The following is a 57,671-nucleotide window of genomic DNA, read 5'->3' as shown; positions in this document are numbered from 1 at the left end:
CTCCCGAATGGCACTGCAAAAGCGAGCCCAAGGAGCTCTTTCAGCTGGTGCGGACAGAGGATATAGACTCGCTTAATTCCGAGCTGCCTGTTGAAAGGACAAAACTCATAGTTGCCGACGGAGCGGCGAACTACATCAGTGAATGTATCGACGCTATGGACAGCTTTACATTTGAAAAATTCATGGAGTACCATTTCTCCATATGCGAGAGACAGGACTTGATCGGTGCTTCAAATCATACGCTGGATATTCTGCGTAAACTATAAATATAAATTGAAAGGAAAGATATCATGTCACAGTCAAAAGGACGATTCGGCGTTCACGGCGGTCAGTATATCCCCGAAACGCTTATGAATGCGGTCATAGAGCTTGAACAGGCTTACGACCACTATAAAAACGATCCCGAGTTCAACCGCGAGCTCACAGAGCTCCTCAACAACTACGCAGGCAGACCTTCGCTGCTCTACCGCGCAGATAAGCTCACAAGGGAGCTGGGCGGCGCTAAAATATACTTAAAGCGTGAGGATCTGAACCACACAGGTTCACACAAGATAAACAATGTTCTCGGTCAGGCTCTCCTTGCAAAGAAAATGGGCAAGAAAAGACTTATCGCAGAGACGGGCGCAGGTCAGCACGGAGTTGCTACCGCTACTGCTGCGGCTCTCCTTGATATGGAGTGCGTGGTCTTCATGGGCGAGGAGGACACAAAGCGTCAGGCACTCAACGTTTACCGCATGAAGCTTCTGGGCGCTGATGTTATCCCCGTAAAAAGCGGTACAGCTACTCTGAAGGACGCTGTTTCTGAGGCTATGCGCGAGTGGACTTCACGTATCGAAGATACACATTACTGTCTCGGTTCTGTTATGGGACCGCACCCCTTCCCGACTATCGTCCGCGATTTTCAGGCTGTTATCTCCCGTGAGGCAAGAGCTCAGATACTTGAGGCAGAGGGCAGACTTCCGGACGCTGTTATCGCCTGCGTCGGCGGCGGTTCAAACGCTATCGGAAGCTTCTATCACTTCATCCCCGACGAGGGAGTTCGTCTTATTGGCTGTGAGGCAGCAGGCAGAGGTATCGATACATTCGAGACAGCAGCTACCGTAAACACAGGAAGAATAGGTATCTTCCATGGCATGAAGTCCTACTTCTGCCAGGACGAGTACGGTCAGATAGCTCCTGTATATTCCATTTCGGCAGGTCTTGACTATCCCGGAGTAGGTCCCGAGCACGCTAATCTCCACGATACCGGCAGAGCTGAGTATGTGCCGATCACAGATGACGAGGCTGTAAACGCTTTCGAGTATCTTTCACGCACAGAGGGCATTATCCCTGCTATCGAGTCGGCTCACGCTATTGCTTACGCTATGAAGCTTGCTCCTACAATGGATAAGGATAAGATAATAATCGTTACGGTATCGGGACGCGGCGACAAGGACTGCGCTGCTATCGCCCGCTACAGAGGGGAGGATATATATGAGTAATATCAGAGCTGCTTTTGAGAACGGCAAGGCTTTCATACCGTTCATTACCTGCGGTGATCCTGACCTCGAGACTACTGCAAAGGTGGTTCGTGCGGCTGCGGAAAACGGCGCGGACCTTATCGAGCTGGGCATACCTTTCTCCGATCCCACAGCGGAAGGCCCTGTTATACAGGGCGCTAATATCCGCGCTCTCGCAGGCGGAGTGACTACCGACAAGGTATTCGAGCTGGTAAAGGAGCTCCGCAAGGACGTTAAGATCCCCTTTGTGTTCATGACATACGCAAATGTGGTATATTCCTACGACGCCGAGCGCTTTATGGCACGTTGCTGCGAGACGGGAGTTGACGGTATAATCCTTCCCGATCTTCCCTTTGAGGAAAAGGAGGAGTTCGCTGCTGTTGCAAAGCAGTACGGAGTTGATCTTATATCACTGATAGCTCCCACATCGGAGAACCGTATAGCTATGATAGCAAAAGAAGCAGAGGGCTTCATATATATCGTTTCAAGTCTCGGAGTTACGGGCGTAAGAAGTGAGATCACCACCAATATAGGCGATATAGTAAAGGTGGTACGCGATAATACCAATGTGCCCTGCGCAGTGGGCTTCGGTATCTCAAAGCCGGAGCAGGCTCAGGCTTTGGCAGCTCTGTCCGACGGAGCTATTGTTGGTTCGGCTATTATACGCATACTTGAAAAATACGGTAAGGACGCAGCGCCTTATGTAGGCGAATATGTAAAAGAAATGAAAGAAGCAGTATCCAAAGCATAATATTGCTGCGCAAGATTATGCTTTGAGCCGTTAGCTTGTAGGGGCGGCGTACCCTACAAATATAAATTTATAACAGGAGGTTATTATTATGATTAAAGAAGCAATTGCAAAGATAGTTGATAAGCAGGACCTCACATACGATGAGGCGTACAAGGTAATATCGGAAATCATGGCCGGCGAGACAACTTCTACTCAGAACGCAGCTTTTCTGTCCGCTCTTTCCACCAAGAGCACAAAGGCAGAGACTATCGATGAAATAACAGGCTGCGCAGCTGCTATGCGTGACGCGGCTTTAAAGTTCGAGCACAATATGGATCTCCTTGAGATCGTCGGTACAGGCGGTGATAACGCTCACAGCTTCAATATTTCCACAACTTCGGCTTTCGTTATTGCAGCCTCGGGCATCAAGGTATCAAAGCACGGCAACCGCGCTGCTTCCTCTCTGTCGGGAACTGCCGACTGCCTCGAAGCTCTCGGCGCAAATATCAATCTCGACCCTGACAAGTGCAGAGAGCTCCTTGAGAGCACAGGCTTCTGCTTCTTCTTTGCGCAGAAGTACCACACTTCCATGAAATATGTAGGTCCTATCCGTAAGGAGCTTGGCTTCCGCACAGTTTTCAATATCCTGGGACCTCTTACAAATCCTGCTTGTCCAAACCATCACCTTCTGGGCGTTTATGACAGTGTTCTGCTTGAGCCTGTTGCGGAAGTTCTCATGAAGCTCGGCTCAAAGAACGGTATGGTAGTTTTCGGAAAGGATAAGCTGGACGAGATCTCTCTGAGTGCTCCTACGGCTGTATGCGAGTACAAGAACGGCTGGATGAAGAACTATGAGATAACTCCCGAGCAGTTTGGTTTTGAGCGCTGCACCAAGGACGACCTCAAGGGCGGTACTCCAGAGGAGAACGCTGCTATCACAAGAGGTATCCTCGACGGCAGCATAAAGGGACATAAGCGCAATGCTGTTCTCCTCAATGCAGGTGCGGCTATATATATCGGCGGCAAGGCAGAGACTATGGCTGAGGGTGTTAAGAAGGCTGCCGAGCTCATCAACAGCGGCGTTGCTCTGGCTGCCATGGATAAGTTCATTGCAGAGTCACAGAACTGAGGTGGAGCATGACTATTCTCGATAAGCTTGCCGACTATGCCCGTGAGCGTGTGGCGGAAGCAAAAAAGAAGCTCACTCTCGAAGAAGTGAAGCGCCGTGCTCTGGAGCTTCCAAAGGGTGATTTTGAGTTTGAAAAGGCGCTGAAAAAGGACGACATCGCCTTTATATGTGAGTGCAAGAAGGCTTCGCCCTCAAAGGGCATTATCGCTGAGAACTTCCCGTACTTACAGATAGCAAGAGACTACGAGGCGGCAGGTGCGGACTGCATTTCCGTCCTCACCGAGCCGAAATGGTTTCTCGGAAGCGACGAGTATCTCCGCGAGATAGCTTCAGCTGTCAGCATACCGTGTATACGCAAGGACTTCACTGTTGACGAGTATATGATATACGAGGCAAAGCTCCTCGGCGCAAAGGCTGTTCTGCTGATTTGCTCGATACTTTCTGAGGAGCAGATAAGAGAATACATCGGCATATGCGATGAGCTGGGACTCTCGGCTCTCGTGGAAGCTCACGACGAAGCGGAGCTTCGGGCGGCTGTTGCCGCAGGTGCGCGCATTATAGGCGTGAATAACCGCAATCTCAAGGACTTTTCCGTTGATACAGGCAACAGCCGCCGCCTGCGGGAGCTTGCTCCCGCAGATGTGAGCTTCGTATCCGAAAGCGGCGTTCAGTCCGCAGAGGATATAAGGCTTCTCCGTGAGGCCGGTGTGAATGCTGTGCTTATCGGTGAGACTCTCATGCGCGCAGCAGATAAAAAGGCTAAGCTTGCCGAGCTGAAAGGATAATATGACTAAAATAAAAATGTGTGGACTTCGCCGCGAAGCGGATATAGAGTACGCAAATGCAGTGAAGCCCGATTATATCGGTTACGTTTTTGCCCCCAAAAGCAGGCGTTACATCTCTCCCGAAAAAGCGGCGGAGCTCACAAAAAAGCTGGATAATGACATTATCCCCGTGGGAGTTTTTGTGGATGAGACCATTGAAAATGTCATTGCTGCCGTAAGAGGTGGTGCTGTAAAAATGGTGCAGCTCCACGGCAGCGAGAGCGAGGACTACACAGCGGAGCTTCAGAGAATGGGGATACCTGTGATAAGGGCTTTTCAGGTGAGGTCGGAGGTGGATATAAAAGCTGCCTTCAGCTCCTGCGCCGATCATATCCTGCTGGATTCGGGGCAGGGAAGCGGTCTTACCTTTGACTGGTCGGTCATAGGCGAGGCAGGCCGCCCTTACTTCCTTGCAGGCGGCATCACTGCCGAAAATGCGGCGGAAGCAGTAAAAAGGCTGCGGCCGTTTGCTGTGGATGCAAGCTCTTGCCTTGAGACCGACGGTTTCAAGGACCTGAGCAAAATGAAAGCCTTTGCCCTTGCGGTAAGAGGCTGCGGGGACAGTTTATAAACTGTCCGCCACTGGCGTACAAGCGTATTCACCAAAAATACAGTTTATAAAGTCCCTAATTTTGGCTTTCTGTCAATTGATTTTAACGCAAAAAAGGCATATAATAGTTATTGCTATAAAATTATCAATGTTAAAAGGATGATATATTATGAGTAATAAAGTCGTTAAATTCGGCGGAAGCTCCCTTGCCGACGCCAATCAGTTCAGAAAGGTCGCTTCTATCATCAAGAGCGATGACAAGCGCAGATACGTTGTGCCGTCAGCTCCCGGAAAACGCTTTTCAGACGATATAAAGATCACGGATATGCTTTACAAGTGCTGCGAGCTTGCAGGCAGCGGCATGGATTTCTCAAAGGATTTCCAGATCATAAAGGATCGTTATAACGGCATTATTTCCGAGCTGGGCATAGATATGTCACTGGAGTATGAATTCGACGCCATCGTTAAGGAGCTGAAGGCTCGTCCCGCAAAGGATTTCGCTGCCAGCCGCGGTGAATACCTCAACGGCAAAGTGCTGGCAAATTATCTCGGCTTCAATTTCGTTGACGCCGCAGATGTGATCGTTTTCGATACAAACGGAGTTCTCCTCCTCGATGAGACTGTAAAGGCTGTACGCGCAAAGCTCGGCAATCTTGAAAATGCTGTTATTCCTGGCTTCTACGGAAGAACAACAGAGGGCTTTATCAAGACCTTCTCCAGAGGCGGTTCCGATGTTACGGGCTCTATCATTGCAAATGCTGTAAAAGCCGACATATACGAGAACTGGACAGACGTTTCGGGCTTCCTCGTTGCTGATCCGAGAATAGTTGAGGATCCCGACGTTATCGAGGTCATTACTTACCGTGAGCTCCGCGAGCTTGCTTACATGGGTGCTTCCGTACTCCACGAGGATGCTATCTTCCCTGTACGTTCGGCAGGCATACCGATCAATATCAGAAATACCAATGCTCCTCAGGATGCAGGTACAATGATCGTAGGCGATGACTACGACTTCAGCAGAGAGAGCCTCAGCCATACTATAACAGGTATCGCAGGCAAGAAGGGCTTCAGCACTATCAATATCGAAAAGGCTATGATGAACAATGAGGCAGGCTTCGGCATGAAGGTTCTGAAGGTACTCTACGACAACGGCCTTTCCTTTGAGCATATGCCTTCGGGCATCGATACCATGAGTATCACCCTCAGCACTGAGAAGCTCAATCCTGTACGCGACAAGGTACTGGCAGATCTCCGCAGAGCAGTTAATCCCGACCACCTCGAGATCGAGGACGGTATCGCTATCCTTGCTGTAGTAGGACGCCGTATGAAGAATACAAGAGGTACTGTTGCACGTATCTTTGCTTCTATGGCTCATGCACGCATCAATGTCAAGATGATAGACCAGGGTTCAAGCGAGCTCAACGTTATCATCGGAGTAAGCGAGAACGATCTTCCCGAGGCTATCCGCAGGATATACGATATGTTCATCAATTCCGAAAAACAGTGAATTAAGGGCGGCGCAAGCCGCCTTTATTTAATATGCATTGCAGGAGGATACAATGAAATACAGAAGTATAGTCATCGCAGCGGCGGTCATGCGATGCTGTATGATATTTGTCGGCTGTAGCTATCAGCATCATGGCTCCACAGCTGAAAGCACTGTATCAAATGAGCTCATAGTGCAGAAAATAAACGATTACATGAATGATAAATACGGCTTTACTCCCGAATTCAGAAGCATTTATCCGAAAAAGGAAGTGGGTGGTGCTGAGAGCAGAATATACACGGCGAACTGCATATATATGCTCAGGGAATTCAGCGTAAATGCAGATTTCTCTGATCCCGATAACGTATACTGTTCCGATACTTATCAGTCGGATGAGATAAGTTCGGATATGGAAAAATGGTTTTCGGAACAGTGCCCAGAGAATAAAAACGTCAGATTTATAAATTCAGTCGGGGATATGTTTTATAAGTATTTTCACGATTACTATGACAAGACAAACCTTTTTGACTTTCTCAAAGGTCAGTACTACACGGTATATGTTCTTTATACAGGTCATGACGTGTCAGACGAAGCACAGTATAAATTCCTTGATGAGCTGACAAGAAATGACATAGGATACAGATGTATGTTTATTTCCTGCTACACCGACAATGACGTTGAGAAGCTGAAGGAGAGAGAATTCCTTAACGAGTATGACGGAGTGAAGTTTGCTCCGTATATTGAGGAGTATTATTTTGTGACTGCAAATAACGGCGCGGAAAAGAATGCGGAATACTACAGAATGAACATACAGGAGGCAAATGGCTTCCTATATTCGGTAATGGACGATGATTTTCTGAAATGCGGCAAGACAGCGGAGATCAATTTCGAAAGAACTGAGGAGCTTAATGAGCTGCCGGGTGCTGCCAGTCCCTGCTGGCATCTGACAGGGCCTCCTGCGAATCTGCGTATATATGTGCCGATGGATCTGATAGAGCTCCAGAGAGATGCCAACGCCGCTGCGGATATTCTTCCCCTTGAAAGGAAGGTCTGCGGTGTATTCCGGGAAAAGGGAAAGGCTGTCCGCAAAGCAGTGGGCGTCTATGCCGTGGGAGACTATATATGCTTTGATCTGAACAGCCGCAGCGGTGAAAAAAATGATACCGATGTAGTGATGGGTGTATTCGACGACAGGTTATATGAGAGAATAACGGATTTTTAACAAAAATAGTATAATAATTATAATTTTTAGTGATATTATGGCAGATTAATGATATTTTCAGCGCCGAAAACCGCATTTTTTGAACAGCTTTTTTCATTGTTAGCAATATACAGCTTGCAATGCAAAATTGCCGATAATATAATTTAGGTAGGAGGGAATTGGGCGGAAACGTAATGGAGGCGTTTCCCGTATTACCTTGTTTTATGAGGGATCTGCACTCCCACATAATAAAAAGAATTTGTTGTAAGGGACAAATCAGAAAAAGCTGTACCATGAGGTACAGCTTTTTTTCTGCTTATTGCAGCGGACACATGATCCGCCTTTTTTATTATAACTGGTCTGCTATCTCAAGTACCAGTCTCTCGGTCTTTTCCCAGCCAAGGCAGGGATCTGTTATGGATTTGCCGTAGATATTTTCGCCTATCTTCTGTGCACCGTCAACAAGGTAGCTCTCTATCATAAGTCCCTTTACGAGCTTCTTTATGTCGACGCTGTGACGCATACTGTGCAGTATCTCCTTGGATATGCGTATCTGTTCCTCGTACTGCTTTCCCGAGTTGGCGTGATTGGTGTCCACGATGAGAGCGGGATTTTTCAGTTCTTTTTCCGCATATATCTTGGCGAGATTGTTGAGATCCTCGAAATGATAGTTGGGGAATGACTGTCCTCTGTCGTTGACGTAGCCGCGGAGTATGGCGTGAGCATAGGGATTACCGTCACTTCTTACCTCACAGCCTCTGTATATGAAGGCGTGATGGTGCTGGGCAGCGGTAATAGAATTCATCATTACGGATATATCACCGCTGGTGGGATTTTTCATACCTACGGGTATGTCAACTCCGCTCGATACCAGACGGTGCTGCTGATTTTCTACCGAGCGGGCTCCGATAGCAATATACGAAAGCAGGTCGTCAAGATAGCTGTAATTTTCAGGATAGAGCATCTCATCGGCAGAGCTGAAGCCTGTTTCCGAAAGGACTCTCATGTGGAGATGTCTTACAGCGATGATACCGCTTTTAAGATCGGGCATTGCAGTGGGATCGGGCTGATGGAGCATACCCTTATAGCCGTCACCGGTAGTTCTCGGCTTACCTGTGTAGATACGGGGGATCATCAGTATCCTGTCACTGACCTTTTCCTGAAGTTCGCGCAGTCTGGTTATATAGTCGAGGACACTGTCCTCATTGTCTGCGGAGCAGGGGCCGATGACAAGCAGGAACTTATCCGATTCGCCTCTGAAGATCTTTTTTATCTCTTCGTCGCGTTCAGCCTTGACGGCTGAGAGTTCCTGTGAAAGAGGGTGAGCAGCCTTGAGATCGGAAGGGTGGGGAAGCTCACGGATTATATTGAGTGCCATATTCATATTCCTTTCGGTTGCGTGCAGGTATCGGACGTATTCTTATGCCTGACACTGCTTATTTTTCTTCTGCCAGCCAGTCTGTGCCGAAGCGCATAGCCAGCTGATCGCAAAGTACAAGTGCTGTGATACTGTCTATAACCACTCTTGCGCGGTGTACGATAGCGGGATCGTGACGACCCTTTATCTGAAGTGTGGTATTTTTCATGCTGTTTATATCTATTGTCGGCTGTTCCTTATATATTGAAGGAGTGGGTTTAACGGCAGTTCTGAACAGCAGTGGGAGCCCTGTGGAGATACCGCCCAGTATGCCGCCGTTGTTATTGGTGGCTGCGGTGATACTGCCGTCCTCTGAACGGAAGCAGTCGTTGCACTGGCTTCCCAGCATATCGGCAGCAGCAAAGCCTGCGCCGAATTCAAGTCCCTTTATGGCGGGAATACCGAAAACGGCATGGGCAAGAACGCTTTCCAACGAGTCGAACCACGGCTCTCCCACGCCTGCGGGAAGGCCTGTGACTATAGTTTCCAGTCTGCCGCCTACGCTGTCGCCGTTTTCCTTTGCAGCAGTTATAGCGGCCTTCATGGCCTCTGCCTTATCGTTGTCGAGAACTGCGAAATCCGTATTATTGAGCTTTTCTGCGTCTTCGGCTATATTATTGAAGCTGCGGTCGAATACTCCGCCGCAGGAAAGGATATGCGTAGCTATGGTTATTCCCTTGCTGCGAAGGGCGCTTATCGCAACAGCTCCCGCTGCTACGACACCTGCTGTTATCCTGCCCGAGAAGTGACCGCCGCCGCGGAAATCCTGATAGCCGTGGTACTTCATCTGCGCCGAGAAATCAGCGTGTCCCGGGCGTGCCTTGTAGGCGAGCTCGCCGTAATCCTTGCTTCTTGTATCCTGATTTTCAATAATAAAGGTCAGGGGAGTACCTGTTGTTCTGCCGTTCCATACTCCGCTGACTATCCTTACCTCGTCTGCTTCGCGGCGGGCTGTGGAAAGGGCGTTCACTGACTGGCGGAGCTTCATCTGATGTGCGATGAATTCCTCATCTACGGGGATACCCGGGGCGATACCGTCAAGAACGGCACCTATGGCTGTACCGTGGCTCTCTCCGAACACTGTTACGGAAACGCTTGAACCAAAGGTGTTTTTCATATTTTCATCTCCTTTTTGACCTGAAAAGTCCCGAATTGCTGTGAAAAATACAGCTGCGGGATACTATTAAATTATATCACTTCGGCAGTTGGATGTCAACACAAAAATTTAACGATTTGCAGACGCAAAGCGCTAAAGTAAATGGCTATTTTGTATAGCTTCCCACTGGGCTTTTTGTTAAATTCTACAAGATTGACTTTAACGGTATATCGTGATATAATCAAGGAAAGACGAGGTGAGCATATGGACATAATGAATTACTGCAAGGGCGATGAGTTTGAAGCGTATGATTACCTGGGAGCTCATGTTGGCAAAAACGGGACAGTGTTCCGTACCTATGCTCCCAATGCTTCCAAGGTGTCGGTGATAGGTGACTTCAGTCAATGGAAGGAGCTTTCCATGGAGCCCGTCGGCGACGGCAGGTTCTTTGAACTCAGGGTAAAAAGCGCTGAAGAGGGTATGCGCTATAAATACCGTATCTACGACAGTAAAGGGAGCTTTATCGACCATTGCGATCCCTACGGATTCGGAATGGAGGTTCGTCCCGGAACCTGTTCTGTCATTAGAAGCATAAAGGATTACAGCTTCGGCGATGATGAATGGCTGGAATTCCGTTCTGACTGCCGTGATAAGCCGATGAATATCTATGAGGTACACCTTGGCTCATGGAAAAGGCGCTCCGATGAGGACTCGGAGGGCTGGTTCAGCTATGGGGAGATCGCCGACGAGCTTATCGGCTATGTGCGCGAATACGGTTATAATTATATCGAGCTGATGCCCCTCGGCGAGCACCCCTGTGATGAGTCATGGGGCTATCAGTGTACGGGTTTCTTTGCTCCCACATCGCGGTACGGTACTCCTGCGGAGCTTATGGAGCTGGTGGATAAGTGTCACAAAAACGGTATAGGCGTTATTATGGACTTCGTTCCCGTTCACTTTGCCGTGGATCACTATGCACTCACTGAATATGACGGTACGAAGCTCTATGAGTACCCTTATGACGATATCGGATATAACGAGTGGGGAAGCCGCAATTTCGACCACGGAAAGGGCGAGGTCCGCTCTTTTATACAGTCCGCAGCCGATTACTGGCTGAGCGTATATCATTTCGACGGACTGCGCATGGACGCTGTAAGAAATATGATCTACTGGAACGGTGATGAGCACCGCGGGGAAAACAGGACTGCCATAGATTTTCTCAGATCCATGAACTGCGGACTAAAGGCGCGTCACCCTTCGGCTGTTATCGCCGCAGAGGACTCCTCGGCTTATCCGAAGGTCACGGCGCCTGTCTTTGACGGAGGTCTTGGCTTTGATTATAAATGGGATCTGGGCTGGATGCATGATACTCTGGATTATTTCCGGAGCGCTCCCATGTACCGTTCGAGAGACTATCACAAGCTGACATTTTCTATGCTCTACTTCTATAATGAGAAGTTTATACTGCCTCTTTCCCATGACGAGGTCGTTCATGGTAAGGCCACCATTGCGCAGAAGATGAACGGTCAGTATAATGCGAAGTTCCCGCAGGCAAGAGCGCTTTATATGTATATGATCGTTCATCCGGGAAAGAAGCTGAACTTCATGGGCAATGAGATAGCTCAGCTGAGAGAATGGGACGAAAAGCGTCAGCAGGACTGGGATATGCTGAAATATCCGCTGCACAATTCCTTCCGCGAGTACATAAAAGAGCTCAACTATATTTACCTGAAGCACAAGGCGCTGTGGTATGACTACGATCCGACCAATTTTGAGTGGTCTGACTGCAATTCTGTTGACCGCTGCGTTTATGCTGTACGCAGAAAGGCAGCAGAGGGTGATATATTAGCTGTTTTCAACTTCTCGGATTGGTTCCAGTCAGGCTATTCCGTTACAGTTGGAGAAAAATATGATGCGGAGCTGCTTCTCGATTCGGACGATCAGCTTTACAGCGGCACGACTCCTCACGGAAAGACTGCTTTTTCGTCTTACGGAGGCAGGCTGACTATGGATATACCGCCGTTCAGCGGAAGAATGTTTCTGCTGAAGTTAAAAAAGGAGCAGTAAGAACTGCTCCTTTTTGGTTATATTATTAATTTTTTGTAAGGCTATTGATTTTGTTGTTCGGGTGTGATATAATATTATAGTGATTTTATGCAGTGGTATCGAAGTGGTCATAACGGACGTGACTCGAAATCACGATGCCCCTTGAGGGACGTGGGTTCGAATCCCACCCACTGCGCCAAAATGGTGAATCAATTTAGATCCTACCAGAAAAACTCCCGATTTTACGGGAGTTTTTTGTTTCAAGAGAGAAAAATTTTCAAGCGATTTTAAAACTGATTTTGCTGGTTTCTCCCAGAAACCATACAAAGAATTCTTCTCGTCCGCACCAAAGGAAGCACAGGAAGCGCTTGACTAAAGCTGCTCATTATCGAATAGCTTCTTGTGATACATATTGACAAAGGAATAATAATGTGGTATAATTCATAAAAAATAAGTTATTATACACTAACAATAATGTTAGTTTACAATTGTCTATTTATCAGAGTAAGATTTCTTGATTAGGGAGGCAGCTTGATGCTCGGAAAAGAAAAAACAGAAAATTATCTCAGAACTATTTTGAAAATTCAGGAAACGTGTGGCAGTGCAAGAGGTATAGATATTGTGGGGGAGCTTGGTGTTTCAAAACCGACAGTTAGTATTGCCGTACATGAGCATGAAAAAGAAGGATATATCGAGTGTATCAATAACTACAATATTATTCTGACAGGAAAAGGTATAGGGCTGGCTAAAAAAAAGGAAGATATTATTTTTTTCCTTCTGATGCTTCGCTATCTGGGAGTCGGAGAAGAAAATGCTAAGAACGATGCTTGTAAAATGGAGCACAGTATGGGTGATGAGTCGTATAAAGCACTTTTGGATTTCTTTCTTAATAATCACCCTGAGATAGTATCACAAGAGAATAGCGGACTAAAGGAATTTTTTTTGGCAGATAGTTTGTCTATACTAACTGCATCTAGGGATAAATATGACAACATCAGAATTTAAAGATGCAGTGAAGATCAGCGGTAAAAAATCATCGTATAACGACAGGAAGCTTCCTGTTCTCGCGCAGAATAAAGAAGATAGACATGGCAGAAATGCTGAAAGGCATGGAATAAAAAATATAAAAGGAGTATTTATAATGGAATTAAAATTAGGTGATGTACAGACTACGGCACTTATCCCCCTTGCAGTCAAGGCGAATGAGACACTTCGGAAAAATGCCCGCATCAAAGATGGTAAGGCTGTCGAGATAATCAGAACGCTGAACATAGATACAGCGCAGTATGATAAATTCATGTCCCACGAGGGCGTTATTGCAAGAACAATAATGCTTGATCGTCAGCTAAAGGACATCATTAAAAGAAATCCCGATACAGTTATTGTGAATGTCGGTGCAGGCTTTGACGACCGCTTTTCAAGAATGGACAACGGAAAGATACTTTGGTTCGATCTTGATCTGCCCGATGCGATATCCGCAAGAAAGAAGGCGTTTCCGGAGCGTGACCGTGTGACCATGATCGCAGGCAGTGCTTTGGAGGATGACTGGTGTGAACAGGTGAGAAAATCTCTCGAAGGCAGGAAATCAAAGCCTGTATTTATTGCTGAGGGACTGTTCATGTACCTGACGATTGAGCAGATACGCACGTTTCTGGAAGTGCTGAAAAACAACTTTCCTGACGGCGGCATTCTTATTGCGGAGCAGAACTGCAAGATGATGCAGAAGAACGAAAAGCATCACGATACCGTGAAAAATACCAATGCACACTTCATGTCAGGTACGGAGTCGGGACAGGAAATTGCTGATCTTGTGGACGGTTTTCAGCTTGTGGAAGAACACAGCTTCAATGAAGAAATGAAGAAGTACAGTATCCGTGCGAAGATATTTGCACTGCTGCTTCCCAAGATGAACGATCGCTGGGCGACTTTCAGTTGGTAATTTTATTCTGAGATCGTCATTTTGCCGCTTACAATTATAAAGGATTCGCGGAAAGGTAGTTTATTATGCAGGAAGTAATAACAGGATTGCTGCTACCGTTTCTTGGTACAGTGGCAGGTTCAGCTTGCGTATTCTTTATGAAGCGCAATCTGAGCAGAGGAATACAGCGTATGCTGACGGGATTTGCTGCAGGTGTCATGACAGCAGCTTCTATATGGAGTCTTATCATACCTGCAATTGATATGTCAGAAGATAAAGGAAAGCTTGCCTTTTTGCCTGCGGTCATCGGTTTCTGGTGCGGTATACTGTTTTTGCTCCTTCTCGATACACTGATACCGCATCTGCATATGAATGCAGAAAAAGCAGAGGGTGTTCGGTCAAGGCTGGCAAGAACCACAATGATGGTACTTGCGGTCACGCTCCATAATATCCCCGAAGGAATGGCTGTAGGCATTGTTTATGCAGGCTTTATGTCGGGATCATCTGATATGACAGCAGGAGGAGCGTTTGCGCTGGCTCTTGGAATTGCAATACAGAATTTTCCTGAAGGAGCTATCATTTCCATGCCGCTTCATGCAGAGGGAAAAAGCAAGGTCAAAGCATTTGCGGACGGCGTACTTTCAGGTATAGTCGAACCGATAGGTGCAGCGCTTACGATACTATTTGCAGGACTGTTTCTGCCTGCAATGCCGTATTTATTGAGTTTTGCCGCAGGTGCTATGATCTATGTTGTAGTGGAGGAGCTTATACCGGAAATGTCAGAGGGCGAACATTCAAACATTGGAGTTATCATGTTTTCAGTTGGATTTACGCTGATGATGATACTTGATGTTGCTCTTGGATAAATATAAAAACTCGCCTGTACTGAAAAGAGCAGGCGAGTTTTATTATGGAAGGAAGGTTCATGGAGATTACTTTTTAACGTTGAAAGCTCCCATACCGGGATAGCAGGCAGCAGCACCAAGCTGCTCCTCGATGCGGAGAAGCTGATTGTATTTTGCCACACGCTCCGAACGTGAGGGCGCACCTGTTTTGATCTGGCAGGTGTTAAGTGCGACTGCAAGATCGGCGATAGTTGTATCTGCCGTTTCACCTGAACGATGAGAAGAAATTGCTGTATATCCTGCCTTGTGAGCCATTTTTATAGCTTCGAGTGTCTCGGAAACTGAGCCTATCTGATTGAGCTTGATGAGGATAGAATTTCCTGCGCCGAGAGAGATGCCCTTTGCAAGGCGCTCAGTATTTGTAACGAAAAGATCGTCGCCTACAAGCTGTACCTTATGACCGATCTTAGCTGTCATTCTCTGCCAGCCTTCCCAGTCCTCTTCGTCGAGACCGTCCTCAATAGATATGATCGGGTACTTGTCAACAAGTGCTTCCCAATGGGCGATAAGCTCGTCGGAAGTGAATTCCTTGCCGGACTTTGGCTGCTTGTAGAAGCCCTTGCCTTTTTCGCTCTTCCACTCCGATGAGGCAGCGTCCATAGCTATCATAAAATCCTTTCCGGGCTCAAAACCTGCTGCTTTAACAGCTTCAAGTATCTTCTCGATAGCTTCTTCATCACTTGTGAGCTTGTTTGGCGCAAAGCCGCCTTCGTCGCCTACAGCTGTAACGTCTCCCATATCTTTGAGCAGCTTTTTAAGAACATGGAATACCTCTGCACACCAGCGAAGTGCTTCCTTGAATGTGGGAGCTCCGACAGGCATTATCATGAATTCCTGAGTATCAACCGCACTGTCAGCATGAGCGCCGCCGTTGAGGATATTCATCATAGGCACGGGGAGCTTGGTTCCCTGTATACCGCCGAGGAAACGGTAAAGCGGAATATCAAGTGAAGCGGAAGCTGCTCTTGCACAGGCGATAGAAACAGCGAGTATCGCGTTTGCACCGAGCTTAGACTTGTCCTTTGTTCCGTCAGCCTTTATCATAGCTGCGTCTACAGCATAAATATCGGAAGCGTCCATACCTGTGATAGTCTCGGCAATGACAGTGTTGATGTTAGTGACTGCCTTTGTTACGCCCTTTCCGAGGTAACGTTCGCCGCCGTCACGAAGCTCGAGTGCTTCAAATTCGCCTGTTGATGCACCGCTTGGAGCTGTTCCTCTTGCAACTGTACCGTCAGCGAGGGTTATCTCAGCTTCAACGGTAGGATTTCCGCGGGAGTCCAGTATCTCACGTCCAACGACCTTTTCAATTTCCAAATAGTCCATAGTTTTCTCCTGTTATAATATATTTAATGTGACTGCTCACATTATTGACGCTGCAGGCTCTTTTATGCGGGACATTTAAACCTTATCTTTTTTGACCCTGAAAGGAGCCTGCTATAATGATTTATTCCGTTAGAATCAACTAACAGTTAGATTATATCATCGCCTGAAGTAAAAGTCAATTAGTGTATATAATATTTGTATGCACTAACAAAAATACTATTATTATTAATGTTTGATATATATAACAATACAAAAATCTGTTTTTATCGTTGACACCCGAGTTTTGAAGTGATAATATTTATATTGTTATAAAACACTAACTGACGGCGGTGATTATGTGGCGGAATATCAGCTGTTCCCCGATATTAAACTTATAGTCGGAGATATTTATCATACTTCATGTGATAATACTATGGAAATAAGCTATTGCATAAAAGGCGTCTGTGAATATCGGCTTAACGATGAATACTATTATGTCATGGATAAAAAGTATTTTATTTGTATGCATGACGATACACAAAAATATCTGATGTCATGTTCGGCAGATCAACGTGGGATAACTCTGCTTATCGATTTACGATGCAATAGTGAGGCTGTTGCAGAGTTTATTGATATTCCCGATATATTCAGAAATATACAATACTGTGAACAGCATATATTCGATGCTGATGAAAAAATACAGAAACTTTTTTCTGAGATATACTATAAATCTGATGAGTACAAAATTTCTATGCTTAGAATAAAACTACTTGAACTGTTTATGCTTTTAAGTGAACAGAAAAGAGCTTTTACGGAACAGCAGAAAGTGATAAAACAGGTGGGGGCTTTTATTTGTCAGAATGTATCTGAGCATTTTACTATAGCACAGCTTTCTGAAATTTTCGGTATAAATCAGACTGCGCTGAAAAGCGGGTTTAAAGAGGTTCTTGGATGTCCTGTTTATACCTATGTGAAGAACAGGAAAATGTTCTGCGCGGCTGAGCTTATGTGCGGTACTGATATGCGTATAATCGATATTGCAGAGGAAGTAGGATACTGCAATGCAAGCAAATTTTCAAGTGCATTCCGTGAAGTTATGGGAGTCAATCCCAAGTATTACCAAACGGAGCATAAAAATGCATCGAGTCTGACAAATCGCTTGATACACGAAAAATTGGCGTATTAGTATCATATATCAACTCATGACTATTCAGAGCGGAAAGCATTTGCTGTATATGTTATCATAAATATAAAGAAAGCAAATCTTCCGACTTATTACTGAGGTGATCTTATGAAATTCAATGATATCCCATGGAAAAAATTAGGCCTGTTTGCAGGCGGAGTTCTTTTCGGTACAGCAGGTATACGTGTGCTTTCAAGCAAGGACGCAAAGAAGTGCTACACTCATGCAACTGCTGCTGTGCTTCGCGCAAAGGATAATGTTATGGAAACAGTAACGACTGTTCGTGAAAACTGTGATGATATCCTTTCTGATGCAAAAGATATAAATGAACAGAGAGCTGCTGTGGAAGAAGCTGCCGTTATCGCAGACGAGAGTGAAGAGATAGCTGATACAAGCGCAGAATAAACCCAAACAGACCGATAAGTTGGCTTCTGTTGGCAAAAAGCGGGTTACCGAGTCTAAAACTATGGGCTCGGTAATTTTATGCCACTAGCCGCCAGAGGGGGCTCCTCTCCGGTCTGTTTTTATAGGAGGATATAATATGAAATGCAAGATAATGCATGAATCAAAGGGGCGTATGCGAGTACGCTTCTGCATAAAGCGAATGACCGTCAGGCAGGCAGATATTGCGGAATATGCGCTGTCTGCCGTAATAGGAGTAACAAGGGTTCAGGTATTTGAACGTACCTGTGATGTGATCATTGCATACACCTGTCCGAGGGAGAAGGTAATACAGGAACTGTCATGCTTTTCTTTTGAAAGTGAGGAAAAAATATCACTTGTTCCCGAGCGTACAGGAAGAGAACTTAACAAGAATTATGAGGAAAAACTTGCCGCTGTGGTTATAAGAAGATATATAAATAAACTGATACTGCCCCAGCCTATACGCAGGATAATTGCTTTTATCAAAGCTGCAAAATACATATTTCGGGGACTGAAATGTCTGCTGAAAGGCAGGCTTGAAGTATCTGTACTTGATGCAACTGCTATCGGAGTATCACTGTTCCGTGGTGATTTCAAGACCGCAGGCTCGGTGATGTTTCTGCTGAATGTAGGAGATATCCTCGATGAGTGGACACACAGGAAGTCAATTGATGACCTTGCAAGGACTATGTCTCTCGGAGTGGAACAGGTCTGGACTAAGACTGCTGACGGACAGGAGGTTCTTGTGTCAGTTAACGAAGTCCGCAAGGGTGATATGATAGTAGTCAGAACAGGCTCTATGATACCGCTTGACGGTAAGGTTGTATCGGGCGACGCAATGGTAAATCAGTCTTCCATGACAGGCGAATCTGTGCCGGTTCATAAGAGCGAGGGGGCTTACGTCTACGCAGGAACAGTTGTAGAGGACGGCGAGTGTACTGTCAGAGTCGAGAATACCGCAGGGGGCGGCCGCTATGACCGGATCGTGAAGATGATAGAGGAGTCAGAGAAGCTGAAATCCTCTGCCGAGGACAAGGCTTCACATCTTGCGGATAAGCTTGTATCGTGGAGTTTAGGCGGAACGCTTCTCACATGGCTTCTCACACGGAACGCCACAAAAGCACTTTCTATCCTTATGGTTGACTTTTCATGTGCTCTGAAACTTGCGATGCCTATTTCCGTGCTTTCAGCAATGCGTGATTGCAGTAGATTCGGCATAACAGTGAAGGGAGGACGTTTTCTTGAAGCTGTTGCAGAAGCAGATACCATAGTTTTTGATAAAACGGGAACGCTTACTCATTCAAGCCCGCGAGTAGCTAAGGTCATAGCCTTCGGAGAACGTGACGAGGATGAAATGCTGCGTCTTGCAGCCTGCCTTGAGGAGCATTATCCACACTCTATAGCTAACGCTGTTGTAGCTGCGGCATCTGAAAAGGGTCTTGAACATGAGGAGTTCCACTCAAGTGTTGAGTATGTTGTTGCACACGGAATATCAAGCATGGTAGAGAATGAGCGTGTACTCATCGGAAGCCATCATTTCATCATCGAGGACGAGAACTGCACCGAGCCCGATGATGAAAGATACAATGAGTTGCCTGAGGAGTATTCACATCTGTATCTTGCAATAGGCGGCGAAGTTGCGGCAGTTATATGCATTGAAGACCCACTTCGTAAGGAAGCGGCTGAAGTTATATCGAAACTTCACGAATATGGCATTTCAAAGGTTGTAATGATGACAGGTGACAACGAGCGCACAGCAAAAGCAGTTGCTGAAAAAGTCGGAGTCGACGAGTATCATGCAGAGGTGCTTCCGGAAGACAAGGCTGCATTTATCCGAGCAGAGCATGATGCGGGAAGAACGGTCGTAATGATAGGCGACGGTGTCAACGATTCTCCTGCACTGAGCGAGGCTGATGCAGGCATAGCCATAAGCACAGGAGCTGCCATTGCCCGTGAGATAGCTGATATAACTATATCTGCTGATGACCTTTATGCTCTTGTCGAACTGAAACGTCTGAGCAATGCTCTTATGAAGCGTATTCATTGGAATTACAGAACTATAATAGGCTTTAATGGCGGACTTATCGGACTTGGTGTCCTTGGAGTCCTGCCACCTGCGACATCTGCACTTTTGCATAATGCTTCGACACTTGCTATAGGCTTAAAAAGTATGACAGAGCTGAAATAAAGCGGATATAATGAAACGCTCAGTGGGGGGCCTGAGCGTTTTTTTGCATACTTTAGCTTTTCCAAGTGCAGATTTTACAGCTCCCTTTGTTCTGACATCCCTGTCTCTGTCTTTCTGAGAAAGAGTTGATCCTGAAATACACACGGACAAAGTCAAACATGGTATGTACGTGCTTATCCGCTTTATAAGGACAGCACAGGAACTCAACACTTGGCCTATAGTGACTGCATCAAGGCAGACAAAAGCGAGAAAACAGGATAAAAAGATCCCCGGGGAATGCCCTTCTGTCTTTTGCGGCTAAGCTATAAACATAACTAATTGAAGAATGTGAATTAGGAGTATTTGAGTCCGAGCATACTATTGGAATTTCTGTTTAAAAACAGAAGCATATTCAAATTCTTGACTTGAATGATGTTATATGTTATAATTCTGATGAATTTGTAATAATGGCAGGTGGCGATAGTATGGCAGAAGTTTCGGAATACAAATGTCCGTCCTGCGGAGCACCGATGCGCTTTGACATTAACGAACAGCGCATGGTCTGCACTTTTTGCTCAAACAGTTACGACTTTGAATATATACGTTCCCATTTCAATGAAGTGTCCGATAAAAAGCTATCGGATTTTGACTGGGTGGAGCGCACCAAATATGTATGGGAACCGAATATACTTGAACAGCTTGCGGAATATACCTGTCCTTCCTGCGGCGGAAATATCATAACAAAGAATACTTCTGCTTCGGCCAGATGTCCTTTCTGCAATCATGAGGTAGTTGTTTCTTCAAATTTTGCCGGGGATCTGCGTCCCGATAAGGTCATACCGTTCAGGAGAAAAGCAGAGGAATTTGCCGAGAAGTACAGACAGAACATTGCAGGTTCAGTCTATGCTCCCGATGAATTCAAGGCATCGTCGGTCACAGACGGTATTGTGGGCTGTTATATACCTATATGGGTATACAGCTGTACCTGCGATTCGGTGGGCGGAACTTCCGACAGCGTAAGGTTCAGGATCAAGGATTTTCCTATACTGGGAACAGATATAAAGAAGGATATTTTCTATTCTGTTGCACCATTTCAGTTTGATGATGCGGAAGACTTCACCGAATCATGTCTTACGGGATTTTATGCAGGCAGGTACTCCATCGGAGCCGAAAATGCTATGAATCACGCCGATGAAGAGGTAAAACAGGTATGCTCCGCAAGAGCTGCTCTGGCAGCGGGAGGAGACTATATTCCGGGCATGGCAGTTAAGGAAAGTGTGATAAGCGATAAAAAGCTGACCTATTATCTTGTTCCGATATGGTTTCTGAATGTTGCGTATAAAGGACAGGATTACACATTTGCAATGAATGGTCAGACAGGTGAATTTGCTTCTCCCGATGTTCCGTTTAATTATAAGGCTAAGCTTTACGGGCTGCTGATATTTGTGTTTTTGATGGCAGTGACCTTCATTCTTTGTTATTTCTTTGTGAAGGAAGATTATATGTCTGTACCGATTGCTTTGCTGATAACTACTGTATTTTCATTGTTTGGTGCTTCATCATTTGTTTTCATAGCTTCTGCAATAATAAACTATAAGATCTCCAAAAAGCTCAGAGGCGGATTAAGAAATGCTAAAAGCTACAGTGCTACAGGAATAAAGAATTATATCGACGGCGATGTGAAAATTAATGGGCTCAACAGCAAATAAATACGGTGAAAACGGTATGCTCCCTACGGAATTCAAGACTCCGGAGGGAGCATTTTATGTCAGGAATGATCGAACAGCAGCTGTATTATCATATGCTTTAAATATTGACAATAAAAAAATAACGCTATATAATGATAATGGCATTGAAGCTGCCGTTTATTTTATATTGGGAGGTCAGTCAATGACACTGCAGCAACTGAAGTACATTATAATGATAGCTGAAACGGGTTCCATAACACTGGCGGCGGAACGCCTGTTTATAGCGCAGCCCAGCCTTTCAAAATCTGTTGCCGAGCTGGAAAAGGAAATGGGTATAACCATTTTCCACAGAAGCAACAGAGGCGTGTATATGTCCGAGGAGGGCACAAAATTCCTTTCCTATGCAAGACAGATAATCGAGCAGACCGAGCTGCTTGAAAATGAGTACAAGTCCGCGCCGCCGCCGAACAGAGCCTTTGCAGTATCTTCTCAGCATTATGCGTTTGTAGTCAACGCATTCGTGGAGCTTGTCAGGGAGTACGGCCGTGACAAGTACGAATTCTCCCTGCGAGAGCTGAAGACCGCAGAGATAATCGAGGACGTCCGCACCCGCCGCAGTGATATAGGAGTCCTGTATCTAAGCAGGTTCAACCGTGAGGTAATAAAGCATATCCTTCAGAATGAGGAGCTGAAGTTCGTATCGCTGTTTACGGCAGAGCCTCATGTTTTTGTCAGCAGGAGCAATCCTCTTGTAGGGAAGAAATCGGTCACACTGGACGACCTGAAAGCCTTTCCCCGCCTTACCTACGACCAGGGCGTGAGAAATTCGTTTTACTTTGCCGAGGAGCTCCATATCACAGCGGAAAGTCCGAAAAATATAATTGTATCGGACAGAGCCACACTGTTCAATCTTCTCATCGGCCTTGACGGATATACCATCTCATCGGGTATACTCAGCTCGGATCTCAACGGAAGCAACATCGTTTCCATTCCTCTTGAAAGCGATGAAAGTATGGAGATAGGCTATATAACCATCGACCGTCAGATGAATGAGATAACTCTCAGGTATCTTGAACACCTTAAGGAATATATCGCAAACTACTCTTCCTGATATAGCTTTTGGCTATGGTACTGCATTTCTTTTTGATATTAACACATTTCTGGCCGATATGCTATAATAACATTACTAAAGCATATCGGAGGAATAGGCAATGAATACAACAATTATCGGATACCCAAGAATAGGAAATCTTCGTGAGCTCAAATTCGCAAGCGAGATGTATTTCCGCGGAGAGATCACAGCAGCAGACCTTGAAAAGACAGCAAGAGAGATACGCTCATATAATCTGGAGCTCCAGAAAAAAAGCGGACTTGACCTTATACCGTCAAATGACTTCTCATTCTATGACGGAGTGCTTGATACGGCATTTCTTCTGAATGCAGTCCCCGGGAGATATACAAGCCTCGGTCTTTCAAAGCTGGACACATATTTTGCGGCAGCAAGAGGCTATCAGGGAGAAAAGGGCGATGTAAAGGCTCTGGCCATGAAGAAGTGGTACAACACCAACTATCACTATATGGTGCCTGAAATAGATGACAGCACCGAAATAAAGCTTGTGGGAACAAAACCCTTTGAGCTCTTTGCAGAGGCTCTTGAAAGCGGAGTTAGGACAAAGCCCGTTATTATCGGCGCTTATACGTTCCTGAAGCTTGCAAGATACAAGGGAAACAAGAAAGCAGCCGACTTCATATCACAGACAGCCGCAGCATATTCGGAGATACTGAAAAAGCTGTGCGGTCTGGGCGCAGAGTGGGTGCAGTTCGACGAGCCTTCACTGGTAATGGATATGAGCAGCGAGGATACAGAGCTCTTCAAGGCTCTTTATGAGAAGATACTCTCTGACAAGGGCGGGGTAAAGGTCATTGCCCAGACCTACTTCGGAGATGTCCGCGACTGTTATAATGAGCTTTGCGGACTTGGATTCGACGGCATAGGCCTTGATTTTACCGAGGGCAAAAAGTCGCTGGAATTAGTAAAGAAAAACGGCTTCCCAAGCGGAAAAGCTTTGTTTGCGGGCGTAGTAAACGGTAAGAATATCTGGCGCAACAATTATGCCACCTCACTTCTTACACTTACGGAGCTGGCAAAGCATACAGAGGATATAGTTATAAATACCTCCTGTTCGCTTCTTCACGTTCCCTGTACTCTTGCAAACGAAACAAAGCTGGAGGAGCGCTGCAAAAAGCATTTTGCCTATGCGGAGGAAAAGCTCACAGAGCTTGAGGAACTGAAAAGGATAACAGCCTCTCAGTGCCCCGCGGAAACTGAGGAATACAGGCGCAATCTTGCTCTCCACAGCGAGCCGAGAACAGGCGGCAATGAAGTTGTAAGAGCAAAGGTAGCTTCGCTTACGGATAAGGATTTTGTAAGACTTCCTGCATTTGCAGAGCGCGAGAAGATACAGAAGGCAAGATTCAATCTGCCCCTGTTCCCCACAACTACAATCGGCTCATTCCCCCAGACTGCCGAGGTCAAGTCGGCACGTAAATCCAACCGCAGGGGAGCGCTTTCCAACAGCGATTACGAGTTCTTTATCGAGAAGAAGATAGCCGAGTGTATCGCACTTCAGGAGAATATAGGCCTTGATGTACTGGTACACGGCGAATTCGAGCGAAACGATATGGTGGAGTACTTCGGAGAGTGCCTTGACGGATATATCTTTACGGAAAAGGCATGGGTGCAGTCCTACGGTACCCGCTGCGTAAAGCCCCCTGTGATCTGGGGAGACATATCCAGAGCCAGACCTATGACCGTAAAATGGTCTGTATACGCTCAGAGCCTTACCGACAAGCCTGTAAAGGGTATGCTCACAGGACCTGTTACCATACTCAACTGGTCCTTCCCGAGAGAGGATATAACACTGAAAGAGAGCGCATTGCAGATAGCTCTTGCCATACGCGAGGAGGTACTTGACCTTGAAGCCAACGGCATCAGCATCATACAGGTTGACGAGGCCGCTCTCCGTGAAAAGCTTCCCCTCCGCAGGTCTGACTGGAGAGAGGATTATCTTGACTGGGCTATCCCTGCATTCAGATACGTTCATAGCGGCGTAAAGGCAGAAACACAGATACATACCCATATGTGTTACAGCGAGTTTGCTGATATAATCAAGGATATTGACGATATGGACGCTGACGTTATAACCTTTGAGGCGTCAAGATCCGATCTTACTATACTTGATGTGCTCAAGGAGAACAATTTCCGTACAGAGGTAGGCCCCGGAGTATATGATATACATTCTCCGAGAGTTCCCTCAAAGGAGGAGATAAAGTCTGCCATCAGCAAGATGAGGGAGCGTATCCCTGCTGAAAAGCTGTGGATAAATCCCGACTGCGGACTTAAAACAAGAGGCAACGAGGAAACGGTCCCCAGCCTTACCAATCTGGTAGAGGCTGCGAAAGAGGCGAGAAATGAAAACTGCTGAATTATTTGAGAATATGACGATATTCTCACTTGAGATATTCCCGCCCAAGCCGGATGCGGACGAGAGCGTAATATATGATACTCTCGATGAACTGACGGATATCCATCCCGATTTCATAAGCGTGACCTATGGTGCAGGCGGCGGCAAAAACGGCTGCAAGACTATACAGATAGCTTCCGATATAAAGAACAGGTACGGTGTTGAGAGCGTTGCTCATCTGCCGTGTATAGACCTGACAAAGGAGCAGGCAAGGGGAATACTCGACAGTATGCAGGAGCATGGCATCGAGAATATCCTTGCTCTCCGCGGAGACTGCGCCGACGGTTCGTCAGGCAGCGGTGATTTTCATCACGCCAGTGAACTCATAAGCTTTATCGCGGATAATTATGACTTCAATATTATAGCAGCCTGCTATCCCGAGATACATCCCGAGAGCAGAAATGCCGTTGAGGATATGAAGTGGCTGAAGCATAAGGTAGACTGCGGTGCGGATCACCTTATAAGCCAGCTGTTCCTTGATAACGGATATTTCTATGACTTTTATGAAAAGGCACGTATCGCAGGCATAAATGTGCCTGTTGAGGCAGGTATTATGCCTGTTACCAACAAGCGTCAGATAGAGCGTATGGTGAAGCTTTGCGGCGTTGAGTTGCCAAGGAAATTTGTCCGTATCCTTGAAAAGTATGAAGACAACGAAACGGCATTGCGTGAAGCAGGCATAGCATATGCAATTGATCAGATAATTGATCTGGTTGCAGATGACGTGGACGGTATACATCTCTATACAATGAACAATCCTTATGTCGCTCACAGAATATACGAAGCTGTACAGAGCCTCATATCTGCAAAGCGTTCCTTGCAGGCAGTAAGATAGGCCTTAGGCGGGCAGCTGTAAATACTGTTGTACTAACGTCGTAAAAGCTGTCTTACAGCAGCATTATTCACGTGATCTTACATTTTTAACATTCTACCTATGGATAACGCAGCTCAAATGAGCTGCGTTATTATTATTTCAGGGTTCATTATGTCCTGTTGCCGTATGAAGTGACAAATGTCACATGATTAATGACAAACGACGTCTTTTTCAAGCAGATGAAATGTGCTATAATACATTCAAAGGAGTGATACTAATGAAAAAAATCATCGCACTACTGGCTGCAGCAATTTTAACAGCAGGACTTTTCTCATGCGGCAGGACTTCAACAAAAACTAAAGAACTCAACGACTTGCAGAAGGAGCTTCTTGCAGCAGAGGGACTTCCAACGGAAGCCGACGAACTGACAGACTCTCAACTGCGCTCAATTCAGCGTATCTACAAGATGATAACCTATCTCAACGAGAAGTATGACGAGGAGTTCATCTATGGGGGATATCTCGAACCTGCTGCAAATCAGATGGAAACACTGTATGCTTATCCTCGGCTGTTGGGAGCAGATTACGGCAGGAATACTGTTACAGTCAGGGCAACAAAAGACGGTTTTACTGATGATTACAGTGACAGATCAATCGTCGACTACGCTGAGAAAATGGCAAACGACTTTATGAAGGATTATTTTAAATCCGATCAGGTCATTGCTTTTTTCAGTGTAAATGCCTGCGATATTGAAAAAAATGAAGTAGTAGACGGAGATTTCCAGTGGAAGCTCGGCGTTTCCGATATTATCTTTGTGAATGAGGATATTTGCAATGCTGAGCAGGTAGAAGAATTCGCTGTTAATTACGCTAAATGGCTTTATGAGCATGAATTAAGTGGCGACCATAGGATAAATATTCTACAGCAATATGATGTTACTAACATAACGTATGGTGAAATAGCTGATATGTATGATACAGATTATTATAAAGGGTATTTTAATTTTGGATTTGATTCAGATAAAAAAAATGTATTACAAAGTGAGCATTTAAGAGGAGAAAGAGCTCTAAATGATTATTCAATAGATGAATTTTTTTCTAAATATAAATAAGAAGGATAAAAAATGAAAAAGATATTTTCAGTTATCACTGCAGCAGTAATGATATCGGCTATGTTCTCCTGCGGTGCAAAAGATAGAACTAAATCAGTGAATAACCTTAACGACTGGCAGAAGGAAGTGCTTGCAGCAGAGGGACTTCCCACAGAGGCTGATCAGCTGACAGACTCTCAGCTGCGCTCGATACAGCGTATCTATGAGATGATAACCTATCTCAACGAGAAGTATGACGAGGAGTTCATCTATGGGGGATATCTCGAACCTGCTGCAAATCAGACGGAAACACTGTATGCTTATCCGAGATTACTGGGAGCGGATTACGGCAGAAATACCGTTACCGTCAGGGCAACAAAGGACGGTTTTACTGATGATTACAGTGACAGATCAATCGTCGACTACGCTGAGAGAATGGCAAACGACTTTATGAAGGATTATTTTAAATCCGATCAGGTCATTGCTTTTTTCAGTGTAAATGCCTGCGATATTGAAAAAAATGAAGTAGTAGACGGAGATTTCCAGTGGAAACTCGGCGTTTCTGACATTATTTTTGTAAATGAAGATATTTGCAACACAGATCAGGTGGAAGAATTCGCTGTTAATTACGCTAAATGGCTTTATGAGCATGAATTGGATGGACGTCATAGAATTAATGTTGTAAAAGACTATGATGTAAATAATATGGACTATGGTAATATAAGAGAATATTACGAGAGTGAAGATTATATAGGTTTTTACAGCTTTGCGTTTAATTCAAATAAAAATAAGGTATATCAAGACGAGTTCTTATCAACTAGAAACGAAAATGAATACAATATTGAAGTTTTTTTTTCAAAATATAATTAAAGGAGTAAAATTAAATGATACTTAATTGAGAATATGTTGAAAAATTATCTGACGAAGAACCATGTATTGACTTTCAATATAAGTAAAAATAACAGAATAGAAAACAGGCAGAACATAAAAAGTTCTACCTGTTTTGATTAATAGCCTGTAAGCTTAGTTTGGTTTTTACATCTCTTTATACATGATCTGACCTGATGCAGCATTATTATTGTTGTTTATCATATCCTTGAGGGCAGCTATGACAGCTGTATTGATCTCGCCCTTCTTTCTGACCACAGATGCCTTATATCCGAAGTTGATCTTGCCCATGGGAGTTGTCTGAGTAGATGTGAGCTTACGGTAAGCTTCGGACGCAAGATTATTTATAGTATCGGAAGCTGTATTTCCGCTTTTATCAGGTATCGCAACAACAAATTCGTCAGAGCCTGTGCGGTAGAGCTTTCCGTCCTTGAATACCTGCCTGAGCGTTTCGGAAGTCTTTACAAGGAGCCAGTCGCCTACGTCGTTTCCGTACTTAGCGTTTACTCCGCTGAAGTTATCGATATCGAACATTACGAAGTAATAAGGCTTCTTCTGCTTGTTGGCTTCGTCAATGTCCATAGAGAAGGCGATACGGTTGCTGGTCTCTGTGAGAACGTCCTTGAACATCGCGGTATAGAGCGATTCCTTGGTCTTATTGCTCTTGACGATGGTGGAAGCAAGCTTCTGATTTACCTTTTCCTGCTTCTTGTTTATGAAGCTGAAGAGAAGCATCAGACCGATAATGGCAAGTCCGAATATTCCCATATATATTCTCATGACGTTGGTAAGAGAATATATCTCTTTCTTGGTATCGTCAAGCATTAGTATCCAGCCGTGCTCGGGGATATAGGAATAAATAGAGATGTACTTTTTGCCGTTTTCCTTATGCTCAAAGCTTCCGGAATCACTTGCCTTGCGGCCCTTATTGCTTGCGCATATAGACTGTATCTTGGGATTTTCGGCCAGCTGACCTACTAGATCGCTGTTCTTGTTGAATACATACTTGCTGTCGTTGACATTTACCATGCTGTATGATGTTTCGCTGAGACCTTTTATCTTCAGCGAATCAAGAGTTTCAATGAGTCTGTTTGTAAATATACCGATACCAACAAGTCCTATTGGATTGCCGTTTTCATCGTATACAGCCTTATACATGGATACGATCTGCTTGCCGCTGGCTGGAGATATGATGATACCTGTATCGTAAACGCCGTTTCCTGCGGCCAGCATTGCGTCCTGCAGCTGCTTCAGAGGCTCGGGATCCTTACGGGTTATCATGCCTACAACTTCGGGATTTGTATGAGCGAGAACGTGAGTGTTCCATTCGCTGACATAAATACCCTCGAGGTTTTCGATATCGGCAGAATAAGCTGCGGTATAGGCCTGAGCTCTTTCCTGGAGCTCGGTATTTTCGGGATCCTTCAGCAGATCTGTGATCTGTGAAGCCTTGCTGTAATATGTAAGGATATTCTCGGAGTTTTTAACATAAGTCTTTATGATATGAGCACGTTCGTCAATTATGGTCTGCATATGCTGCATGGAGTTTCGTCTTGTTGTATAGCTGATTGTCGCTGTAATGATGATCGACAGGATTATCATTACCACAAGCTGGATTATTAACAGTAAAGTAATAGCTGAGATCTTCTTGGAACCTTTCATTTTAACTTCCTCCCACCCTTATTTTTTAAATAGACCGAAACGTTTTTTCTTTGTCGGAAGACTATCGAGAAATTCATCCGTATCGTCATCCGCTGCAACTTTAAGAAGACTGCTTACTTTCCCCTTAAGAAGGTCTCCCGTTGCATTCTGCATATTTGTTGCTAAATCGGCTTCCTGCACACTGACACTGTTCTCACTGGCAGCCGGCCTTACCGGTTCAGCTGCTACAGGATTGCTGACAGGTTCGGGCGTTACAGGAGTACTAACAGGCTCAGACGATACAGGAGTGTTGACGGGCTCAGGCATGACCGGAGGTATCGGCACATTTGGCACGACAGGTGCCGCATGAGTGTTCCGCGGCATAGCATTGCCCATGAACGGAGCAGGCGCGGGATTTCCCATAGGAGCAGCGAACATACAAACATCATAGATGTTGATCATTCTGTCAGGCATCATTATCATACATCCTCCGTTCTCCGGAGAAAGTGACAGGATATACCCTAAACATTGGTTGCAGGGCAGAAGAGGAGTTCTGCTCTGTGTACTGATAAGGAGAAGACCTCTGATCGTGCTTTCGCCCGAAGCAAGCATATTCCTTACAGCATCTACTTCAGCATGAACAGCAATATTCATGTCCGTGCGGCTGATGCCAGTATAGATCCTTCCCGAAGCAGCTTCGAGAGCACATACAGTATCAGCGGGAGAAACATAAGCACCTGATTCAAGCATTTTTATTGCTAAAGTCTGTGCAGCGTTAAAAATTGCATCTGTGTTCATTTTTTTCACCTCATATCATGCAGTCAGTACAAAAACAAGAAATTTCTTAACATTTTTATGCACCGGCCAAGTGTTAAATGCTCCCAATATATCTTTACATCATACCGATATTATACCACATAGTATAATTAAATTCAAGAGAAATGCATAAAAGATTTTTGATTTCAGCACTTTTTTGTTTAAAACAAACAATTATAGACGGTTTTTCTGTGCAGCTATATTTTATAATTTTAATCAATCTTGTTTGCGATATACAATTTGTATATATAAAAAAGAATACGTCGGAATGTAAAATGAGCGATTGCCGAAGATGCCCATATATTAACTCCGCATTTAAAACAACGCTGCTGTGTTGTTTTACGATCAGCCTTTTGAAAAATCTATTATCGGAATACATTGATTTTTTATACGATCGTTAACCATGGTTAACAACTGATTTGATATAAAGAAAAGTGCAGCAGTAAAAGTGAACTGCTGCACTGTTTTACAGTGTTATTATATCAGCCAAGATGCGAGACTGCGGGTGCGGGATTCTACAGCCTGATTATCCTGATGATAACAGAGCAGACAGCCTCAGCGGCTGCCTGCTTTTTGGTATATTCCGACCACGACCTGCCGCTGTTTTCCGTCATCGGTGCAGGTGACAATGGTTATCCTGTCATCACCGAAATCGTCAAGTATCCATGTTTCGTCGGGATCAACGATAAAGCTTTCCCTGACTGTATAGATATAGCGGTTTTTCTGCTTGTCATACAGTGTTATCTGCATACCGCTGCGGACGTTTTTCAGGTTGTTGAAATACTCCTTGTAGATTGTACTGCTGTGGCCTGCAATGCAATAATTGCCTTTGCCGAGATCTCCTGTTCCGATAAAGTGGCCGACTGCCCTTGAGATGGTCTTGTTATCCGTTCCCTCGAGTATCGGAGCTTTTATTTTCAGATCGGTTATCTCGATAACGGGATTATCACGCATCAGCTGATACTTGCGGTATTCCCTGTATATCTTCCTCGCACCGAAAAAGCCGAGTATACCTGTGCCGATAAATATTGCAATGAGTCCTGCTGCAAACAGGACCCGCTGCATATTATTTTTCTTCTGTAATGTATCGGATATATTATTCTTCATCTTCTTTTTTGCGGAGCTTTCCGGACTTGATCACAGCGCCCACACCAAGAAGTGTAAGAGCTGATGCGCCCGCCAGCGCTCCTGCCATTGCCAGTGAATTGTTGCCTGTCTGCGGGAGATTTACCGCGCTGCCGTCAGAGAACTTCTCGCCGATGCCTGTATCGGGATCAACGGTGTATGCGTCAAAATCCTCGCCGTTTTTATCTGTGAATACAACAGTTACGGAACCGCCCACATTAGTCATTGAATGTGTTTCAGCCGGACGGATACCTGTTTTTTCCTCATAATCCTTTGCAGCCATTTTCTGAAGTTCATCTGTTGAATATTTGTACTCAGGTTCTATATAGCGGACAAAATGCTGTGATCCGTCCTGACCTGTATAGAGATCGTTAAGAGGAGTCTGTGAAGTTGCTTCAAAGCCTGTATAGAACTCATTGTTTTCGTCGTAGAGATTGAACCATGTCTGCATGCTGCCGTTAGGATAACCGATGTCTTCTACCTTAACAGTACCGTACATTAATCTTCCGTCAATGAAGATAAGGTTAAAAGAACCGTCGTCCCTTATAATAAGGGTTCTTGGATAAAGTGTATCAACTTCGTCCCATGTGCCTGATATCTCAGAAACATCATGCATTTCGGCTCCGTAAAAATCACCGAATTCATAGCTTTCGATATGCCATTTGCCGTTTTCGCATTTGAGTAATGCTTTGCCAACACCGAAGAGTTCATCGCCCTTATTGGCTATGGCTGTGCAGTAGTCCATAGCAGGATTTTTGATGGTAACACCGTTCTCTGTATGGAACTGATAGAAAGAACGCGGTATAAATTGTACATAGAGTGAACCGTCCTTCTCAATGAAATAACCATCAATGTACCTGTTAAAAACTTCTTTTGCTTCTCCTGTGAAATTATCTGCAACAAATGCATATAGGTCAGCTATAGAAGTAAAACGGCTGTCAGTTACCTTTACATAACCATTTACTTTTCCGTCATCGGCAGTATAAGCAGGACTTGCACCGGTTAATGCCATAATTACATTGAAGTTTTTCATAACTCTTTTGGCACCCTCAGTCTTATCCTCCTTATCAGACGCAGTATCTACATATATACCGCTGCTATAGCTGCTTATCTTCCATCTTCCGTCATCGAAGAAGAATGCAGCCGTTGCAGGGCCGTAAAGAGCGTCATTATGATTTGTGTATACTCTGAAACGATTCATCGCAGGATCTGTAACATTTATATCAGCTTCCGTTGCAAATATAATGTATGACATTCCTGCCTTCTTTGCATAGAGCGAACCGTTCTTTTCCATAAGGCATTCATCGCAGCTGTTTAAAAGATCTTCTTGAAGTGATTCTGTACAGGTCTGTTTTATGAAGTCCTTAAAAGCCGAAACAGAAGTAAAACGCTCATCGGTTACCTTTACATACTCCTTGATCGCATTGTCCTCTGCTGTATATACAGGACTTGCAAAAAGTATACCGTTGATAGTGTTGAGATCATTCAGTCTTGCTGCTGCGATCTCGCTCTTGTCGGCATTTTTTTCGTCTTCCTGACGGACAAAATGTATTTCTTCGTCATTGCCTGAGTAAATATCGTTCAGAGGAACATTTCCGTCTGCCTTGAAGCTGTACCAGAATGCTCCGTCGATATTATAGAAGTTGTAACGATATTCTTTGCTGCCCTCAGTATCAATGAGGTATTCCAGATCTATGAAACCTCTTACAGTCTCTGTTCCGTTGATATACTCAAACTTGCTGTTATAGAAGCTTCTGCCTTCGGTGATGGTAAGCACAGCCTCAGTGTCTGCAGCATCATTCCATGTGCCGATAAGAGCAGCTGTGCTTAAGCCTGCTGCAGGATACTCTGCGGGCTCGTAGAATCCGTATTGATTCAGGGGATCTCCGTATTTATTTGTTTTGCGCCTGAGAGTAAAATCTCCTGCTTTCAGCTCATTGACAGTCTTGTTTTCGGTAACGGGGAAGCCGATCCATGCCATTCCGCTTTCGTTGTAGAAATTGTACCACTTGCCGCCGTCGTCCTCGGCAAACATCTTGCTTCCGATGGTGATGAAACCATTTTCTGTGGAATCGTCGGTATAAGTAACGGTATATGCACCGTTCTGATAGATATTGAAGACTCTTCCGTCAACGTCAGCCGCTTCCCATTCGCCTTCTATTGCCGAAAAGTCAGCGTCAACAGATAACAGCTGAGCTGTTCCGCCGTTTCCGATGATAAATGCATTGGGGTTATTCTGCTGACAGTAGCAGCCGATGAAGAAGCTGTCTCCCTCATAGAATGCAAAGAACGGAACTTTGTATTCCCCGCCGAATGTATCATAATCAAGCTTTACTGTACCTGAATGTGTATTGCCTTCAAGGTCGGTATATGTATATGTACCGTCTTCTTTAACGGTCACTATGCCGTTGTCGGTCATGCCCGCCGTTATATTCATGCCTTCGGGAGCTACCTGATACTTCCACTGACCTGCAAGGTTCCTGATGTCTGTTTCATCGTAAGCTGCTTCTGCTGATGCTGAAGCGGGTGCTGTTTCTGCTGCAAAAGCTGAAGCTGCAGGCATTGCTGCGAGCAAAGCAAGTGCTGCGAGACAAGAAATCATTTTTTTCATAATTATTACCTCATTCCTTAATAAAATAGATTAGTTTCGGCTTTATGCCTTTACTGTGATTATATAATAACACAGTTTATACGTTTTTTGCGCAGAATTACAAAATTGTAATTCTGTTTTTGTGTGACCGTTCAGAAGCTGTCATTTACCCCTGTTATTTTCCAGCTTCCGTTGTCCTTTATAACATCAACCGTAACTATGACCTCTGCACCGTAATCATCATTTTTTATATTTATGGAGTACCCGTCGGGATAGGCTGAGGAAACGGTGATCTCAGGATCCTCGTACGTGAAGGAGTATCTGCTGCCCATAGGACGGTATTCGATATAAAGTCTGCCGTTTACGTCAATGCATTTGGGATGGTCTGTTCCGAGAAGATGCTCATAGCTGCTGCTGATAAATGTGTCCGTCATGTATCTTGTAAGGTATTCGCGCACGTCAGCAGTTGATGTATATATATTATCCGTGGACTTATGATAGATAGTTCCGTCGTCGGTCCTGTATTCCGAATCCATGTCTGTTTTTATGCCTCCGCCGCAGGCAAGGGCATCTGCAAAAGCAAGAGCGTCCCTTATATCCTTTGCTTCGGGGATAGAGGGAGCAGGCTCTCTGCTGACATTATTTGCAGGAGTATCATTGCCGGCGGGAGATGTATTGTCCTTGCTGCGGATGAAGCATAGCATATCCTCACCCTGACCTGCCGTGATACGGTCCTGAGTTGTATCTGTTATGTCCTTGAAGAAGTATTCCCAGAATTCTCCGTCTGCATCACAGAACTGATAATATACAACGTTACCGTCGGGGTATACTTCTGTGATCTTTCTTACAGTTCCGGTCATGGAACCGCCGCCCTTATATTTCAGTTCAAAGCTGCCGTCCTCCATGATGTTGATCGTTCTCGGATCAAGTACGTTTTCCTCCACCCAGAAGCCTTTGATCTCATTTATATCACTTGTTAATTCAAGTTGTCCGTGCTTATCGTTGTTGGCGGTAGTCCTTGCAGCTTTTTTCTCATTGACGGTCACTTTGGTCGTCTGAGCAGTATCTGTGTTCCCGGAAGCCGCAGTTGTTACGGAATTGAGCGGCTTTTCAGGTTCCGAGGTGTCGGCAGAGGTTTTACCGCAGGAGACTGTTGCAGCCATCATTGCGAGCAATGCAAGGCAATAGGCTGTTTTTTTCATAATGATCACTTCATTTCCTAAGACATAGATTGTTTTTCTTACACAGATATTATCACTTGCGGGTGTAATGAGGATCCCCTGACTGACCTGCATATATATCTGTGAGCTGTATGCCGCTTTCAGCATGGAATGCTGTAACAAAAGCGCCTTCTTTATTATAGAGAGTGTACCACATTTCCTCCATATTATCGGGAGTGAGGGTGTATTCAAGTAAAACGCTGCCCTGAATATCGTAATAGGTCGTTTTCATTTCAAACTGTCCTGCGTTCCAGCTGCAATCATGGAATGTGATGGTATCATCTCCGCAGGTCCATGTTCCTTCAAGGTCTGATACGGCAATGCTTGTCCTGGGCTGTTCTGTAACGGGATAGTATCCGTAGATGTTTGCAGTCTCTGTACCTGCATCGTAGGACTCTATCTCCTTGATGTAGTCTGCGCTTACATAGCCTGACTTTCCTTTGAATACAGTGCAGTACCAGCCTGCTCGTCCGCATGAGTAGATGTCTATCTGAGTGCCATTGGGGATAGTATCGATTATATCTGCTGTGGGGAACGGCTCATTTCGGAGGTTCAGGTCGTCTCCTTGAGTAGCAACATATCCGCCGAAGAGACGGTCAGATTCATTAAAGGTCGGAGCGTTCTGTTCAGTATCCTTTGCCTTGTTCTCTGTCTCAGACTTAGCTGATACATTGGCAGCTGTTGTCTTTTCAGCTTTTGAAGCTTCCGGTACAGCAGTTGTCACTGCTGAAGACGTTGTTGTTTTCTGACTGTTTTCCAAGGTGCCGTTGTTTCCTGTATTTCCACATGAAACTGCTGCTGACATCATGGTGAGTATTGCAAGACAAATGACTGTTTTTTTCATAATAATTACCTCTTCCGTTTTAAAACTTTCAGGGAAGTGTCTCCCTTGGTGTAATTACATGATAACACGTTTTTTCGTCCTTGTGTCCGGAATTACAAATTTGTAATCGGCAACAGTTCTGTTCAGAATATAACACGGCGGAGAACGTACTCTCCCTCGGAGGTGGCTGCTATCTCGTATGTGCACATATCGTCCATGTTGAGGTGCTTTTTAAGACGAGAGATGTTTACTCTTATGGTATTTTTGTTATCATCCACATCACAGCTGTATATCGTCTTGTATATATCGCGGTAGCTTATGCGTGAGCCTATCTTTGAAGCCAGCATATATAATATCTGAAGCTCGCGCTGAGGCAGGTAGTATTCATTGTCATCAAGGGTGACGGTACCCGAAAAAAGGTCAATGGTAAGGCTGGGGAGCTCTATTTTCGGATGCTGTGGAGCCTGCTTGACATTTCGGCGGAGCTGGACTTCTATACGCGCTTTCAGCACGTTCAGGTCGTAAGGCTTGGTTATATAATCGTCGCCTCCGCTTCTGAAGCCCATTACAACGCTGTCGTTCTCGTCACGGGCTGTAAGGAATATTACGGGAGCCTGTGTTTTCTGACGCAATATCTTGCAGAAATCCATTCCGTCACCGTCCGGAAGCATGACATCCAGCAGTACAAGGTCGGGGATGCACTCTTCCAGCATAAATGAAGCAGTCTGTACGGAATCCGCACAATGGACGGTATATCCTTCTTTTTCAAGGAATGACCTGTTGATGCGCATGATGTCTGAATCATCTTCCACTAATAATATGTGTGACATAATAACCCCCTGTGATTACAATTTCGTAATTCTATACACTTATTTATAAAAGTATGGTATAATGTATTCAGTATACTGAAAGGAGCATACGGAAATGAACAAGAATATATCTAAAAGCCGTACACTGCGGCGACGGCTTTTATCGACTATGATAATCTGCCTTATAACCGTCATGGTTATATGTACTCTTATATTTAACATCGTATATAAGCAGACCGCCGAGGCGGTGGCAGACAATACTTCAAAGCTTACCGAGGAGACCTTTGATACCACATCAGATATCTACTATCAGCAGCTTGTCTCCTCTTTGCAGATGGAACTGAGCCACCTGTGCAACGCTCAGTATATGCTGCAGGCACTGTATGAAAACGAATTTGAATACTTCGGCCCATACGATGTGAATGCCGATTGGCGTGAGGATGAAAGCGTTGAAAAGAATATCCGCTTTTTCCTGAATAACCAGGCAGCTGCCGAGCTTTCGGGCAATGATCCGCGTTTTTTCTTTACCTTTGACGGCGTGGACTTCCAGACTTACAATCTGGATTTTTCCGATGAATCAAACCACGATATGGATGAGGTATTTGCAGCCTTTGACAGTGACAATACCGTTAAAACTCCCTCTTCATACGAAAAAAAGCGGTATGATTCGGGATATTATGAGGATCAGCCCGATATTTCCGACTATATGTATGAGCATTTTACGGAAGAACGCGGTGCTTACACGAGAAACGGTAACGGATATATTATTGTCTGGACCAATACCTCCACAGTAGCATATTACAATCATTGCTTCGGAGTAGTAATGTATGATGTTAACGACTGGATAGTTCCGGTCAGGAAAAATGTCGATGAAAAGAACAGCAGGCTGCTGGATTATATGAACGGCCTTTTCAAAAAGTACATTTTCATCATGATAAGTCTTATCCTGGGCGTTCTGCTCGTTTTCATAATTGTTTTGGTGGTCCTCTCCAAAAAGCTTTCGGATCCCATCGTTTCCGAGCATGATATGCTGGTAAAGGTCAACGAAATGAAGACGACCTTCCTGTCGGACGCTTCCCACGAGCTGAAAACTCCTCTTGCAGCCATGTCGGGCTATGCTCAGAATGCGGAAATGGAACTTGTAAACGGCGGCGATATTTCACTTGTACAGGAAAAACTGAAGCGTATCACCTCTGAAGCCAACCGAATGGCACTCATGGTAACGCAGATCCTTGATGTTACGCGAATCGAGGAAGGACGTATGCTGCTGGATCTTGCTCCATGTGATCTGGATAAGCTGGTACGCGAGACTATCGAGACATATTTTGCCGTACTGAACAAGAACAATAACAAGCTTGCGCTTCGCATACCGTTGGAACTGCCTGAGGTAAAGGCCGACAGCTCAAGATTGCAGCGTGTCTTTGTAAATCTTATTTCCAATGCGCTCAAACATACGAAAAACGGTACGATACTGGTCAAGGCAGAGGCGGAGGGCAGCTTTATCAAAGCGACCGTAAAGGATACGGGAAGCGGTATCTCCGAAGAGGATATGCCTCATATCTGGGAGCGGTACTACAAGGGTAAGCACTCCGAAACGGGCACGGGACTCGGACTTTTCATCTGTAAGTTCATAATCGAGTCTCACGGCGGCAGGATATGGGCAGAAAGCCAGGCAGGCAAGGGAACAGCTTTTATGTTCACTCTGCCTATTCAATAATAACGTATATTATATCATAACATACTTTATTAATAAAAACAATATAAAAAATGTAAATGATGTGATATAAATACCACTTTTTTATGTTATAAAACATAACTGGGAGCAGATAAAACAATACGGCAGGCCATTGGCCTGCCGTATTTCTTGAAACGGGTATTATTCAAATTCATTGAAGTGCTTTTCCAGTGATTTATATATATCATCAGAGCTTTCGGCAAGGATGCTGTCGAGAGCTTTTTTGTATATATCGGTATTATAATGGGGTTCGATATCGTAATCGTTGGTATAGCCGAGATCAATGATGGTGTCCTTCAGGGTTAGAGTTCCGGTCTTGTCGGGATCCGGACTCGATACACTGTATCCTCCGTAGACCTCTGTATCGATGAATTCTTCGTCTATGTCAATGTACTTCTTGACGTCCTTAATTGTCTTATCGTGGTCGGACTGGGTAAAATGATAAGCCTTGATAAATGCCCGCTCAAGAGCAATGTATGTGTTGGGATTATCGCTGAGAGCGGATGTCTTGGCGACCTGACGGCAGCAGGGCTGGTTTTCAAGAGCCTTTTCATGAGCGCAGTAGTATACGACCTTGTAGCCCTGTGACTTTGCAAGTGAAGCATACGGCGAATATACGGAAGCTGCGTCGATGGAGCTGTTGAGCAGTGCTGCATAGGCGTCCTTCTGGCTGTCGAAGTATACGATGTTAACCTTGTCATCGCCCTTGCCTATCTCAATGCCTGCGTCTCTGAGAAGGATCTGGAGCTCTGCGTCCTGAACGCTGTTCTTGACTGAGGCGACATTTCGGCCTTTGAGGACCTCCACGCCTGCTTCGTCCTTGTCTGTGAACTCCGATTTTATAACGTAGCCGTGACCGTTTGTCATAGCGCCGCCGAATATCGAGACTTCATGTCCCTGGCTCTGGAATGTGAGAGTGGGTACGGAACCGATGAATGCAACGTCAAGCTTGTCGGACTCCAGTCCGTTTATGAGCTCGGAGGCACTTGAAAACTGGGTAAGAGTCGCATTAAGGCCTTCCTCCTTGAAGTAGCCCTCTTCCTGTGCCACAAAGGCGAGAAGATGTGCCGTAGAGTTCAGGTATCCAATGGATATGTCGGCCTTTTCGGGAGCAGCGGTCTCAGTTTTTCCGGCCGCAGCTTCTTCTGCTGCTTCAGAAGCAGTACCGCTTTCAGCGGAACTGCTTGCGGCGGGCTCGGATGTTTTGGCAGGACTCGATTCATTGAGTCCTGCGCAGCCTGTTAACAATGCAGCTGCTGCAAGAACGAAAATAAACTTTAATCTGTAATTCTTCATTATTAATCACCTTTTTATCCTTTTTTTCTTGTTTTTTCTTTATATTATTACATCGAAGTACAACATCGCATTCGCATCATTCTTGTAATTGATAGTGTGTTTGTCATTATCATCACCCCTTGTTTTTTCTATGTGTCTATCATAGCATACGGAAGCTGATCTGTCCAATACAATAAACACATTATGGGCAATAGCAAATACATATAAGCGGTTTTCGTGCAATACGCTCGGTTATATACCATTATAATGAAGCTAAGAATCTGCTTTATGTAACGTTGGCTTTTTATTGACACCACCTATAGTAATGAGGCTACGAAGCGGATACATTGGCAGCATACGGCGCAAATGCTGTTGTTACGGCTTTGATCCGCATTAATGGATAGTTTGATGAAGGAGCGGTTTTTTTACGGATATTCGAGTTATAGGCACAGGCTATAACTCAGGATAAACAAAAAGAATACTAAAAGGTATTGATTTTACACGGAAACAGGTGTATAATACTGTTAACAGATAGGAATTATAGATTTTCTATCAGAAGGAGGAAATCATTATGTCAAAAATTTATAAGGGCGCTACCGGCCTTATAGGTAATACTCCTCTTGTGGAGTTCACAAATATTGAAAAATCACAGGGCCTTGAAGCAACAGTGCTCGCAAAGCTTGAATACTTCAATCCCGCGGGAAGTGTCAAGGACAGAATTGCACTTGCTATGATCGAGGACGCTGAGAAAAAGGGACTTCTCAAGGCTGGCTCCACTATCATTGAGCCTACATCAGGCAATACAGGTATCGGTCTTGCTTCCATCGCAGCTGCAAAGGGCTATAAGATAATCCTTACAATGCCCGAGACCATGAGCGTTGAGAGAAGAAATATCCTCAAGGCTTACGGCGCAGAGATCGTTCTCACAGAGGGCTCAAAGGGAATGAAGGGTGCTATCGCAAAGGCTGAGGAGCTTGCAAAGGAAACTCCTGACAGCTTTGTTCCTGAGCAGTTTGAGAACCCCGCAAACCCCGAGATACACAGACTTACAACAGGTCCCGAGGTATGGAACGATACTGACGGAAAGGTAGATATCTTTGTCGCAGGTGTAGGTACAGGCGGTACAGTAACAGGTACAGGCGAATACCTCAAATCCAAGAACCCAAATGTCAAGGTAGTTGCAGTTGAGCCTGAGGATTCTCCCGTACTTTCAAAGGGGACGGCAGGTCCTCACAAGATCCAGGGTATCGGTGCAGGCTTTGTTCCCAAGACGCTCAATACGGATGTATACGATGATGTTATCGCAGTATCCAACGAGGATTCATTTGAGACATCAAAGCTTATCGCAAAGCAGGAGGGAATCCTTGTGGGAATCTCCGCAGGAGCTGCTTACTATGCAGCATTAGAGCTGGCAAAGAGACCTGAGAACAAGGGCAAGACTATCGTTGCTCTGCTTCCCGACAGCGGCGACAGATACTACTCCACACCTCTTTTCAGTGACTGATATAAATATATTCCTATAATACCCATTGAGAAAGCCCCTTCCGAAGAAGGGGCTTTCTCAGTAGTTATTATAAAACTTCTGTATGAGTGCCGCGGATATCGCGGGGCTTCTCCATACTGTTATTCTTCATGTATATATCAGAATTTCTGCCAGTGCAGCTGTTTTTCCAGATCGGGGATAAGCTGTTTCGTACGGACGGCATTTTCGGCAGGTCTGCCAATGCCGATAAAGCAGGGGATCATGTATTCCTCCGGAAATCCGGTTGCCTTTCTTGCCAGTTCCTCCTCATTGCCGCAGGTGATACGAAGATTGCAGCCGTATCCCTCTGCTGTTGCGGCAAGCCAGAGGTTCTCGATACTGCACCAGACGGATGCAAAACAATTCAGATGAGAGAGGTCGGCAGGATGGAGCACATCGACCTTTTTCTTCATAAGCGGAATAATGACCGCTGCTGCATTGATAAGCATACTATACTGTTTCGGAACGGCAAACTGATAGCTTTCCTTCTGGACAGGATCGGATATGAAAGTCATATTATCGACATCCTTAACAGTCAGATTTTTGGGAACTCCCTCAAGCACCTCGCGCATGACTGCTTTATCTGTAACAACTATAAAATGCCAGTCCCTGAAATGATCGTTGGTCGGTGCTTTATAAGCCGACTCAATAATACGCTTCAAGGTTTCCTGCGGGATCGTTTCATCCGCGAAATCACGAACGCTGCTTCTTTTATTGATAACTTTATAAAAATCCATACCCTGTTCCTCCTGTTAAACCTGTTTTTTCATCAAGCATTATAGCATAATACCGTTGATGATACTAAGTTAAGCATCAATGCTGATATGTTCAAAGCTGACAGCGTCACCGCTGTCTTCGATAAGAAGGTATGAAGCTCCTTCCAGTCCCGAAGCCGATACGGAAACTACATTTCCGTTCACGAAATTCTGATGGGAATGACCGATGGCAACAAGATCATATTTCGTAACGTCCTCCGTCTTGCATACCTTGTCAAATACACCGTTTTTAAGGTCTGCCAGCTGCAAAAACGGATAAGCAGCATTGATATCCTTAAAGAGGAAATGAGAGAAATGATATTTATGTCCATGATATTCGTATTCATAGAACAAAGGCATCTGCCTGATGAACTGCATATGCTCATCTGTAAGCTTTTTTCTGATACCGTCATAATAATCCCTCAGATGCTCTACATCAGGATCAACATCGACTCCGTAGGCAGCGTAAAGCTCACAGTTGCCCTTTAAGCATATTACATTACTGTCCTTTAAAAGCTCGAGACATTCGATCTCTTCATTGCCGCGCTGAAAAATATCTCCCAAAAATACTTTCAGGTCGGGGCTCTTTTCTCTGATCTGTCTGAGTACGGCCTTTAAAGCTTTAAGGTTTCCGTGTACATCTGTGAATACTGCGATTTTCATAAACTCATCCTTTCCTTGGCTCCATGAACGATCCATGGTATGATACAGTGACAAAACGGCTATGAAAGCGACCGTCCGTCATAATAGAAATTATATCAGAATACATTTTCTATGTCAATACAAGCCATATTCCGTGCTTTATGAAAAATACTCCCTCAGTTTTTGTTCCTGAGGGAGCTTCAGATCAGATATAATACATGGGTTCGATCTCACTTGTATGTTTTTCTGTGAATTTGTCAGCAAGATCCTTTAAAGTGAGGCTTTTTGAGAACTGCATGAGATAATTGTTGACAGGTTCCCATAAGCACTCTGATATTGTGTCGGTCGCGGTTGTTTCGAGCTGGTCGTTGAACGTGGAAGGCGCAAATATAGTTTCATCAAGTGCGTTTACTATCTCGTTGAGTGTTATGTTGGCAGGATCGCGGGCAAGGGCATATCCACCTCCCGAGCCTTTAACGCTTTTGAGAAAATCAGCGTGTTTAAGAAGCGGCACGATCTGTTCAAGGTATTTAGCTGAGATATTATTCCTCCTGGATACGGCATTCAGCTTTACTATGTTATTGCCTTGGGAATTGACTGCTATGTCGATAAGTGCAATAATACCGCATTCTACTTTTGATGATACTCTCATTTTATTTCGCTCCTTTACTGTTTACAATTCCTATCGGTGTAATAAGTATACCATACAAAAGCCGTAATTTCAAGTGCTTTGGCTATAAAATTTGTCTATAAAGACTTATAGGGCAGTAATGGCGCATTATATGGGGATATATAGTTTGTTCTTATAGCTCCCCATCAAAAACATGGATTGGACAAACCGCGGTATACAGGGTATAATGTAGACATACCAAGGGAAAGGAGCTGTACAGATGGTAACAAGAAAGGATCCCATACAGCACATTTTTCGCTCAGTGCTCATTTGTACAGAGCGAATGTGGAGATCACAGCGATGTTGAAGATCTGATAGATCGGAAGATACTCCTTAAATAATATGTGCCGTAAAATAATCAGAAAGGTGGCAGTTGTGATGCTGAAGAGTTCCATTAGCTTTTTCAGAAAAGTGTTTTGCAGCAGTATGTATTTCATTCGTACAGAAACAGGGACTATTGTTTTTGAGCCCCCTGCGTCATCTGATGACAGCAGCGTGACTGATACCGGAGAAGAATAATAATATATTCTCACGAGCTTTCATAAGGTTCGGGCGGATAGAGGATATAGTATGACGAGACCGATTGATAAAACAGTCGGTCTTTTTTCTGCATCCAGACGGCTCTGCGTCCATAAAGAAGCTCATGCCGATACGCGGGGAGCTTTCCATAACGGCTGCTAAGTGCCTGACGGATTCAGGGCATGGGACAGATCTCCTTTGGTATCCTATGTATGTACTTGTCAAAGTGTACAAAGACAGGAAGTACACATTGTGCATGATAATGAAATTACGTTCATGCTATTGACTTGGAGTTAACTCCAGGATGTATAATTTATATAGATAACAGGAGGTGATACGTTTTGACAATAAAAGCAGTATGCAGTAAATTCAATGTCAGTCCCGATACACTCAGATACTACGAGCGTGTGGGAGTTATCCCCGAGGTACATCGCACATCGGGCGGTATACGTGATTATACCGAAGATGACATCAAATGGGTAGAGACTGCCACCTGTTTCAGAAGTGCAGGGATGCCGATAGAGCTTCTTATTGAGTATGTAAGGCTTTTCAGGGAGGGAGACCATACCATAAAGGCAAGATGTGAACTTCTGAAGGAGGCAAGAGATCTTATCCTTGCAGAGCGCAGGAAGATAGACGACGCTCTTGAAAAAATGGACGGCAAGATAAAAGTATACGAAAGAGCTGTGGAAACAGGCAGGCTTGAATGGGACGACAACAGCTGCTGTTGCTGCAATAAATCAAAGGAGTAAAAAATGTATATCGAAAACATCAATTCACCGAAAGACATCAAAGCACTTGACACAGAACAGCTTAACATACTGGCTTCCGAGATAAGGACAGGCCTTATGAACCGTCTTTCAAAGCGCGGCGGCCATGTGGGGCCTAACCTCGGATTTGTGGAAGCCACCATAGCTCTGCATTACGTTTTTGATTCACCGAAGGACAAATTCGTATTCGATGTTTCTCATCAGTGCTATACCCACAAGATGCTGACAGGTCGAAAGGAAGCCTTCTTCGATGACGGGCAGTTCGGCGGGATATCAGGCTATACCAATCCCGGAGAAAGCGAGCATGACTTTTTCAACGTGGGGCATACCTCCACATCGGTGAGTCTTGCCTGCGGACTTGCAAAGGCCAGGGATCTGAAAGGTGAAAGCGGCAATGTTATCGCAATTATCGGCGACGGCTCTCTCAGCGGCGGAGAAGCCCTTGAGGGTATCGACTTTGCTTCGGAGCTTGAAAGCAATTTTATTATCCTCGTTAACGACAACGATATGTCAATTGCCGAGAATCACGGCGGACTCTATAAGAATCTGAAAGCACTCCGCGATTCCGAAGGAAAGTGCAGCTGCAACCTTTTCAGGGCAATGGGACTGGATTATATCTATGTATCCGAAGGAAACGATATTGCGGAGCTTATAGAGGCATTCCGCAAGGTTAAAGACACGGATCATCCAATAGCAGTGCACATCAATACCCTCAAGGGCAAGGGCTATGAGCCTGCGGAGGCAAATAAAGAGGACTGGCACTGGCATATGCCCTTTGATCCCGCGACGGGAAAAGATACATTCAGGGACGGCGGCGAGAACTACGGCGATATGACCTGCGATTTCCTTATGAAGAAGATGAAAGCCGACAAGAGCGTGGTCACAATGGTGGCAGCTGTTCCGGTATGTATCGGTTTCACCGAGGACAAGAGGAAGGAAGCGGGAAAGCAGTTCATAGACGTGGGTATCGCAGAAGAACACGCGGTGGCTATGGCTTCGGGCATTGCAAGAAACGGCGGCAAGCCTGTATTCGCTACTCATTCCAGTTTCTTCCAGCGGACATATGACCAGATCTCTCAGGATCTGTGCATTAACAGTAATCCTGCCACACTTCTGGTAAATACGGCTTCCGTCTATGGTATGCACGACATAACTCACCTGGGCATTTATGATATACCCATGATGTCAAACATTCCGAATCTTGTTTACCTTGCACCTGCCAGCTGCGAGGAATACTTTGCTATGCTGGACTGGAGCATCGAGCAGGACAGCTATCCCGTTGCAATAAGGATGCCCTGCAACGGAGTGATACACACGGATATGCCTGTGGATACTGACTACAGCGGCATAAACAAGTACAGGATAACCCGGCAGGGCAGGGATACAGCCATTATCGCCCTGGGAGACTTCTATCAGATAGGAGAGAAGCTGGCAGACCTCATAACCGAAAAAACTGGTACGGCTCCCACGCTGATAAATCCCCGTTACATCACAGGTATCGACGAGGAGATGCTCGAACAGCTCAAAGACGGCCATTCCGTTGTGATAACCCTTGAGGACGGTATACTCAACGGCGGCTTCGGAGAGAAGATAGCCCGATTCTACGGAGCTTCAGATATGAAGGTATACAATTACGGTCTTAAAAAGGAATTTCTTGACAGATACATAGTCCCCGAGGTACTGAAGGCAAATCATCTCACACCACAGCAGATATATAACGATATTTTCTAAGGAGAAATAATTATGGACGCTTATAATAACCTTATAACAAGAAGAAGCATTAAAAAATTCAAGTCGGATATGGTACCGAAGGAGATCATTGAAAAAATACTGGAAGCAGGCACCTACGCTCCGACGGGTATGAACTGGCAGTCGCCTGTCATAATCGCTGTTACAAATAAGGAGATGCGCGACCGCCTTTCAGCAATGAATGCTAAGGTAATGGGTGCGGCTATGGATCCGTTCTACAATGCTCCCGTGGTACTGGTAGTTCTTGCGGATAAGTCTAAGCCGACTTATATCTGCGATGGCAGTCTTGTTATGGGGAACCTGCTGAATGCAGCTCATGCCTGCGGCATTTCAAGCTGCTGGATACACCGTGCCAAGGAAGAATTCGAATCCGAGGAGGGCAGGGAGATACTGCGCAGTCTCGGTATAGATGGCGACTACGAGGGAATAGGACACTGTATACTTGGTTATGCAGACTGTGAGCAGCCTGTTCCGTCGCCGAGAAAGGATAATTACATATACTGGATAGAATAAAAAACAGGAGCCATAAAGAACATTTCTTTATGGCTCCTTGCTCATTGCAACACAAGTATCCCGATGGTGAGGTATGCTGCAAATACAGCCCACAGCAGATATGGGATATTCAGATATGCGGCAGCTTTGCATATACGGTAAAACGAGATCATCATAGCGGTTATGAGTATAAGCAGAGCTATTGCAATAACTGCCGCGCCCTTTAATGACTTCAGGCCGAAAAATACGGGAGACCACAGGAAATTTGCAAAAAGCTGGCTGAAGTACAGCAGCATCGCAGGTTTTTTGCCCGATACGTCGCTTTTCCATATCAGGTAAGCCGATATCCCCATAAGTGCGTACAATATGCTCCACACCGCGGGAAAAATCCATCCCGGCGGTGCAAACGCCGGCTTTTCAAGGGCCTGGTAAAATACGGAAAAGCTGCCGCCTGACAGTGCAGCCGATAAGGCTCCCACAAGCTCGGCTCCGACGATATGGATTATAAGGTCAGTCCATCTGATCTTCATGATTCATCACCCTTTCGGTAAAGTATATGCCGTAAAGAGTGGTATCATTCGTATTTCTGCTTTGCAGGATGTATAAAAAAGCCGGGATTTGTTATCCCGGCTTTTTGTATCGGCAAACTGTTAGTTTACCTTTTATAGGGTTATATTATCTTCTTTTGTTCTTGTTTTGTCTGATTATAATGCAGAATCCTTTAATAACTGGTCCAAAGCCGTTCTGAACTCTTCATAATCCAGAGCGCTGCCGTCACTTCCGTGAGGGATCCAGGTCTTTTCTTCATTTGCATAATACCCGTATTCGTAATTTCCGTACTCATAAAAGTATACAAGTATCTGACCGTCATCATATATCAGGAAGTCTGAATACTTCAGATTACCGTCATTGTCTTTATATATCCTTAAGACGGAGCACAATGGAATATTATTGTCGGAATATGTAGTGAGTGAAGTATGCTTTTCGATGACAGGATCCAGCTTTTCCTTTACAAAGTTATCGAGCATTTCAACATTATGCGTTTTGGGCGTTGCAATGATTTTATTGTTTTCATCATAGATGTAAACGCCGGGCTTTGTCAGAGTATATACATTATACACGTCTTCGGTCTCGTTTTCTTCGGGAATTGCAGGCTGATCTTCTCTTCCGTTTGTTTCCTGTCCCGGTTTTTCATCGTTTGCAGGCTTATTTTCGTTTTTGCTGTTCTCGGTAGTTGTCTGTATATTTTCGGATTTATTGCTACTTTCGGTGGTTGTCTGAACATTTTCGGAATTATTACTGTTCTTTTTGTCTTCTGTCTTTTCAGGAGCCTTTTCCTCATACTTATGAGCCAGTGCTTCATTAAGCTTTGTTTCAAAAGTATTTATATCAACATGGAAGTATTCCGTGCCTGTCGGTATATTCTCACCTGTGTTCAAGACATCGTATGAACAGAGGCTGACTGTTCCGTCGTTATAGATAAAATAAGTTTCCCTGCGTGTTACTGTGTCAGTTGTTTTAAAATAACGAACCGCAGTATACATCAATTCATTATCAAATGAGCTGATGGAAGAACTTTTTCTCAGCATAGACAGTAAATCATCTCTGAGGAATATTTCAATGGACTTTTTCGCTGCATCATCGTCAGGGAGTTTCTTTGCGCTGTTGCCGTTCATCTCATATTTCAGCTCAGCAGACAGGAATTCGCCCTCAGAAAGCCTTTTTATATCTCTCGGAGTGAGTATATCATTTGAGTCCGTTACATTCTGGATCAGTATTTCATCTATGTCCTTTTTGAAGGTTGCAAAGTCAATATCATAGACCTTGCTTTCGATGATCGGATAATCAAAGCTTTCGCCTCTTGGAGTACACTTTCTGGCGACATAATATGCTTTTCCGTCTTCCGTAATAAGGACATCGGAGTACACATCTCCTGTTTTCCAGCTTATATAATAGCCCTTGCCGTCATAATTAGCAATATCGGGAACATCCTCTTCTGCGATCTCTCTGCCTTCTCCCCAGTTAAAAGCATTCAGGTAATTTGCGATCCTGTTATAGGTCTCGTTTGAAAGGGAATCACCGATATGATCGGGATCGTTTAAATACGGATCGTCGTAATAATCGGAATCAAACCAGAAATAAATCTGATTGAAGTCTCCGAAGGGTGATACCGAAGCAGGTTCGGCAGCAGCGTCCGAAGCATCTTTGGTTGATTGTGTGGGTTCTGCTACTTCGCTGAGATCAATATTCTTTGCCTTATTCTTGTGAAGCATATAACCTGTGGCACCTAAACCTGATATAAGAACTGCGCCTGCTGCCATGGTACTTACTATGCGCATAATACGGTTTGAGCTGTTCAGTCGCTCTGTATTGCTTTCGACCTCAATATATTCTTCTTCACTTGTTTTATTTGTTTTTGTTTCCGGCTTTATGGCAGAAATAATTTTTTTGAATTTAGAATGTTTCATTTTCTTCTCCTCCTCATATTGAGCTATGCGGCGGTGTACATTCTCGATCATTGTTTCATGTTTCAACATATTCAAAACCTTCCGTTTCAAGCTGTGATCTGAGTGATTTTCGGGCACGATACAGGATAGACTCTACGCTGCGGAGACTCTTTTTCATTATCTTTGCAGCTTCCTTACTGCTGAACCCTTCAAAATATATGAGCCATAACACCTGCTGATATTTCGGAGGAAGCTTTCGCATCGCCTTGTGGACGATTATCTGCTGTTCTTTTTTGATGTATGCTTCTTCAACATCAGCTTCATCACTTATCGATTCGGGTGTATCTTCAATAGAAACACAGGACTTTTTAGTGTATTTGCGCAGGTGATCTATGGCAATATTCCTGCCTATAGCATAGAGCCATGTCTTGAACGAGCTTTTTTCCCTGAACTTGGGCTTTTTTGTTCCAAGCAGGACAAAGGTATCCTCAGCAAGCTCTTCCGCCGTCTGAATGTTTCCGACAACGCTTGTCAGGTACAGTATCAGACCGTCACTGTATTCTATTATGATCTCATCTAATCCGTGTACATCACCATTGTCACGAAAACGGCGGTAGCTACTTGCACCGTTATCCATAGACTGTTCCTTTCTGAAAGCTTTTTTATCCGCTTTCACTTGTTAGACGATAAAATAAGGAAAAACTACGCGCTTTATTCTGCATTTTTTTTAAATATTCCGAATCTTATGAAATATGCTGTGTTTCTTGCTTATTTTTTGTTGGATATGATGATTTTAGAGTATTAGTCAGATATTTTTTCAATGTATTCTCCATTTAGTAACATTTAAACATACTCCTTTATTAATTATTAAAATATTCTTCGACAGCATAATCATGTTGCGCTCGATTTCCATTTAAATGCTCACATTGTAGGATGTTTTTTTTGCTTGAATCAAAAAGGAAATCATAAAATCCTAAATAATTGTCATAATCATAGATATCCGATATTTCTCCATATGTTATTTGTGTAACATCTATATCCTTGACTATATTAATTCTATGACGCCCGTCTAATTCATGCTCATAAAGCCATTTAGCATAATTAACAGCAAATTCTTCCACCTGATCTGTGTTGCAAATATCTTCATTTACAAAGATGATGTCAGAAACGCCGAGTTTCCACTGGAAATCACCGTTTTCCACCTCATTTTTCTTAATATCACAGGCGTTGACTTTGAAAAAAGCAATGACCTGATCTGAATCAAAATAATCCTTCATAAAGTCATTTGCCATTTCTTCGGCATAGTCAACGATAGACCTGTCACTGTAATCGTCGGTAAAACCGCTGCCAGCTGCTTTGACTGTAACGGTATTCCTGCCGTAATCATTCCCTAACAAACGTGGATATGCATACAGCGTCTCTGTCTGATTTGCCGCCGGTTCGAGGTATCCCCCATAGATGAACTCCTCGTCATACTTCTCATTGAGATAGGTTATCATCTCATAGATACGCTGAATTGAGCGCAGTTGAGAGTCTGTCAGCTGGTCAGCCTCTGTGGGAAGTCCCTCTGCTGCAAGCACTTCCTTCTGCCAGTCGTTAAGGTTATTCACTGATTTAGTTCTATCTTTTGCACCGCAGGAGAACATAGCCGATATCATTACTGCTGCTGTGATAACTGAAAATATCTTTTTCATTTTTACACCTTTTTAATTATATTTAGAAAAGAAATCTTCTATTGTATATTCATTTTGCTCCCACTTTTCAAAATGAGAGTCTACATATATTTTCCTTTTATCGGAATTAAAACTAAAATCATAAAATCCTATGTCATATTCATCTTCATAGTAATTTGAAAAATTATTATATGCTATATCTGAAATATTGCCATTCTTTATTATATCTATTCGATGTCTTCCATCCATCTTATGCTCATAAAGATATTTTGCAAAATTAACAGCAAATTCTTCGATTGAATCCGCAGAACAGATTTTTTCGTCAAGAATAATAGCATCATGAACGCCAATTTTCCATTGAAAATCCCCGTTCACTACCTCACCTTTGGTTATATTACAGGCGTTTACACTAATAAATACCGCAAAATCATCAGAATTGAAATAATCATGAATGAAATTTGTGACAAGCTCATTGTAATAATCAACGACCGATCTGTCACTGTAATCATCAGTAAAACCGTCCTTTGTTGCCCTGACGGTAACGGTATTTCTGCCGTAATCAGCGCCCAACAGCCGAGGATAAGCATACAGCGTTTCCGTCTGATTTGCCGCAGGCTCAAGGTATCCTCCATAGATGAATTCCTCATTATACTTTTCGTTGAGATAGGTTATCATCTCGTAGATACGCTGAATTGAGCGCAGTTGAGAGTCTGTCAGCTGGTCAGCATCTGTGGGAAGTCCCTCTGCTGCAAGAACTTCCTTCTGCCAGTCGTTGAGTTCTTTAGTTTTTGTTGAAGTCCTGCCGCATGAAGTCAGGCATACTAATGCAGTAATTGCTGCAGCAAATAGTGTGATTAGTTTTTTCACGGTTGTTCCTCCTGTGCATTTTTAGTTATTATATAACATTTTGGATTATTTTACAAGATGTCAGATACAGATTATCAGCACCTCCGTAATAAAAACGCTGCTGTAGGTGTTCCTGTTTGTTCAGGAGCATTCTCGACTCATCGGCATAATAGACAGCGTTCCCTTTTGGCAGCTTACCAAAAAATGGCAGATCTGTCATATCGTTTGCAGACTTCGCAGAAACAGAGCTGCCGAAAAGTCAGCTCATCTCCGCATATGGAAAAAAAGCCATTGATAAGAAGCAACAATGTGTGTTTATTGATGAATTTCAGTGATAATTCTTGATTTTTCATTTGATTTATGGTATAATGCAAGTATTATTATCCATATTGTAGATTTTGCATCGGAAGCTGCCTGTCTGTAATGCGATAATAAATCAATAATCTCCGGGAGGGTAAAAAATGAAAGGCATAATCCTTGCAGGCGGATCGGGCACAAGACTTTATCCGCTTACAAAAGTAACAAGCAAGCAGCTTTTACCTATATATGATAAACCTATGATCTACTATCCGCTGTCCACTTTAATGCTTGCAGGCATCCGCGATATTCTTATTATTTCCACCCCGGCAGATACTTCGAGATTCAAGGAATTACTGGGCAACGGAAACTCAATGGGAATAAACCTCAGCTATGCTGTTCAGCCGAGTCCCGACGGACTGGCCCAGGCTTTTCTTATCGGCGAAGAATTTGTCGGCGACGATACCTGTGCAATGATCCTTGGCGATAATATCTTTTACGGCGGCTGGTTCAGAAGGAACCTGGCAGAAGCTGTAAAGGACGCGGAAAACGGAAAAGCTACCATATTCGGATACTATGTCCAGGATCCCGAGCGCTTCGGTATCGTGGAATTTGACGAAGAGAGAAATGTTGTCTCTGTTGAGGAAAAGCCCTCGGAACCAAGATCAAACTACGCTATCACAGGTCTTTACTTCTATCCCAAGGGCGTAAGCGATATGGCAAAACAGGTGAAGCCCTCGGCAAGAGGAGAGCTTGAAATAACCGATCTTAACAATATATACCTCAGACAGAATGACCTGAAGGTACAGATACTCGGAAGAGGCTTTGCATGGCTCGATACAGGTACGATGGAAAGCCTTATGGATGCTTCCGTATTTATCCAGACTGTTCAGAAACGTCAGGGAGTGGTTGTTTCCTCTCCCGAAGAGATCGCATTCTATAAAAAATGGATCACCAGGGAGAGACTCCTCGAAACTGCCGATATGTACGGCAAGTCCCCCTACGGCGATCACCTTCGCCGCGTTGCGGACGGAAAATTTGTATTGTAAGGAGTGACTGCTTTGAATATATTTGTTACCGGCGGTGCCGGATTTATCGGAAGCAACTTTGTCTTCTATATGCTGGATAAATATCCGGATTACAGGATAGTGTGCCTTGACAAGCTTACATATGCGGGCAATCTGAGTACACTGGAGCCTGTAATGGACAATAAGAATTTCAGATTCTCAAAGACTGATATATGCGACCGTCAGGCCGTATATAAGCTGTTTGAAGAAGAAAAACCCGATATTGTGGTCAATTTTGCAGCTGAATCCCATGTTGACCGTTCTATCGAAGATCCCGAGATATTCCTTCAGACAAATATCCTCGGTACTCAGGTGCTTATGGACGCCTGCCGCAAGTACGGCATAAAACGCTATCATCAGGTATCTACCGACGAGGTTTACGGTGATCTTCCGCTGGACAGGCCTGATCTCTTCTTTACGGAGGATACTCCTATCCATACCAGCAGCCCCTACAGCTCATCGAAGGCGGGCGCTGACCTCCTTGTAATGGCGTATCACAGGACATACGGACTGCCTGTGACTATTTCACGCTGCTCCAACAACTACGGTCCCTACCACTTCCCCGAGAAGCTTATACCCCTGATGATCGCCAATGCTCTTGCGGACAAGCCTCTTCCCGTTTACGGAGAAGGCCTCAATGTGCGTGACTGGCTCTATGTTGAGGATCACTGCCGTGCTATTGACCTTATAATACACAAAGGCACTGTCGGCGAGATCTACAACGTAGGCGGCCATAACGAAATGAAGAACATCGATATTGTAAAGCTCATCTGCAAGGAGCTCGGCAAGCCCGAAAGCCTTATTACATTCGTGGCCGACCGCAAGGGACATGATATGCGTTATGCCATTGATCCCACCAAGATCCACAATGAGCTTGGCTGGCTTCCCGAAACAAAGTTTGAGGACGGCATAAAAAAGACTATTAAATGGTATCTGGACAACCGTGAATGGTGGGAAACCATCATCTCGGGCGAGTACCGCAATTACTATGAGAAAATGTACGGCAACAGAGCATAAAACCACTGCCTTTACGTAAACGCAATAATAAAAACTATTGAGAAAGCCCCTTCCGAAGAAGGGGCTTTTCTGTATTTCTCTCCGATAAGCTGCTGTTTGCTTCTTTATCGGTACTGCGTTTAAATTCATGATAATGGTGAGTAATCTCCGAAGCTGTAGCTGCCGCCGATCTGTACCCAGTTCTTTGAGTTGAACTCGTCTAACATTTTATTATATGTATCTTCATCTACAGTCTCGTTGTCAACAGTGTATGTAGTATTCTCTTTTCCGACTGCACCCGTGTCATTGCCTGTTGAATGGATTCTTAAGATCTGATGGTTGGAATATCTGTCCATAGATGTGTAATAATAACCCAGATGGAGATCGGTTGTGCCCAGAAGCTGTTCGGCGGCGCAGTACATTATATATCCGTAAGCACCGTAATGCGCCATCTGACCGCTGGTGTCGCATACAGGATGAGCAGTTCCGTTTTCGTAATAATATATTCTTACGCTTGCGGCGTGGTAGTCGCCTACGGAGATCAGAAGCTCGGGTGTGCCGTCATTGTCCAGATCATAAAGATCCCATGCAGATAAGCCGTTATATGCGTCGGAATTCGCAAAATCCTCAAGGATTTTGCGATATTCGGTTTTATAGCTTGCTGCGGCGGTCTTAGTATTGTTTACGTGCTCATCACGCAGGAGACGTGCGGCATAGCCGTTGCCGAAATGGAGCTCATAAGGTCTTGATTCGGTATAATAAGCGCTGTTTGCCATGAATGTATCTCCTGAGAAATCCAGCTTTATTATCTCTGTTCCGCCGATGTCTTCCGTGGTTTTGGTGATAGTGCCTGTTGAGGTATTGCCGTTATTATCGGTGTACTTGTAGGTAGCGTCGCCGAATATCTCCACATGGCCCTTATTAATGACCGAATCGGCTGCATCGAGATTATTTACGCTTGATTCCTGATAGGTCCAGTTGCCTGTGAAGGGCTTTATGAACTCTGTTGAATCTGATGATGACTGCTCGTTTTCGGTATCGGACTTGGCGGTGGTTACTTCCGAAGAAGCTGTTGTAACTGTTGTTGTAAGGCGTGAGCCGTTTTTGTCCGTGGATACATAGGTCGTACCCGTTACCTTTGATGATGTAGCTGTAACAGCGGGTATAGGAGCGCTGCCGCCGCCAACTGAATGTTTGTTTCTGCTTATCATTACTGCACTGCTGATAACTAAGCCTGCGATAAGTATCATTGATGCAGCTGTACTGAGAGGAGTTAGCCACACAGGTCTTCTGCTGCGCTCAACGCCTTGTACCGTATCATTTTCTGTCATAGTTATATTACCATCTTTCTCTGTTCTTTCTGTTCCGTTCTCCATTTTCCTGAATTTGCGCTCGCTCATTGAAAATATTCTGTCAAGCTGAGCGTCTGAGATCTCGGGGCATTTATCTATAAGTTTTTTCATTGAATCGTACTCCGCATTTTCAAGAATATCGAATATTTTTTTGTCTTTCATAGCTGCTCCCTCCTTATCTTGTTATTCCGACTTCAACAAGCTTTGCGCGAAGCTTGTTCATAGCTCTTGAGCATCTCGCCCTGACCGCCATAGCCGTCATGGATACGCTTTCTGCTATTTCCTTTGAGTTCCGGTTATAATAGAATTTCTGGATAAGTATAGTTGAATCGGGCTCGCCCAGTTCCTCTATCTTATTGAGGAGCACACGGCGGAGTTCAGAGCGGTCAACGTGTTCGTCAACACTGAAGTCCGAGACAAGCTCATGCATATCGTCATCATCGGTATCTGTAATATGATTAGCCTGGGCACATAAGCTCCTGAAGCTGTCTATCGCCTTTCTTTTTGCGATAGTTGAAATAAGGTATTTCAAATCATTTTCGGATGATATATCAAATTTGCATTTCATGAAAAGAGCTGCAAAAACGTCACTGACACATTCCTCGATATCTTCATTGGTGCCGCAGCTTCTCAGCTTATTGTAGACGATAGCATAGACATATCTGCCATATTCTTTTACCAGTGCTTTATGGCAGGCGACAGGTGATTCCTGCATCAGTTCTGTCAATTCCTTGCTTGTCATTTTCATCCCTCCTTGTATTTTGTAAGGCCGACCTTTCATATCCAACAATCGTGACTGTAGCATCAGGTGTTACACCGATCTGAAAAAATTTTTTTCTCTTGTATTTTACCACATATTTTGCTTTTTTTCAATGATAAGAATCATTCGGAATACTTTGGATTCAAGCTCCTGTATCTGTAATGTTATCATAGATTATGCAGATACTGTTCTGCTTACAGGGACTTGACATTGTATTTTCTTTGTAGTATTATGATAGCAATGAATATAGAAAGGGAATGGGACATTTTTAAAGGAGTGAAAAAAATGAAAATGTCCAAACTCAGAAAGATCATCGGCGGCACCGTTTCTGCGCTGATGATCGCAAGCTGCATCCCGTTTTCGGCTTCGGCCGCTGACCAGCAGATCAGAGGCAACATAGGCGGTTACGATTACGAGATGTGGAATCAGAACGGTCAGGGCCAGGTCTCAATGGAGCCCGCTGCAGGTTCGTTCACCTGCTCATGGAGCAATATTGAAAACTTCCTTGCCCGTATGGGAAAGAACTTTGACAGTCAGAAAAAAAGCTACAAGGAGCTGGGCCGTATCACGCTGAGCTATGATGTCGAGTATACTCCCAAAGGTAATTCCTATATGTGCGTTTACGGCTGGACGAAGAATCCTCTTATGGAATACTACATCGTCGAAGGCTGGGGCGATTGGGAGCCACCCGGAAATGCCGATAATTACGGCAGTGTAACTCTCAACGGCAGCGTCTACAAGATACGCAAGTCGATGCGTTACAACCAGCCCTCACTGGAAGGCAACGCAACATTTCCTCAGTACTGGAGCGTTCGCCAGACCAGCGGCTCAAGGAACAACACCACAAACTATATGAAGGGCACTATTGATGTATCAGGTCATTTTGACGCATGGTCAAAGGCAGGCCTTGATATGTCGGGTACTCTTTACGAGGTATCCCTCAATATTGAAGGATATCGTTCAAATGGTTCGGCTAATGTCAAAAAGATCAGTTTCCTGACAGCGTCTTCTCCCGAAGGAGTGGATGGAGATGAGGCTCCGCAGGAAGTACAGAGCAGCGATACCCCGCAGATAGCTCAGGGCGGCTTCGATTTCAGCCAGTTCGGAGGCGGCCAGCAGGGCGGTCAGGGCGGCTTTGAATTCAGTCAGTTCGGAGGCGGTCAGGGCGGCTTCGATTTCAGCCAGTTCGGAGGCGGT

General features: G+C 44.6%; 50 protein-coding genes and 1 tRNA gene (1 of these 51 running past the window's edge). 30 read left to right on the top strand and 21 right to left on the bottom strand.

Going from position 1 to position 57,671, the window contains the following annotated elements:
* The 8 genes from RF007C_RS02050 to RF007C_RS02015 form a co-directional block, all read left to right on the top strand.
* Positions 1–266 carry the end of a class I SAM-dependent methyltransferase gene (locus tag RF007C_RS02050; protein WP_037296792.1) on the top strand. It extends 517 nt beyond the left edge of the window, so only the last 266 of its 783 coding nucleotides appear in the window; its start codon lies beyond the left edge, outside the window; the stop codon is at positions 264–266.
* Between the two features lie 24 nt (positions 267–290).
* Positions 291–1,481, top strand: a complete 1,191-nt coding sequence (trpB, locus tag RF007C_RS02045; protein ID WP_037296791.1) for a tryptophan synthase subunit beta — start codon at positions 291–293, stop codon at positions 1,479–1,481.
* Positions 1,474–2,250, top strand: coding sequence for a tryptophan synthase subunit alpha (gene trpA, locus RF007C_RS02040; RefSeq protein ID WP_037296789.1), 777 nt, complete (start codon positions 1,474–1,476; stop codon positions 2,248–2,250). The genes trpB and trpA overlap by 8 nt, the downstream gene beginning before the upstream one ends.
* Before the next feature lie 88 nt (positions 2,251–2,338).
* Complete coding sequence (gene trpD / locus RF007C_RS02035) at positions 2,339–3,358, top strand: anthranilate phosphoribosyltransferase (RefSeq protein ID WP_037296787.1); 1,020 nt, start codon at positions 2,339–2,341, stop codon at positions 3,356–3,358.
* A gap of 8 nt (positions 3,359–3,366) precedes the next feature.
* Positions 3,367–4,143 (top strand): indole-3-glycerol phosphate synthase TrpC, encoded by a 777-nt coding sequence (gene trpC, locus RF007C_RS02030; protein WP_037296786.1) that lies wholly within the window; start codon positions 3,367–3,369, stop codon positions 4,141–4,143.
* A 1-nt stretch (position 4,144) separates the two neighbouring features.
* On the top strand, positions 4,145–4,753 hold the full coding sequence (locus RF007C_RS02025) for a phosphoribosylanthranilate isomerase (RefSeq protein WP_037296784.1): 609 nt from the start codon (positions 4,145–4,147) through the stop codon (positions 4,751–4,753).
* A gap of 148 nt (positions 4,754–4,901) precedes the next feature.
* Positions 4,902–6,239: an aspartate kinase gene (locus RF007C_RS02020; protein ID WP_037296782.1), complete on the top strand. Its 1,338-nt coding sequence runs from the start codon at positions 4,902–4,904 to the stop codon at positions 6,237–6,239.
* A gap of 52 nt (positions 6,240–6,291) precedes the next feature.
* Positions 6,292–7,440, top strand: a complete 1,149-nt coding sequence (locus RF007C_RS02015) for a hypothetical protein (RefSeq protein ID WP_037296781.1) — start codon at positions 6,292–6,294, stop codon at positions 7,438–7,440.
* Positions 7,441–7,768: 328 nt separating this feature from the next.
* On the opposite strand, the gene RF007C_RS02010 is transcribed toward RF007C_RS02015, so the two are convergent.
* Both RF007C_RS02010 and aroC read right to left on the bottom strand, forming a co-directional pair.
* Positions 7,769–8,803, bottom strand: a complete 1,035-nt coding sequence (locus RF007C_RS02010; protein ID WP_037296780.1) for a 3-deoxy-7-phosphoheptulonate synthase — start codon at positions 8,801–8,803, stop codon at positions 7,769–7,771.
* A gap of 52 nt (positions 8,804–8,855) precedes the next feature.
* Positions 8,856–9,953, bottom strand: coding sequence for a chorismate synthase (aroC, locus tag RF007C_RS02005; protein ID WP_037296774.1), 1,098 nt, complete (start codon positions 9,951–9,953; stop codon positions 8,856–8,858).
* A gap of 243 nt (positions 9,954–10,196) precedes the next feature.
* Between aroC and glgB the strand changes: the two genes are divergently transcribed.
* The 5 genes from glgB to RF007C_RS01980 all read left to right on the top strand — a co-directional run bounded on the left by glgB (position 10,197) and on the right by RF007C_RS01980 (position 14,762).
* Entirely contained in the window at positions 10,197–11,999 is a 1,803-nt protein-coding gene (gene glgB, locus RF007C_RS02000) for a 1,4-alpha-glucan branching protein GlgB (protein WP_037296771.1), read from the top strand.
* Positions 12,000–12,088: 89 nt separating this feature from the next.
* Positions 12,089–12,177: transfer RNA gene (locus RF007C_RS01995), tRNA-Ser, on the top strand.
* Positions 12,178–12,512: 335 nt separating this feature from the next.
* Complete coding sequence (locus RF007C_RS01990; RefSeq protein ID WP_051456478.1) at positions 12,513–12,983, top strand: metal-dependent transcriptional regulator; 471 nt, start codon at positions 12,513–12,515, stop codon at positions 12,981–12,983.
* A 136-nt stretch (positions 12,984–13,119) separates the two neighbouring features.
* Positions 13,120–13,917 carry a class I SAM-dependent methyltransferase gene (locus RF007C_RS01985; RefSeq protein ID WP_037297041.1) on the top strand — a complete coding sequence of 266 codons (798 nt, stop codon included), beginning with the start codon at positions 13,120–13,122 and terminating at the stop codon, positions 13,915–13,917.
* A 65-nt stretch (positions 13,918–13,982) separates the two neighbouring features.
* Positions 13,983–14,762, top strand: a complete 780-nt coding sequence (locus RF007C_RS01980; protein WP_037296769.1) for a ZIP family metal transporter — start codon at positions 13,983–13,985, stop codon at positions 14,760–14,762.
* A gap of 66 nt (positions 14,763–14,828) precedes the next feature.
* On the opposite strand, the gene eno is transcribed toward RF007C_RS01980, so the two are convergent.
* Positions 14,829–16,127: a phosphopyruvate hydratase gene (eno, locus tag RF007C_RS01975; protein ID WP_037296767.1), complete on the bottom strand. Its 1,299-nt coding sequence runs from the start codon at positions 16,125–16,127 to the stop codon at positions 14,829–14,831.
* 412 nt (positions 16,128–16,539) lie between these two features.
* Here eno and RF007C_RS01970 point away from each other — a divergent pair, with 412 nt between their 5' ends.
* The 9 genes from RF007C_RS01970 to RF007C_RS01930 all read left to right on the top strand — a co-directional run bounded on the left by RF007C_RS01970 (position 16,540) and on the right by RF007C_RS01930 (position 27,865).
* Positions 16,540–17,292 carry a helix-turn-helix domain-containing protein gene (locus RF007C_RS01970; RefSeq protein ID WP_152537129.1) on the top strand — a complete coding sequence of 251 codons (753 nt, stop codon included), beginning with the start codon at positions 16,540–16,542 and terminating at the stop codon, positions 17,290–17,292.
* A 105-nt stretch (positions 17,293–17,397) separates the two neighbouring features.
* Complete coding sequence (locus tag RF007C_RS01965) at positions 17,398–17,694, top strand: DUF6110 family protein (RefSeq protein WP_037296762.1); 297 nt, start codon at positions 17,398–17,400, stop codon at positions 17,692–17,694.
* A 136-nt stretch (positions 17,695–17,830) separates the two neighbouring features.
* Positions 17,831–19,900, top strand: coding sequence for a heavy metal translocating P-type ATPase (locus tag RF007C_RS01960; RefSeq protein WP_037296760.1), 2,070 nt, complete (start codon positions 17,831–17,833; stop codon positions 19,898–19,900).
* A gap of 464 nt (positions 19,901–20,364) precedes the next feature.
* Entirely contained in the window at positions 20,365–21,588 is a 1,224-nt protein-coding gene (locus RF007C_RS01955) for a hypothetical protein (protein ID WP_037296757.1), read from the top strand.
* Positions 21,589–21,769: 181 nt separating this feature from the next.
* Positions 21,770–22,678, top strand: a complete 909-nt coding sequence (locus RF007C_RS01950; RefSeq protein ID WP_026052902.1) for a LysR family transcriptional regulator — start codon at positions 21,770–21,772, stop codon at positions 22,676–22,678.
* A gap of 100 nt (positions 22,679–22,778) precedes the next feature.
* On the top strand, positions 22,779–25,052 hold the full coding sequence (metE, locus tag RF007C_RS01945; protein ID WP_037296754.1) for a 5-methyltetrahydropteroyltriglutamate--homocysteine S-methyltransferase: 2,274 nt from the start codon (positions 22,779–22,781) through the stop codon (positions 25,050–25,052).
* Positions 25,039–25,926, top strand: coding sequence for a methylenetetrahydrofolate reductase [NAD(P)H] (gene metF, locus RF007C_RS01940; RefSeq protein ID WP_037296748.1), 888 nt, complete (start codon positions 25,039–25,041; stop codon positions 25,924–25,926). Before metE ends, metF begins: the two co-directional genes overlap by 14 nt.
* A 256-nt stretch (positions 25,927–26,182) precedes the next feature.
* Complete coding sequence (locus RF007C_RS01935; RefSeq protein WP_037296745.1) at positions 26,183–27,016, top strand: hypothetical protein; 834 nt, start codon at positions 26,183–26,185, stop codon at positions 27,014–27,016.
* Positions 27,017–27,028: 12 nt separating this feature from the next.
* Positions 27,029–27,865: a hypothetical protein gene (locus tag RF007C_RS01930; protein WP_037296742.1), complete on the top strand. Its 837-nt coding sequence runs from the start codon at positions 27,029–27,031 to the stop codon at positions 27,863–27,865.
* Between the two features lie 165 nt (positions 27,866–28,030).
* Here RF007C_RS01930 and RF007C_RS01925 read toward each other — a convergent pair whose 3' ends face one another.
* From RF007C_RS01925 to RF007C_RS01895, 7 genes are all read right to left on the bottom strand, one after another.
* Positions 28,031–29,545, bottom strand: coding sequence for a sensor domain-containing diguanylate cyclase (locus RF007C_RS01925; RefSeq protein WP_019679316.1), 1,515 nt, complete (start codon positions 29,543–29,545; stop codon positions 28,031–28,033).
* Between the two features lie 18 nt (positions 29,546–29,563).
* Complete coding sequence (locus tag RF007C_RS01920) at positions 29,564–30,322, bottom strand: cytidine deaminase (RefSeq protein ID WP_037296740.1); 759 nt, start codon at positions 30,320–30,322, stop codon at positions 29,564–29,566.
* Between the two features lie 573 nt (positions 30,323–30,895).
* Positions 30,896–31,405 carry a class D sortase gene (locus RF007C_RS01915; protein WP_161634863.1) on the bottom strand — a complete coding sequence of 170 codons (510 nt, stop codon included), beginning with the start codon at positions 31,403–31,405 and terminating at the stop codon, positions 30,896–30,898.
* A gap of 31 nt (positions 31,406–31,436) precedes the next feature.
* Positions 31,437–34,076, bottom strand: coding sequence for a hypothetical protein (locus RF007C_RS01910; protein ID WP_037296737.1), 2,640 nt, complete (start codon positions 34,074–34,076; stop codon positions 31,437–31,439).
* A gap of 131 nt (positions 34,077–34,207) precedes the next feature.
* Positions 34,208–35,257, bottom strand: a complete 1,050-nt coding sequence (locus tag RF007C_RS01905) for a hypothetical protein (protein ID WP_037296731.1) — start codon at positions 35,255–35,257, stop codon at positions 34,208–34,210.
* Between the two features lie 52 nt (positions 35,258–35,309).
* The gene (locus RF007C_RS01900) at positions 35,310–36,119 is read right to left on the bottom strand and encodes an SH3 domain-containing protein (RefSeq protein ID WP_037296729.1); all 810 of its coding nucleotides are present in this window, start codon (positions 36,117–36,119) and stop codon (positions 35,310–35,312) included.
* 122 nt (positions 36,120–36,241) lie between these two features.
* Positions 36,242–36,928, bottom strand: coding sequence for a response regulator transcription factor (locus tag RF007C_RS01895; protein WP_037296727.1), 687 nt, complete (start codon positions 36,926–36,928; stop codon positions 36,242–36,244).
* Between the two features lie 94 nt (positions 36,929–37,022).
* On the opposite strand from RF007C_RS01895, the gene RF007C_RS16210 reads away from it, so the two are divergent.
* Positions 37,023–38,624: a sensor histidine kinase gene (locus RF007C_RS16210; protein ID WP_051456476.1), complete on the top strand. Its 1,602-nt coding sequence runs from the start codon at positions 37,023–37,025 to the stop codon at positions 38,622–38,624.
* Between the two features lie 159 nt (positions 38,625–38,783).
* On the opposite strand, the gene RF007C_RS01885 is transcribed toward RF007C_RS16210, so the two are convergent.
* Positions 38,784–39,938, bottom strand: a complete 1,155-nt coding sequence (locus RF007C_RS01885; protein ID WP_037296725.1) for an ABC transporter substrate-binding protein — start codon at positions 39,936–39,938, stop codon at positions 38,784–38,786.
* A gap of 550 nt (positions 39,939–40,488) precedes the next feature.
* Between RF007C_RS01885 and cysK the strand changes: the two genes are divergently transcribed.
* Complete coding sequence (gene cysK / locus RF007C_RS01880; RefSeq protein ID WP_037296724.1) at positions 40,489–41,421, top strand: cysteine synthase A; 933 nt, start codon at positions 40,489–40,491, stop codon at positions 41,419–41,421.
* Positions 41,422–41,558: 137 nt separating this feature from the next.
* Here cysK and RF007C_RS01875 read toward each other — a convergent pair whose 3' ends face one another.
* The 3 genes from RF007C_RS01875 to RF007C_RS01865 all read right to left on the bottom strand — a co-directional run bounded on the left by RF007C_RS01875 (position 41,559) and on the right by RF007C_RS01865 (position 43,488).
* Complete coding sequence (locus RF007C_RS01875) at positions 41,559–42,176, bottom strand: nitroreductase family protein (RefSeq protein WP_037296717.1); 618 nt, start codon at positions 42,174–42,176, stop codon at positions 41,559–41,561.
* A 69-nt stretch (positions 42,177–42,245) separates the two neighbouring features.
* A complete protein-coding gene (locus RF007C_RS01870; RefSeq protein ID WP_037296715.1) occupies positions 42,246–42,857 on the bottom strand; it encodes a metallophosphoesterase family protein in 612 nt (203 codons plus the stop codon).
* 184 nt (positions 42,858–43,041) lie between these two features.
* The gene (locus RF007C_RS01865; protein WP_037296713.1) at positions 43,042–43,488 is read right to left on the bottom strand and encodes an RrF2 family transcriptional regulator; all 447 of its coding nucleotides are present in this window, start codon (positions 43,486–43,488) and stop codon (positions 43,042–43,044) included.
* Positions 43,489–44,366: 878 nt separating this feature from the next.
* On the opposite strand from RF007C_RS01865, the gene RF007C_RS01860 reads away from it, so the two are divergent.
* Genes RF007C_RS01860 through RF007C_RS01850 form a run of 3 tightly spaced genes read left to right on the top strand, consistent with a single transcriptional unit; the run spans position 44,367 to position 47,057 of the window.
* Positions 44,367–44,777, top strand: a complete 411-nt coding sequence (locus RF007C_RS01860; RefSeq protein WP_019679329.1) for a MerR family transcriptional regulator — start codon at positions 44,367–44,369, stop codon at positions 44,775–44,777.
* 3 nt (positions 44,778–44,780) lie between these two features.
* A complete protein-coding gene (locus RF007C_RS01855) occupies positions 44,781–46,526 on the top strand; it encodes a 1-deoxy-D-xylulose-5-phosphate synthase (RefSeq protein WP_037296712.1) in 1,746 nt (581 codons plus the stop codon).
* Positions 46,527–46,538: 12 nt separating this feature from the next.
* Positions 46,539–47,057 (top strand): nitroreductase, encoded by a 519-nt coding sequence (locus tag RF007C_RS01850; RefSeq protein WP_019679331.1) that lies wholly within the window; start codon positions 46,539–46,541, stop codon positions 47,055–47,057.
* A gap of 41 nt (positions 47,058–47,098) precedes the next feature.
* On the opposite strand, the gene RF007C_RS01845 is transcribed toward RF007C_RS01850, so the two are convergent.
* The 5 genes from RF007C_RS01845 to RF007C_RS01825 form a co-directional block, all read right to left on the bottom strand.
* Positions 47,099–47,566 (bottom strand): TspO/MBR family protein, encoded by a 468-nt coding sequence (locus RF007C_RS01845; protein WP_037296710.1) that lies wholly within the window; start codon positions 47,564–47,566, stop codon positions 47,099–47,101.
* 174 nt (positions 47,567–47,740) lie between these two features.
* On the bottom strand, positions 47,741–49,504 hold the full coding sequence (locus RF007C_RS01840) for a hypothetical protein (RefSeq protein WP_152537127.1): 1,764 nt from the start codon (positions 49,502–49,504) through the stop codon (positions 47,741–47,743).
* A 55-nt stretch (positions 49,505–49,559) separates the two neighbouring features.
* A complete protein-coding gene (locus tag RF007C_RS01835) occupies positions 49,560–50,120 on the bottom strand; it encodes an RNA polymerase sigma factor (RefSeq protein ID WP_037296706.1) in 561 nt (186 codons plus the stop codon).
* 223 nt (positions 50,121–50,343) lie between these two features.
* Positions 50,344–51,177: a hypothetical protein gene (locus RF007C_RS01830; protein ID WP_037296700.1), complete on the bottom strand. Its 834-nt coding sequence runs from the start codon at positions 51,175–51,177 to the stop codon at positions 50,344–50,346.
* 12 nt (positions 51,178–51,189) lie between these two features.
* On the bottom strand, positions 51,190–52,023 hold the full coding sequence (locus tag RF007C_RS01825) for a hypothetical protein (RefSeq protein ID WP_037296698.1): 834 nt from the start codon (positions 52,021–52,023) through the stop codon (positions 51,190–51,192).
* Positions 52,024–52,463: 440 nt separating this feature from the next.
* Between RF007C_RS01825 and rfbA the strand changes: the two genes are divergently transcribed.
* Both rfbA and rfbB read left to right on the top strand, forming a co-directional pair.
* Complete coding sequence (rfbA, locus tag RF007C_RS01820; RefSeq protein WP_019679336.1) at positions 52,464–53,348, top strand: glucose-1-phosphate thymidylyltransferase RfbA; 885 nt, start codon at positions 52,464–52,466, stop codon at positions 53,346–53,348.
* 12 nt (positions 53,349–53,360) lie between these two features.
* Positions 53,361–54,383 (top strand): dTDP-glucose 4,6-dehydratase, encoded by a 1,023-nt coding sequence (rfbB, locus tag RF007C_RS01815; protein WP_037296695.1) that lies wholly within the window; start codon positions 53,361–53,363, stop codon positions 54,381–54,383.
* 125 nt (positions 54,384–54,508) lie between these two features.
* On the opposite strand, the gene RF007C_RS01810 is transcribed toward rfbB, so the two are convergent.
* Positions 54,509–55,876: a hypothetical protein gene (locus tag RF007C_RS01810; protein ID WP_037296692.1), complete on the bottom strand. Its 1,368-nt coding sequence runs from the start codon at positions 55,874–55,876 to the stop codon at positions 54,509–54,511.
* Positions 55,877–55,889: 13 nt separating this feature from the next.
* Positions 55,890–56,456, bottom strand: a complete 567-nt coding sequence (locus RF007C_RS01805; RefSeq protein WP_019679339.1) for an RNA polymerase sigma factor — start codon at positions 56,454–56,456, stop codon at positions 55,890–55,892.
* Between the two features lie 303 nt (positions 56,457–56,759).
* Between RF007C_RS01805 and RF007C_RS01800 the strand changes: the two genes are divergently transcribed.
* A partial coding sequence (locus RF007C_RS01800) for a glycoside hydrolase family 11 protein (protein WP_161634862.1) occupies positions 56,760–57,671 on the top strand: 912 nt, incomplete at its 3' end.

It is taken from the genome of Ruminococcus flavefaciens 007c (genome assembly GCF_000571935.1).
Classification (GTDB): domain Bacteria; phylum Bacillota; class Clostridia; order Oscillospirales; family Ruminococcaceae; genus Ruminococcus; species Ruminococcus flavefaciens_F.
This window is presented reverse-complemented; position numbering and strand designations above follow the sequence as displayed.

Excerpts from the sequence above, each read along its gene's own strand:
- RF007C_RS01865 (WP_037296713.1), bottom strand. The coding sequence starts at position 43,488 with ATGAGAGTATCATCAAAAGTAGAATGCGGTATTATTGCACTTATCGAC.
- trpA (WP_037296789.1), top strand. The coding sequence starts at position 1,474 with ATGAGTAATATCAGAGCTGCTTTTGAGAACGGCAAGGCTTTCATACCG.
- RF007C_RS01870 (WP_037296715.1), bottom strand. The coding sequence starts at position 42,857 with ATGAAAATCGCAGTATTCACAGATGTACACGGAAACCTTAAAGCTTTA.
- RF007C_RS02015 (WP_037296781.1), top strand. The coding sequence starts at position 6,292 with ATGAAATACAGAAGTATAGTCATCGCAGCGGCGGTCATGCGATGCTGT.
- RF007C_RS01990 (WP_051456478.1), top strand. The coding sequence starts at position 12,513 with ATGCTCGGAAAAGAAAAAACAGAAAATTATCTCAGAACTATTTTGAAA.
- aroC (WP_037296774.1), bottom strand. The coding sequence starts at position 9,953 with ATGAAAAACACCTTTGGTTCAAGCGTTTCCGTAACAGTGTTCGGAGAG.
- RF007C_RS01925 (WP_019679316.1), bottom strand. The coding sequence starts at position 29,545 with ATGAAAGGTTCCAAGAAGATCTCAGCTATTACTTTACTGTTAATAATC.
- RF007C_RS01910 (WP_037296737.1), bottom strand. The coding sequence starts at position 34,076 with ATGAAAAAAATGATTTCTTGTCTCGCAGCACTTGCTTTGCTCGCAGCA.
- rfbA (WP_019679336.1), top strand. The coding sequence starts at position 52,464 with ATGAAAGGCATAATCCTTGCAGGCGGATCGGGCACAAGACTTTATCCG.
- RF007C_RS01855 (WP_037296712.1), top strand. The coding sequence starts at position 44,781 with ATGTATATCGAAAACATCAATTCACCGAAAGACATCAAAGCACTTGAC.
- glgB (WP_037296771.1), top strand. The coding sequence starts at position 10,197 with ATGGACATAATGAATTACTGCAAGGGCGATGAGTTTGAAGCGTATGAT.
- RF007C_RS01900 (WP_037296729.1), bottom strand. The coding sequence starts at position 36,119 with ATGAAAAAAACAGTCATTTGTCTTGCAATACTCACCATGATGTCAGCA.
- RF007C_RS01875 (WP_037296717.1), bottom strand. The coding sequence starts at position 42,176 with ATGGATTTTTATAAAGTTATCAATAAAAGAAGCAGCGTTCGTGATTTC.
- RF007C_RS02010 (WP_037296780.1), bottom strand. The coding sequence starts at position 8,803 with ATGAATATGGCACTCAATATAATCCGTGAGCTTCCCCACCCTTCCGAT.
- trpB (WP_037296791.1), top strand. The coding sequence starts at position 291 with ATGTCACAGTCAAAAGGACGATTCGGCGTTCACGGCGGTCAGTATATC.
- RF007C_RS01980 (WP_037296769.1), top strand. The coding sequence starts at position 13,983 with ATGCAGGAAGTAATAACAGGATTGCTGCTACCGTTTCTTGGTACAGTG.
- eno (WP_037296767.1), bottom strand. The coding sequence starts at position 16,127 with ATGGACTATTTGGAAATTGAAAAGGTCGTTGGACGTGAGATACTGGAC.
- RF007C_RS01895 (WP_037296727.1), bottom strand. The coding sequence starts at position 36,928 with ATGTCACACATATTATTAGTGGAAGATGATTCAGACATCATGCGCATC.
- RF007C_RS01930 (WP_037296742.1), top strand. The coding sequence starts at position 27,029 with ATGAAAAAGATATTTTCAGTTATCACTGCAGCAGTAATGATATCGGCT.
- RF007C_RS01985 (WP_037297041.1), top strand. The coding sequence starts at position 13,120 with ATGGAATTAAAATTAGGTGATGTACAGACTACGGCACTTATCCCCCTT.
- RF007C_RS01810 (WP_037296692.1), bottom strand. The coding sequence starts at position 55,876 with ATGAAAGACAAAAAAATATTCGATATTCTTGAAAATGCGGAGTACGAT.
- RF007C_RS01850 (WP_019679331.1), top strand. The coding sequence starts at position 46,539 with ATGGACGCTTATAATAACCTTATAACAAGAAGAAGCATTAAAAAATTC.
- RF007C_RS01935 (WP_037296745.1), top strand. The coding sequence starts at position 26,183 with ATGAAAAAAATCATCGCACTACTGGCTGCAGCAATTTTAACAGCAGGA.
- RF007C_RS01960 (WP_037296760.1), top strand. The coding sequence starts at position 17,831 with ATGAAATGCAAGATAATGCATGAATCAAAGGGGCGTATGCGAGTACGC.
- trpC (WP_037296786.1), top strand. The coding sequence starts at position 3,367 with ATGACTATTCTCGATAAGCTTGCCGACTATGCCCGTGAGCGTGTGGCG.
- RF007C_RS01830 (WP_037296700.1), bottom strand. The coding sequence starts at position 51,177 with ATGAAAAAGATATTTTCAGTTATCACAGCAGCAGTAATGATATCGGCT.
- RF007C_RS01845 (WP_037296710.1), bottom strand. The coding sequence starts at position 47,566 with ATGAAGATCAGATGGACTGACCTTATAATCCATATCGTCGGAGCCGAG.
- metE (WP_037296754.1), top strand. The coding sequence starts at position 22,779 with ATGAATACAACAATTATCGGATACCCAAGAATAGGAAATCTTCGTGAG.
- RF007C_RS01970 (WP_152537129.1), top strand. The coding sequence starts at position 16,540 with ATGGAAATAAGCTATTGCATAAAAGGCGTCTGTGAATATCGGCTTAAC.
- trpD (WP_037296787.1), top strand. The coding sequence starts at position 2,339 with ATGATTAAAGAAGCAATTGCAAAGATAGTTGATAAGCAGGACCTCACA.
- metF (WP_037296748.1), top strand. The coding sequence starts at position 25,039 with ATGAAAACTGCTGAATTATTTGAGAATATGACGATATTCTCACTTGAG.
- RF007C_RS01835 (WP_037296706.1), bottom strand. The coding sequence starts at position 50,120 with ATGGATAACGGTGCAAGTAGCTACCGCCGTTTTCGTGACAATGGTGAT.
- RF007C_RS01950 (WP_026052902.1), top strand. The coding sequence starts at position 21,770 with ATGACACTGCAGCAACTGAAGTACATTATAATGATAGCTGAAACGGGT.
- RF007C_RS02020 (WP_037296782.1), top strand. The coding sequence starts at position 4,902 with ATGAGTAATAAAGTCGTTAAATTCGGCGGAAGCTCCCTTGCCGACGCC.
- RF007C_RS01920 (WP_037296740.1), bottom strand. The coding sequence starts at position 30,322 with ATGAACACAGATGCAATTTTTAACGCTGCACAGACTTTAGCAATAAAA.
- RF007C_RS16210 (WP_051456476.1), top strand. The coding sequence starts at position 37,023 with ATGAACAAGAATATATCTAAAAGCCGTACACTGCGGCGACGGCTTTTA.
- RF007C_RS01905 (WP_037296731.1), bottom strand. The coding sequence starts at position 35,257 with ATGAAAAAAACAGCCTATTGCCTTGCATTGCTCGCAATGATGGCTGCA.
- RF007C_RS01885 (WP_037296725.1), bottom strand. The coding sequence starts at position 39,938 with ATGAAGAATTACAGATTAAAGTTTATTTTCGTTCTTGCAGCAGCTGCA.
- RF007C_RS01805 (WP_019679339.1), bottom strand. The coding sequence starts at position 56,456 with ATGACAAGCAAGGAATTGACAGAACTGATGCAGGAATCACCTGTCGCC.
- cysK (WP_037296724.1), top strand. The coding sequence starts at position 40,489 with ATGTCAAAAATTTATAAGGGCGCTACCGGCCTTATAGGTAATACTCCT.
- RF007C_RS01955 (WP_037296757.1), top strand. The coding sequence starts at position 20,365 with ATGGCAGAAGTTTCGGAATACAAATGTCCGTCCTGCGGAGCACCGATG.
- RF007C_RS01840 (WP_152537127.1), bottom strand. The coding sequence starts at position 49,504 with ATGAAACATTCTAAATTCAAAAAAATTATTTCTGCCATAAAGCCGGAA.
- RF007C_RS01915 (WP_161634863.1), bottom strand. The coding sequence starts at position 31,405 with ATGCAGCGGGTCCTGTTTGCAGCAGGACTCATTGCAATATTTATCGGC.
- RF007C_RS01965 (WP_037296762.1), top strand. The coding sequence starts at position 17,398 with ATGAAATTCAATGATATCCCATGGAAAAAATTAGGCCTGTTTGCAGGC.
- RF007C_RS02025 (WP_037296784.1), top strand. The coding sequence starts at position 4,145 with ATGACTAAAATAAAAATGTGTGGACTTCGCCGCGAAGCGGATATAGAG.